Origin of the sequence: Pseudomonas mosselii (assembly GCF_005796105.1) — a bacterium.
GTDB classification, from domain to species: Bacteria; Pseudomonadota; Gammaproteobacteria; order Pseudomonadales; family Pseudomonadaceae; genus Aquipseudomonas; species Aquipseudomonas mosselii_C.
Genome location: NZ_VAUO01000011.1, coordinates 1 through 56,810 on the forward strand (window position 1 = coordinate 1; position 56,810 = coordinate 56,810).

The 56,810-nt window shown below is 62.8% G+C and carries 52 protein-coding genes (1 of these 52 running past the window's edge); 20 read left to right on the forward strand and 32 right to left on the reverse strand.

Translation table 11 applies throughout. The features are described 5' to 3' along the window. Positions 1–310 precede the first annotated feature (310 nt). From lepA to pdxJ, 6 genes are all read left to right on the forward strand, one after another. Positions 311–2,110, forward strand: a complete 1,800-nt coding sequence (gene lepA, locus FEM01_RS19365) for a translation elongation factor 4 (RefSeq protein WP_138221085.1) — start codon at positions 311–313, stop codon at positions 2,108–2,110. 5 nt (positions 2,111–2,115) lie between these two features. Next, a complete protein-coding gene (lepB, locus tag FEM01_RS19370; protein WP_138221086.1) occupies positions 2,116–2,970 on the forward strand; it encodes a signal peptidase I in 855 nt (284 codons plus the stop codon). 160 nt (positions 2,971–3,130) lie between these two features. Beyond that, positions 3,131–3,820: a ribonuclease III gene (rnc, locus tag FEM01_RS19375; protein ID WP_138221087.1), complete on the forward strand. Its 690-nt coding sequence runs from the start codon at positions 3,131–3,133 to the stop codon at positions 3,818–3,820. Further along, positions 3,813–4,715, forward strand: a complete 903-nt coding sequence (gene era, locus FEM01_RS19380; RefSeq protein WP_138221088.1) for a GTPase Era — start codon at positions 3,813–3,815, stop codon at positions 4,713–4,715. The genes rnc and era overlap by 8 nt, the downstream gene beginning before the upstream one ends. Before the next feature lie 177 nt (positions 4,716–4,892). Next, a complete protein-coding gene (gene recO, locus FEM01_RS19385; RefSeq protein ID WP_138221089.1) occupies positions 4,893–5,576 on the forward strand; it encodes a DNA repair protein RecO in 684 nt (227 codons plus the stop codon). 62 nt (positions 5,577–5,638) lie between these two features. Further along, positions 5,639–6,361 carry a pyridoxine 5'-phosphate synthase gene (gene pdxJ, locus FEM01_RS19390; RefSeq protein WP_416781540.1) on the forward strand — a complete coding sequence of 241 codons (723 nt, stop codon included), beginning with the start codon at positions 5,639–5,641 and terminating at the stop codon, positions 6,359–6,361. A 39-nt stretch (positions 6,362–6,400) separates the two neighbouring features. On the opposite strand, the gene FEM01_RS19395 is transcribed toward pdxJ, so the two are convergent. Further along, on the reverse strand, positions 6,401–7,786 hold the full coding sequence (locus FEM01_RS19395) for a heavy metal sensor histidine kinase (protein WP_138221091.1): 1,386 nt from the start codon (positions 7,784–7,786) through the stop codon (positions 6,401–6,403). Then, a complete protein-coding gene (locus FEM01_RS19400) occupies positions 7,783–8,457 on the reverse strand; it encodes a heavy metal response regulator transcription factor (protein ID WP_138221092.1) in 675 nt (224 codons plus the stop codon). The genes FEM01_RS19395 and FEM01_RS19400 overlap by 4 nt, the downstream gene beginning before the upstream one ends. A gap of 239 nt (positions 8,458–8,696) precedes the next feature. Here FEM01_RS19400 and FEM01_RS19405 point away from each other — a divergent pair, with 239 nt between their 5' ends. Next, positions 8,697–8,903, forward strand: coding sequence for a hypothetical protein (locus FEM01_RS19405; protein WP_138221177.1), 207 nt, complete (start codon positions 8,697–8,699; stop codon positions 8,901–8,903). 98 nt (positions 8,904–9,001) lie between these two features. Here FEM01_RS19405 and cmoB read toward each other — a convergent pair whose 3' ends face one another. The 4 genes from cmoB to lon all read right to left on the reverse strand — a co-directional run bounded on the left by cmoB (position 9,002) and on the right by lon (position 13,833). Next, complete coding sequence (cmoB, locus tag FEM01_RS19410; RefSeq protein ID WP_138221093.1) at positions 9,002–9,958, reverse strand: tRNA 5-methoxyuridine(34)/uridine 5-oxyacetic acid(34) synthase CmoB; 957 nt, start codon at positions 9,956–9,958, stop codon at positions 9,002–9,004. Further along, the gene (gene cmoA, locus FEM01_RS19415; RefSeq protein WP_138221094.1) at positions 9,955–10,698 is read right to left on the reverse strand and encodes a carboxy-S-adenosyl-L-methionine synthase CmoA; all 744 of its coding nucleotides are present in this window, start codon (positions 10,696–10,698) and stop codon (positions 9,955–9,957) included. Before cmoA ends, cmoB begins: the two co-directional genes overlap by 4 nt. An 89-nt stretch (positions 10,699–10,787) precedes the next feature. Further along, positions 10,788–11,180 carry a protease inhibitor I42 family protein gene (locus FEM01_RS19420; RefSeq protein ID WP_138221095.1) on the reverse strand — a complete coding sequence of 131 codons (393 nt, stop codon included), beginning with the start codon at positions 11,178–11,180 and terminating at the stop codon, positions 10,788–10,790. Between the two features lie 229 nt (positions 11,181–11,409). Beyond that, positions 11,410–13,833, reverse strand: coding sequence for an endopeptidase La (gene lon / locus FEM01_RS19425; RefSeq protein WP_138221096.1), 2,424 nt, complete (start codon positions 13,831–13,833; stop codon positions 11,410–11,412). A 134-nt stretch (positions 13,834–13,967) separates the two neighbouring features. Between lon and FEM01_RS19430 the strand changes: the two genes are divergently transcribed. Continuing rightward, complete coding sequence (locus FEM01_RS19430) at positions 13,968–14,417, forward strand: ubiquitin-conjugating enzyme E2 (protein WP_138221097.1); 450 nt, start codon at positions 13,968–13,970, stop codon at positions 14,415–14,417. A 42-nt stretch (positions 14,418–14,459) separates the two neighbouring features. On the opposite strand, the gene FEM01_RS19435 is transcribed toward FEM01_RS19430, so the two are convergent. The 3 genes from FEM01_RS19435 to FEM01_RS19445 all read right to left on the reverse strand — a co-directional run bounded on the left by FEM01_RS19435 (position 14,460) and on the right by FEM01_RS19445 (position 20,500). Next, positions 14,460–16,871 (reverse strand): glucose/quinate/shikimate family membrane-bound PQQ-dependent dehydrogenase, encoded by a 2,412-nt coding sequence (locus FEM01_RS19435; protein ID WP_138221098.1) that lies wholly within the window; start codon positions 16,869–16,871, stop codon positions 14,460–14,462. 31 nt (positions 16,872–16,902) lie between these two features. Beyond that, positions 16,903–18,249, reverse strand: coding sequence for a carbohydrate porin (locus FEM01_RS19440; protein ID WP_138221099.1), 1,347 nt, complete (start codon positions 18,247–18,249; stop codon positions 16,903–16,905). 244 nt (positions 18,250–18,493) lie between these two features. Continuing rightward, positions 18,494–20,500 carry a TonB-dependent receptor gene (locus tag FEM01_RS19445; RefSeq protein WP_138221100.1) on the reverse strand — a complete coding sequence of 669 codons (2,007 nt, stop codon included), beginning with the start codon at positions 20,498–20,500 and terminating at the stop codon, positions 18,494–18,496. Positions 20,501–20,799: 299 nt separating this feature from the next. Between FEM01_RS19445 and FEM01_RS19450 the strand changes: the two genes are divergently transcribed. Both FEM01_RS19450 and FEM01_RS19455 read left to right on the forward strand, forming a co-directional pair. Continuing rightward, a complete protein-coding gene (locus FEM01_RS19450) occupies positions 20,800–21,021 on the forward strand; it encodes a VF530 family DNA-binding protein (protein ID WP_138221101.1) in 222 nt (73 codons plus the stop codon). Continuing rightward, on the forward strand, positions 21,021–21,653 hold the full coding sequence (locus FEM01_RS19455; protein WP_138221102.1) for a Pr6Pr family membrane protein: 633 nt from the start codon (positions 21,021–21,023) through the stop codon (positions 21,651–21,653). The genes FEM01_RS19450 and FEM01_RS19455 overlap by 1 nt, the downstream gene beginning before the upstream one ends. Before the next feature lie 43 nt (positions 21,654–21,696). Here the strand turns inward: FEM01_RS19455 and FEM01_RS19460 are convergent, their stop codons facing one another. The 4 genes from FEM01_RS19460 to FEM01_RS19475 form a co-directional block, all read right to left on the reverse strand. Continuing rightward, on the reverse strand, positions 21,697–22,458 hold the full coding sequence (locus tag FEM01_RS19460) for a siderophore-interacting protein (RefSeq protein WP_138221103.1): 762 nt from the start codon (positions 22,456–22,458) through the stop codon (positions 21,697–21,699). Continuing rightward, on the reverse strand, positions 22,455–22,982 hold the full coding sequence (locus FEM01_RS19465) for a PadR family transcriptional regulator (RefSeq protein ID WP_138221104.1): 528 nt from the start codon (positions 22,980–22,982) through the stop codon (positions 22,455–22,457). The genes FEM01_RS19460 and FEM01_RS19465 overlap by 4 nt, the downstream gene beginning before the upstream one ends. Positions 22,983–23,069: 87 nt before the next feature. After that, a complete protein-coding gene (locus FEM01_RS19470) occupies positions 23,070–26,216 on the reverse strand; it encodes a transglycosylase domain-containing protein (RefSeq protein WP_138221105.1) in 3,147 nt (1,048 codons plus the stop codon). Positions 26,217–26,353: 137 nt separating this feature from the next. Beyond that, complete coding sequence (locus FEM01_RS19475; protein WP_138221106.1) at positions 26,354–27,973, reverse strand: FMN-binding glutamate synthase family protein; 1,620 nt, start codon at positions 27,971–27,973, stop codon at positions 26,354–26,356. A gap of 226 nt (positions 27,974–28,199) precedes the next feature. Between FEM01_RS19475 and FEM01_RS19480 the strand changes: the two genes are divergently transcribed. After that, positions 28,200–28,613: an NUDIX hydrolase gene (locus FEM01_RS19480; RefSeq protein WP_138221107.1), complete on the forward strand. Its 414-nt coding sequence runs from the start codon at positions 28,200–28,202 to the stop codon at positions 28,611–28,613. On the opposite strand, the gene metR is transcribed toward FEM01_RS19480, so the two are convergent. After that, complete coding sequence (gene metR / locus FEM01_RS19485) at positions 28,597–29,514, reverse strand: transcriptional regulator MetR (RefSeq protein ID WP_134693470.1); 918 nt, start codon at positions 29,512–29,514, stop codon at positions 28,597–28,599. The two genes, FEM01_RS19480 and metR, sit on opposite strands and share 17 nt — an antisense overlap. A gap of 228 nt (positions 29,515–29,742) precedes the next feature. Between metR and FEM01_RS19490 the strand changes: the two genes are divergently transcribed. Beyond that, positions 29,743–30,738, forward strand: a complete 996-nt coding sequence (locus FEM01_RS19490; RefSeq protein WP_138221108.1) for an alpha/beta fold hydrolase — start codon at positions 29,743–29,745, stop codon at positions 30,736–30,738. Between the two features lie 25 nt (positions 30,739–30,763). Here the strand turns inward: FEM01_RS19490 and FEM01_RS19495 are convergent, their stop codons facing one another. From FEM01_RS19495 to FEM01_RS19545, 11 genes are all read right to left on the reverse strand, one after another. Continuing rightward, positions 30,764–31,090: a GlpM family protein gene (locus FEM01_RS19495; RefSeq protein WP_138221178.1), complete on the reverse strand. Its 327-nt coding sequence runs from the start codon at positions 31,088–31,090 to the stop codon at positions 30,764–30,766. Between the two features lie 34 nt (positions 31,091–31,124). Further along, a complete protein-coding gene (locus FEM01_RS19500) occupies positions 31,125–32,453 on the reverse strand; it encodes a sigma-54-dependent transcriptional regulator (protein ID WP_138221109.1) in 1,329 nt (442 codons plus the stop codon). Continuing rightward, a complete protein-coding gene (locus FEM01_RS19505) occupies positions 32,450–34,348 on the reverse strand; it encodes a sensor histidine kinase (protein ID WP_138221110.1) in 1,899 nt (632 codons plus the stop codon). Before FEM01_RS19505 ends, FEM01_RS19500 begins: the two co-directional genes overlap by 4 nt. A gap of 61 nt (positions 34,349–34,409) precedes the next feature. After that, complete coding sequence (locus tag FEM01_RS19510) at positions 34,410–35,144, reverse strand: amino acid ABC transporter ATP-binding protein (protein ID WP_138221111.1); 735 nt, start codon at positions 35,142–35,144, stop codon at positions 34,410–34,412. Continuing rightward, positions 35,141–35,812, reverse strand: a complete 672-nt coding sequence (locus tag FEM01_RS19515; protein ID WP_138221112.1) for an amino acid ABC transporter permease — start codon at positions 35,810–35,812, stop codon at positions 35,141–35,143. The genes FEM01_RS19510 and FEM01_RS19515 overlap by 4 nt, the downstream gene beginning before the upstream one ends. Continuing rightward, entirely contained in the window at positions 35,813–36,559 is a 747-nt protein-coding gene (locus FEM01_RS19520; RefSeq protein ID WP_138221113.1) for an amino acid ABC transporter permease, read from the reverse strand. It lies immediately after the preceding gene. Between the two features lie 150 nt (positions 36,560–36,709). After that, complete coding sequence (locus FEM01_RS19525; RefSeq protein WP_138221114.1) at positions 36,710–37,627, reverse strand: glutamate/aspartate ABC transporter substrate-binding protein; 918 nt, start codon at positions 37,625–37,627, stop codon at positions 36,710–36,712. Positions 37,628–37,951: 324 nt separating this feature from the next. Then, positions 37,952–39,469, reverse strand: coding sequence for a glycerol-3-phosphate dehydrogenase (gene glpD / locus FEM01_RS19530; protein WP_138221115.1), 1,518 nt, complete (start codon positions 39,467–39,469; stop codon positions 37,952–37,954). 253 nt (positions 39,470–39,722) lie between these two features. Continuing rightward, the gene (glpR, locus tag FEM01_RS19535) at positions 39,723–40,478 is read right to left on the reverse strand and encodes a DNA-binding transcriptional repressor GlpR (protein WP_138221116.1); all 756 of its coding nucleotides are present in this window, start codon (positions 40,476–40,478) and stop codon (positions 39,723–39,725) included. A gap of 141 nt (positions 40,479–40,619) precedes the next feature. After that, complete coding sequence (glpK, locus tag FEM01_RS19540; protein WP_138221117.1) at positions 40,620–42,110, reverse strand: glycerol kinase GlpK; 1,491 nt, start codon at positions 42,108–42,110, stop codon at positions 40,620–40,622. Positions 42,111–42,177: 67 nt separating this feature from the next. Further along, complete coding sequence (locus tag FEM01_RS19545) at positions 42,178–43,029, reverse strand: MIP/aquaporin family protein (RefSeq protein ID WP_138221118.1); 852 nt, start codon at positions 43,027–43,029, stop codon at positions 42,178–42,180. 304 nt (positions 43,030–43,333) lie between these two features. Between FEM01_RS19545 and ybaK the strand changes: the two genes are divergently transcribed. Both ybaK and FEM01_RS19555 read left to right on the forward strand, forming a co-directional pair. Beyond that, on the forward strand, positions 43,334–43,804 hold the full coding sequence (ybaK, locus tag FEM01_RS19550) for a Cys-tRNA(Pro) deacylase (RefSeq protein WP_138221119.1): 471 nt from the start codon (positions 43,334–43,336) through the stop codon (positions 43,802–43,804). Positions 43,805–43,927: 123 nt separating this feature from the next. Continuing rightward, positions 43,928–44,707: a PhzF family phenazine biosynthesis protein gene (locus FEM01_RS19555; RefSeq protein WP_138221120.1), complete on the forward strand. Its 780-nt coding sequence runs from the start codon at positions 43,928–43,930 to the stop codon at positions 44,705–44,707. Positions 44,708–44,794: 87 nt separating this feature from the next. Here FEM01_RS19555 and FEM01_RS19560 read toward each other — a convergent pair whose 3' ends face one another. Together FEM01_RS19560 and argF are read right to left on the reverse strand one after the other, a co-directional pair. Further along, on the reverse strand, positions 44,795–45,904 hold the full coding sequence (locus FEM01_RS19560) for an ABC transporter ATP-binding protein (RefSeq protein ID WP_138221121.1): 1,110 nt from the start codon (positions 45,902–45,904) through the stop codon (positions 44,795–44,797). After that, positions 45,901–46,821 (reverse strand): ornithine carbamoyltransferase, encoded by a 921-nt coding sequence (gene argF, locus FEM01_RS19565; protein ID WP_138221122.1) that lies wholly within the window; start codon positions 46,819–46,821, stop codon positions 45,901–45,903. The genes FEM01_RS19560 and argF overlap by 4 nt, the downstream gene beginning before the upstream one ends. 362 nt (positions 46,822–47,183) lie before the next feature. On the opposite strand from argF, the gene FEM01_RS19570 reads away from it, so the two are divergent. Then, positions 47,184–49,292: a molybdopterin oxidoreductase family protein gene (locus FEM01_RS19570; protein ID WP_138221123.1), complete on the forward strand. Its 2,109-nt coding sequence runs from the start codon at positions 47,184–47,186 to the stop codon at positions 49,290–49,292. Between the two features lie 91 nt (positions 49,293–49,383). Continuing rightward, the gene (gene grxD, locus FEM01_RS19575; RefSeq protein WP_136913238.1) at positions 49,384–49,719 is read left to right on the forward strand and encodes a Grx4 family monothiol glutaredoxin; all 336 of its coding nucleotides are present in this window, start codon (positions 49,384–49,386) and stop codon (positions 49,717–49,719) included. 101 nt (positions 49,720–49,820) lie between these two features. Here the strand turns inward: grxD and bfr are convergent, their stop codons facing one another. Further along, positions 49,821–50,294, reverse strand: coding sequence for a bacterioferritin (bfr, locus tag FEM01_RS19580; RefSeq protein ID WP_138221124.1), 474 nt, complete (start codon positions 50,292–50,294; stop codon positions 49,821–49,823). Between the two features lie 200 nt (positions 50,295–50,494). Next, positions 50,495–50,716 (reverse strand): bacterioferritin-associated ferredoxin, encoded by a 222-nt coding sequence (locus FEM01_RS19585; protein WP_063543432.1) that lies wholly within the window; start codon positions 50,714–50,716, stop codon positions 50,495–50,497. Positions 50,717–50,929: 213 nt separating this feature from the next. Here FEM01_RS19585 and FEM01_RS19590 point away from each other — a divergent pair, with 213 nt between their 5' ends. Next, the gene (locus FEM01_RS19590; RefSeq protein ID WP_138221179.1) at positions 50,930–51,532 is read left to right on the forward strand and encodes a peroxiredoxin; all 603 of its coding nucleotides are present in this window, start codon (positions 50,930–50,932) and stop codon (positions 51,530–51,532) included. 120 nt (positions 51,533–51,652) lie between these two features. On the opposite strand, the gene rnt is transcribed toward FEM01_RS19590, so the two are convergent. Continuing rightward, positions 51,653–52,327, reverse strand: a complete 675-nt coding sequence (gene rnt, locus FEM01_RS19595; RefSeq protein ID WP_138221125.1) for a ribonuclease T — start codon at positions 52,325–52,327, stop codon at positions 51,653–51,655. After that, positions 52,324–53,370, reverse strand: coding sequence for a dihydroorotase (pyrC, locus tag FEM01_RS19600; RefSeq protein ID WP_138221126.1), 1,047 nt, complete (start codon positions 53,368–53,370; stop codon positions 52,324–52,326). Before pyrC ends, rnt begins: the two co-directional genes overlap by 4 nt. A 130-nt stretch (positions 53,371–53,500) precedes the next feature. Here pyrC and FEM01_RS19605 point away from each other — a divergent pair, with 130 nt between their 5' ends. Next, the gene (locus FEM01_RS19605; protein WP_138221127.1) at positions 53,501–54,436 is read left to right on the forward strand and encodes a flagellar protein MotY; all 936 of its coding nucleotides are present in this window, start codon (positions 53,501–53,503) and stop codon (positions 54,434–54,436) included. A 128-nt stretch (positions 54,437–54,564) separates the two neighbouring features. After that, positions 54,565–55,782, forward strand: a complete 1,218-nt coding sequence (locus tag FEM01_RS19610) for an argininosuccinate synthase (RefSeq protein WP_138221128.1) — start codon at positions 54,565–54,567, stop codon at positions 55,780–55,782. Between the two features lie 54 nt (positions 55,783–55,836). On the opposite strand, the gene FEM01_RS19615 is transcribed toward FEM01_RS19610, so the two are convergent. Then, complete coding sequence (locus FEM01_RS19615) at positions 55,837–56,319, reverse strand: hypothetical protein (protein WP_138221129.1); 483 nt, start codon at positions 56,317–56,319, stop codon at positions 55,837–55,839. 251 nt (positions 56,320–56,570) lie between these two features. On the opposite strand from FEM01_RS19615, the gene FEM01_RS19620 reads away from it, so the two are divergent. After that, positions 56,571–56,810, forward strand: the 5' end (the start) of a protein-coding gene (locus tag FEM01_RS19620) for a response regulator transcription factor (protein WP_138221130.1). The gene runs 387 nt beyond the window's last position; only the first 240 of its 627 coding nucleotides appear in the window; the start codon lies at positions 56,571–56,573; the stop codon falls past the right edge of the window.

A 56,810-nucleotide genomic window follows, 5' to 3' on the forward strand; every position in this document is an offset into this window, starting at 1 on the left:
CGCCCGATGAAGGTGTCCAAAATCATTAGGCCAGTTCACCTAGCCGGGGCGCCGGACCGGCCGGAAAGGGGCGCGCAGCGGCCCCATTGGCTGAACTCACTCGCATTACGCATTGGCTGCCCTTTTTCATGCGCGCAGGCCCGCTGGGCGCACGTTGCCGCCTTTTTGCCCCAGCATGGGGCACATGGGCTGGCCCAGGAGGGGGTGTACAGGCCGATAGAGGAATCTCCCATATCACTGCGGCTTGAGGTACAATTCCCGGCTATTTTTCGGCGGGCGTTCGGCTCGCAGCCTTTTCGAGTGTTGACCTGTGAGTGATTTGAGTCATATCCGCAATTTCTCCATCATCGCCCACATCGACCATGGCAAGTCGACGCTGGCCGACCGTTTCATCCAGATGTGCGGTGGCCTGTCGGCACGCGAAATGGAGGCCCAGGTCCTCGACTCCATGGACCTGGAGCGTGAGCGCGGGATCACCATCAAGGCCCACAGCGTCACGCTCAATTACAAGGCGCAGGACGGCAAGGTCTACCAGTTGAACTTCATCGACACTCCAGGCCACGTCGACTTCACCTATGAAGTCTCGCGTTCGCTGGCGGCCTGTGAAGGCGCGCTGTTGGTGGTCGACGCTGGCCAAGGTGTCGAGGCCCAGTCGGTCGCCAACTGCTACACCGCCATCGAGCAGGGCCTGGAAGTCATGCCCGTGCTGAACAAGATGGACCTGCCCCAGGCCGACCCGGACCGCGTCAAGGACGAGATCGAGAAGATCATCGGCATCGACGCCACCGACGCCGTGGCATGCAGTGCCAAGAGCGGCATGGGTGTGGACGAGGTGCTCGAGCGCCTGGTCCAGACCATCCCTGCACCGGAAGGCAACATCGACGCCCCCTTGCAGGCGCTGATCATCGACTCCTGGTTCGACAACTACCTGGGCGTTGTGTCCTTGGTACGCGTGCGCCACGGCCGCGTCAAGAAAGGCGACAAGATCCTGGTCAAGTCCACCGGCAAGGTGCACCTGGTCGACAGCGTCGGTGTGTTCACCCCGAAACACACCCAGACCGCCGACCTTAAAGCCGGTGAAGTTGGCTTCATCATCGCCAGCATCAAGGACATTCATGGCGCGCCGGTGGGTGATACCCTGACGCTGTCCAACACCCCTGAAGTCGAAGTGCTGCCGGGCTTCAAGAAGATCCAGCCGCAGGTCTACGCCGGCCTGTTCCCGGTCAGCTCCGACGACTTCGAGGACTTCCGCGACGCACTGCAAAAGCTGACGTTGAACGACTCGTCGCTGCAGTACATGCCGGAAAGCTCCGACGCACTGGGCTTCGGCTTCCGTTGCGGCTTCCTCGGCATGCTGCACATGGAGATCATCCAGGAGCGCCTGGAGCGCGAGTACGACCTGGACCTGATCACCACCGCCCCAAGCGTGATCTACGAGCTGGAACTCAAGACCGGCGAGACCATCGTCGTCGACAACCCGTCCAAGCTGCCGGACGTCTCGGCCGTGGCCGACTTCCGGGAGCCGATCGTCACTGCCACCATCCTGGTGCCTCAGGAGCACCTGGGCAACGTGATTACCCTGTGCATCGAGAAGCGTGGCGTGCAGCGCGACATGCAGTTCCTCGGCAGCCAGGTGCAGGTGCGCTATGACATGCCGATGAACGAGGTGGTGCTGGACTTCTTCGACCGCCTTAAGTCCACTAGCCGCGGCTACGCTTCGCTGGACTATCATTTCGACCGCTACCAGTCGGCCAACCTGGTCAAGCTGGACGTGCTGATCAACGGTGACAAGGTCGACGCCTTGGCACTGATCGTGCACCGTGACAACGCAGCCTACAAAGGCCGTGCATTGACCGAGAAGATGAAGGAACTGATCCCTCGCCAGATGTTCGACGTGGCGATCCAGGCAGCCATCGGCGGCCAGATCATCGCGCGGACAACTGTCAAGGCGCTCAGAAAGAACGTACTGGCCAAGTGCTACGGCGGTGACGTCAGCCGTAAGAAGAAACTGCTGGAGAAGCAGAAGGCCGGTAAGAAACGCATGAAACAGGTCGGTAACGTGGAAATTCCACAGGAAGCCTTCCTCGCCGTGCTCAGGTTGGATAGCTAGGTCCTATGTCGCTAAATTTCCCGCTGTTGCTCGTCATCGCCGTAGCCGTGTGTGGCCTGTTAGGCCTGATCGACCTGCTGTTCCTGGCCCCGCGCAGGCGGGCGGCGATCGCCACCTACCAGAACAGCGTCACCCAGCCCGAAGTGGCCGTGGTGGAGCGCCTGAACAAGGAGCCGTTGCTGGTCGAATACGGCAAGTCTTTCTTCCCGGTACTGTTCATCGTGCTGGTGCTGCGCTCGTTCCTGGTCGAACCGTTCCAGATCCCTTCGGGGTCGATGAAACCGACCCTGGAAGTGGGCGACTTCATCCTGGTGAACAAGTTCTCCTACGGTATCCGCCTGCCGGTGATCGACAAGAAGGTCATCGAGGTCGGTGATCCACAGCGCGGGGATGTGATGGTGTTCCGTTACCCGAGTGATCCGAACGTCAACTACATCAAGCGTGTAGTCGGCCTGCCGGGTGACGAGATCCGCTACACCAACGACAAGCGGCTGTATGTCAATGGCCAATTGGTCGCTGAACAGCTTGTCGGGACCGAGCCTGGCACCCTGGGCAGCGCTGAGCTTTACAAAGAAAAACTGGGTGAAGCCGAGCACCTGATCCGCAAGGAAATGGCGCGCTATCGTATGCCGCCGGACCAGCAATGGAGTGTACCGGCTGGCCACTACTTCATGATGGGTGACAACCGCGACAACTCCAACGACAGCCGCTACTGGGATGACCCGAACATACCCAAAGCGCTGCACGGCATGGTTCCAGACCGCAATATCGTCGGCAAGGCGTTCGCGGTATGGATGAGCTGGCCAGAACCGAAACTGAGCCATTTCCCGAACCTGTCGCGGGTCGGCCTGATCCACTGAGCATCGACGGCGCTGTCTGCGGACAGCGCCGATTGCATTTCTGACATAGGCTGTGTTCTCAGGGAGCGAGAGATTTCGCCGTTTCCGGCGAAGACCACAGCCAAACCGTCTTTCAGGATGTTGATTTGAACAACGCGTTTAACACCACAGGGGAGGTCCGATGAGCGCCTCTCTTGCCCGCCTGGAGCGCAAGCTCGGCTACACCTTCAAGAATCAGGACCTGATGTTGTTGGCCCTGACCCATCGCAGCTATGCCGGGCGCAATAACGAACGCCTGGAGTTCCTCGGCGATGCCATCCTCAACTTCGTTGCTGGCGAAGCGCTGTTCGAGCGTTTCCCGCAAGCTCGCGAAGGCCAGTTGTCGCGTCTGCGTGCGCGGTTGGTCAAGGGTGAGACACTGGCCCGGTTGGCCCGTGGCTTCGACCTGGGTGAGTACCTGCGCCTGGGCTCGGGCGAACTCAAGAGTGGCGGTTTTCGCCGCGAGTCGATCCTCGCCGACGCGCTTGAGGCACTGATCGGCGCGATCTACCAGGACGCCGACATGCAGACCGCCCGCGAGCGCATCCTCGCCTGGCTGACCGACGAGTTCGACGGCCTGACGCTGGTGGACACCAACAAGGACCCGAAGACCCGCTTGCAGGAGTTCCTGCAGTCGCGAGCCTGCGAACTACCGCGCTATGAGGTGGTGGATATCCAGGGTGAACCGCACTGCCGGACGTTCTTCGTCGAGTGCGAAGTGGTCCTGCTGAATAAAAAAAGCCGTGGCCAGGGCGTGAGCCGGCGTATCGCCGAACAGGTCGCTGCCGCCGCCGCATTGATCGCCCTGGGCGTGGAGAATGGCAATGACTGAGAACACTTCGACCCGCTGCGGCTATGTCGCCATCGTGGGTCGCCCTAACGTGGGCAAGTCCACGCTGCTCAACCACATCCTCGGGCAGAAGCTGGCGATCACCTCGCGCAAGCCGCAGACCACTCGCCACAACATGCTCGGCATCAAGACCGAGGGTGAGGTGCAGGCGATCTACGTCGACACCCCCGGCATGCACAAGGCCAACGACAAGGCCCTGAACCGCTACATGAACCGCAACGCCTCGGCGGCTTTGAAGGACGTGGATGTGGTGATCTTCGTGGTCGACCGCACGCGCTGGACCGATGAGGACCAACTGGTGCTCGAGCGCGTTCAGTACGTCACCGGCCCGTTGATCATCGCGGTCAACAAGACCGACCGCATGGAAGAAAAAGCCGAGTTGATCCCGCACCTTCAGTGGTTGCAGGAGCAACTGCCGAATGCCGAGGTGATGCCGATTTCCGCGCAGCAGGGGCACAACCTTGACGCGCTGGAAGCGCAGATTGCGAAGCACCTGCCGGAAAACGACCACTTCTTCCCGGAAGACCAGATCACCGACCGCAGCAGCCGCTTCCTCGCTGCCGAACTGGTGCGCGAAAAGATCATGCGCCAGCTGGGTGCGGAGCTGCCGTACCAGATCACCGTGGAAATCGAAGAGTTCAAGCAACAGGGCCATGTGCTGCACATCCATGCACTGATCCTCGTAGAGCGCGACGGCCAGAAGAAAATCATCATTGGTGACAAGGGCGAGCGCATCAAGCGCATTGGTTCCGAGGCGCGCAAGGACATGGAAGTGCTGTTCGACGCCAAGGTGATGCTTAACCTGTGGGTCAAGGTCAAAGGCGGCTGGTCCGACGACGAGCGCGCCCTGCGCTCGCTGGGTTACGGCGACCTGTAAGCTTCTGGCCGCAGCTGTCTGGCCTTTGTAGGAGCGGCCTTGTGTCGCGAAAGGGCCGCGTAGCGGCCCCAAAATTTCAGCGTCGCTGCGCAGATTGCTGGGGCTGCTTTGCAGCCCTTGCGCGACACAAGGCCGCTCCTACAGGGTCAGCGACGCTCTCGGTCTGAGTGACACCCCATGGACCAACCCACCCCCCAACCGGCCTACGTGCTGCATAGTCGCGCCTACAAGGAAACCAGTGCCCTGGTGGACTTTCTCACCCCTCAGGGCCGTGTGCGTGCAGTGCTGCGCCGGGCACGGGGCAAGGGGGGCAGCCTGGTGCGACCATTCGTGCCATTGGAGGTAGAGCTGCGTGGGCGCGGCGAATTGAAGAACGTCGGGCGCCTGGACACCAGCGGTATCGCCGCCTGGCTGCATGGCGATGCGCTGTTCAGTGGCTTGTACCTCAACGAACTGCTGATGCGCCTGCTGCCAGCCGAGGCGCCGCATCCGGCGCTGTTCGAGCATTACGCCCTGACCTTGCAGGCCCTGGCCGCAGGCCGTGCACTGGAGCCGCTGCTGCGCTCTTTCGAATGGCGCCTGCTTGATGAGCTGGGCTACGCCTTTGCCCTGAACCACGACGTCAACGCCGCACCGGTGGTTGCCGAGGGCCTTTATCGTCTACAGGTGGACGCCGGGCTCGAACGCGTCGAGCTGTTCCAGCCTGGGCTGTTCAGGGGCACCGAACTGCTGGCCCTGGCTGACGCGGACTGGGACGCTCCCGGCGCCCTGCTGGCAGCCAAACGCCTGATGCGCCAGGCCCTGGCGGTTCATCTGGGGCCAAAGCCGCTGGTCAGTCGGGAACTGTTTCGCAAGCGCTGAGCACGACGTATGCTGTGGGCCTCAATCTTCAGGAGAGCCCTTTCGTGACTCACAGCAACCGCATGCTTCTTGGCGTCAACATCGACCACGTGGCGACCCTGCGCCAGGCCCGGGGTACCCGTTACCCTGACCCGGTCAAGGCTGCGCTGGACGCCGAGGAAGCGGGTGCCGATGGCATCACCGTGCACCTGCGCGAAGACCGTCGGCATATCCAGGAGCGTGACGTCTTGCTGCTCAAGGACGTGTTGCAGACCCGCATGAACTTCGAGATGGGTGTCACCGAAGAGATGATGGTCTTTGCCGAGAAGATCCGCCCGGCGCACATCTGCCTGGTCCCGGAGACCCGCCAGGAGCTGACCACCGAAGGTGGCCTGGATGTGGCCGGCCAGCAAGCGCGTATCAAGGCCGCAGTGGAGCGCCTGTCGCGCACGGGCGCTGAAGTGTCGCTGTTCATCGATGCCGACGAGCGGCAAATCGAGGCTTCGCGGCTTGTCGGTGCGCCGGCCATCGAGCTGCACACCGGTCGTTACGCAGATGCCGAAACACCCAGCGAGGTGGCGCAAGAGTTACAGCGCATCAAGGATGGCGTGGCCTTTGGCGTCGGTCAGGGCCTGATCGTCAACGCCGGTCACGGCCTGCACTACCACAACGTCGAGGCGGTCGCGGCCATCAAGGGCATCAACGAGTTGAACATCGGCCATGCGCTGGTGGCTCACGCCCTGTTCGTTGGTTTCAAGGCGGCGGTGGCCGAGATGAAGGCACTGATCCTCGACGCTTCGCGCTGAACGGTCGATTTTGGGGCCCGTGAGGGCCCTGCCATCGCGTTACTGCGACTTGAACAGCAAGGTGAATCGGGTCGGGCCGCTGGGGCAACTGCTTACCTCGACCCTGCCGCCGTGCAACTGCATGATCGACTTGACGATCGCCAGCCCCAGCCCGGTTCCCCCCTCGAGCCGCGAGCGCCCGGAGCCCGCCCGGTAGAAACGCTCGAACAGGTGCGCTAGGTGTTCCTCGGCGATACCCGGCCCGGTGTTCTGCACCCATACGGCGATGTCGTTTTCTCTTCGCTCAATGCCCACGGTGATTGGCTGGTGTGCCTGGCCATGTCGAATGGCATTGCTCAACAGGTTCGACAGTGCCCGCTGGAACATCAATCGGTCGGCCAGCGCAGTACCCCAGCCTTGCAGGTGCAAGCTGATCCCCTTGAGTTCGGCGCTGAAGGCGAACAGTTCGCTCACCCGCGACACTTCATCGGCCAGTGCCAAGGGCGCCAGGGTCACCTGGGTCTGCGGCTGGCTGACCTGGGCGAGGAACAGCATGTCGTTGATCATGCGATTGAGCCGGGTCAGTTCCTCGACGCTATCTTCCAGCGCCTCACGGTAGCGTTCGCCATCGCGTTCGCGGGCGAGGGTGACCTGGGCCTTGCCCATCAGGTTGCCGATGGGGGTGCGCAGTTCGTGGGCCAGATCGTCGGAGAACTGCGAGAGCTGGCTGACGCCCTGGTCGAGTCGGTCGAGCATGATGTTGATGGCCCGGGCCAAATCCGCCAGCTCGCTGGGCAGCCCTGCGTCGGGTAGGCGGTGCTCCAGGTTCTGCGCCGACACCTGGCCTGCGATACGGCGAAAGTGGCGCAGCGGGCGCAAGCCTCGTTGTACCAGTTTCCAGGCCGCGATGCCGATCAGTAGCAACAGCAACGGCAGTGCCAGCAACGTCGAGTGCAAGTAGGCTTCGAGCAGATCGTTGTCGTCGCTGCGGTTGAGTGACATCAGCACCTTGACTGGGGTGTCGTCACGCAGGCGCATCAGGCGGCTGGCGCTGAGCATCTGGTTACCTGCAGCGTCCTGCCATTCATGGAAGCTCAGTTGGGCCTCGACGGGCAGCGTTTGCAGCGTTTGCGATTGCAATGGCGGGCCCAGGCTCAGTAGGGCGGGGTGGCGACCGTTGACTGCCAGCACGCTGAGGCTCAGGTTGTCATGGCCCATCACCAGATCGAGCAAGGGGTGGGCGCGGGTCGCGAGATCGGCACTGCGCAGGTCCACGCGCAGGTTGTGCTCCACCTGTAGCATCTTGCGCGTGAGGTCCTTGCGCGCCCGGCTGTCCAGTTCGTGGTCCAAGGCAAAAACCGCCAGGCATGCCAGCAGCAGCACCAGCGCTGCCCCCATCAGGGTCACGCTCAGGCCCAGGCGCAGCGAGAGGCTGGTGGCTTTCACTGGCGCGCCTCGAGCACGTAGCCGACGCCGCGCAAGGTATGGATCAGCTTGTCCTCGAACGGGTCGTCGATCTTCGCGCGCAGGCGGCGGATCGACACTTCCACCACGTTGGTGTCGCAGTCGAAGTTCATGTCCCAGACCAATGAAATGATCTGGGTACGCGACAGCACTTCGCCACTTTGGCGCATCAGCAGGTGCAGCAGGGCGAACTCCTTGGCCGTCAGGTCGATGCGCTGGCCGCCACGCCAGGCCCGATGGCGACCGGGGTCCAGCTCAAGGTCGGCGACTTTCAGCGTGCTTGGCTGCAAGCGTTGGTCGTTGCGCCGCAGCAGGCTGCGGATGCGCGCCAGCAGCTCGGGAAACTCGAAGGGCTTGAGCAGATAGTCGTCGGCGCCCAGGTCCAGGCCTTTGACCCGATCGGCCAGGCGGCCGTGGGCCGTGAGCATCATGATGCGAGTGGCGGACTCTGCGCGCAGGCGTTGTAGTACGCTCCAGCCGTCCAGTTCGGGCAGGTTCACGTCGAGGATCACCAGATCGTAAGGCTGCTGGCGGGCCAGGTGCAGGCCATCGGTGCCGGTATGTGCGCAATCGACCACGTAGCCGTTCTCGCGCAGGCCTTGTTGCAAGTAGTCGGCGGTACGGGGTTCGTCTTCGATGATCAACAGGCGCATGGTCAGGCTCGGCAGGAGAAAGGGGGGCGATTCTCGACCCTGTAGTGACATCAGGGTCAAGCCGTGAGGATGTTACGGGATGCGAGCGGCGTGGTGGCGGGGATAACCGATTTGTAATGCGCAGGTCATGTGGCCGATAGCTGCGGCCCCTTGCAAGACTGTAATCCCCGGATCACCTTGGTGTTAGCTGCGTGCTGTCAGGATGGCCCTGTCTAAACGGTTACCTTGAGGCAAGCATGATGAACCTGAGCAAATACCTGCTGCTGGCGACCCTCGCCCTGGGCAGCACCAGCGTTTTCGCCGAAGATGGAGCGCAAAGGTCGAAGCAGTTCTGGCAGGCATTCCGCGAGGATCAGGCCCGCCTGCATGGCGACGACAAGCAGCAAGCGCTGGCTGAGCGTGAACGCAAGGCCGAGCAAAGGGCCCGCGAGGTGGCCAAGGACTGAGGTGCAAGCGAGCGGGGCCGCTGTGCGGCCCTTCGCGGGTAAACCCGCCTTGCACAGCCTGGGTTCTGCGCAGAACCCACGAAGGGCTGTAGGTCGGGTTACTTGCGCGCCAGCAGCGTGGCGCGGCGTGGCGCCGGCAGGCCTTCGACGGTCTTGCTGTGGTCGTTCGGGTCGAGGAAATCACCCAGCGACTGGTAGCGCATCCATTCGGTGCTGCGCTGCTCCTCGACGCTGGTGACGCTGACGTCGACGCAGCGTACGTCGCTAAAGCCTGCGCGGCGCAGCCAGCGCTCCAGCGCCGGGACCGAGGGCAGGAACCAGACGTTGCGCATCTGCGCGTAGCGATCTTCCGGCACCAGTACCTGATTTTCGTCGCCTTCGATCACCAAGGTTTCGAGCACCAGCTCGCCGCCCTTGACCAGGCAGTCCTTCAGCGCCAGCAGGTGCTCGATGGGTGAACGACGGTGGTAGAACACCCCCATCGAGAACACCGTGTCGAAGCCTTCCAGGTTGGCCGGCAGTTCTTCGAGGGCGAACGGCAGGTGCCAGGCGGGGAGCTGTGGCAGGTACTGCTGCACCGCTTGGAACTGGCAGAAGAACAGCCAGTTGGGGTCGACGCCGATGACCATGTCGGCACCAGCGCCGAGCATGCGCCACTGGTAATAACCGTTGCCGCAGCCCACATCGAGCACGCGCTTGCCCTGGAGGTTCAGGTGCGGGCCTACGCGCGACCATTTCCAGTCCGAACGCCATTCGGTGTCCACGTGCACGCCGAACAGGTCGAATGGCCCTTTGCGCCAAGGCGACAGCCCCATCAACGCCTGGCGCATCTGCGCACGGGTGGCGTCGTCGCAGTCGCAGTCCAGGCGCAGGCCGTCGACCAGGTCGATCTGGCTTGGCACAAGGTTGGGCAACGCCGCCAGCGCGCCGCGCCAGCGCTCGAGGTCACCGTGGCCTTTCTCCAGCTTGCTTTCCAGTTGCGCTTGCAGGCCTTGGGACCAGGTGGCAAGGGGCGTGCCCGCCAGACGGCGAACGAGGGGGGACAGATCGATCATGGCAGGGCTATCAGCGAGGCAAAGTTGAGGCATTGGAACCACGGCACGACCTTGGAAAAACCGGCGGCCAGCAGGCGTGCTTCGTGGGTCTGCAAGGTGTCAGGCTTCATCACGTGCTCGATGGCGCTGCGCTTCTGGGCGATTTCCAGGTCGCTGTAGCCATTGGCACGCTTGAAATCCAGGTGCAGGTCGTTGAGTAGATCCTGCGTGGGGTCGTCTGCAAAGCGCAGTTTCTCCGACAGAATCAATGCACCGCCCGGCAGCAGGGCCTGGCGGATGCGGCCGAGCAGTTCCAGGCGTTGGTCGGGGGCGATGAACTGCAAGGTGAAGTTCATGGCCACCACCGAGGCTGGCTCGAAAGGCAGCGTGAGGATATCGGCTTCGAGCACCTGCACCGGCAGCAGCTCCTGGAACATCGAGTCCTGGGCGGTGAGGTATTGGCGGCAGCGCTCGACCATGGCGGCGGAATTGTCCACCGCGATCACCCGGCAGCCGTCGCTGCGCACGTGGCGGCGCAGGGCCTGGGTGACCGCGCCCAGCGAAGCGCCCAGGTCATACAGGGCAGTGTTCGGCTGGGCGAAGCGTGCCGCGAGCACGCCCAGGTTCTCGACGATGGTCGGATAACCGGGCACCGAGCGCTTGATCATGTCCGGGAACACGCGCACCACGTCCTCGTTGAAGACGAAGTCGGGCACCTGTTCCAGGGGCTGGGCGAATAGGCGGTCGGGTTCTTTGCTCACAGTGGGTCCAGGCGGCTTGCAATCCAGAGGGGCGGCATTCTAGCCAAACCACGCCAAGCTTGCATGGCCTGCTGACCGGCGCGGCACGCTCAGCGCACGCGAATGGCGCAGTCGAAGGTCTGCACCGGGCGAACTTCCGGTGCCCACGGCTGTTGATACACCAGCACGAGTTGGCCGTCACCGGCTGAACTCGCCTGGAAACGCCAGGTGGAGAGCCCCGCGCTACCGACGATGCCGGCCTCTTGCGGGTCGCTGTAGACCTCAGGGCCGAGGCTGCGCAGGATGCCTGAGGCGGGGTTTTGCAGCAGCCAGCGGTAGCCCGTCGTCGGATTGCTGGGCAGGGTCAGGGTCAGGCTCTGGCCCACGTGCAGACGCTGGGGGCATTCGCTTTCGGCGTCCAGTTCAACGCTGCGTGGCGGTTGTTGCGCGCAGGCGCCGAGCAGGGTGAGGCCTAGGAGAAACAGTACGCGTTGGTAGTGCATGGTGGCTCCGTGTCGGGGATCGAAGCGCCAACCGGACAGGCAGGGCTGGCCGATGCCGTCGGAGGCAGGCGATGCCTTCTTATTGCCACGCTCGCCCGAGCCTGGCGCAAACGACGTTGATTATGCTCAGCTGCAAGCGCAGGCCGCAATCGTCGCGCTCAAGCATGGCCGAGCGCGACGCACCGAGGCGCGCCTGTGGGGCAAGTCGACATGCCGCACCTCGGTCCTCTCAACTGAACAGTACCTTCGCCACGTCGGCGTAGCGTTTGGCGAAATGCACCTGTAGCCCTTCCTTGAGGTAGGCCGGCAGCTCTTCGAAATGCCCACGGTTGGCTTCGGGCAAGATCAGTTCGAAGATCTTCTGTCGGCGCGCCGCGATGACTTTTTCGCGCACCCCGCCGATCGGCAGCACCTGCCCGGTAAGGGTCAGCTCGCCGGTCATGGCCACGCCTTTCTTCGGCGCCTGGTCACGGGCCAGCGACAGCAGGGCGCTGGCCATGGTGATGCCGGCGCTGGGGCCGTCCTTGGGGGTGGCGCCTTCGGGGACGTGCAGGTGGATGAACGCTTCGTTGAAGAATGCTGGGTCGGCGCCGAACTGCTTGAGGTTCGAGCTGATGTAGCTGTAGGCGATTTCAGCCGATTCCTTCATCACCTCGCCCAGTTGGCCAGTCAGCTTGAAGCCGCGGTTCAGGGTATGGATGCGCGTGGCCTCGATGGGCAGGGTAGCGCCGCCCATGCTGGTCCAGGCAAGGCCGGTGATCACGCCTTTGCCAGCCAGCACCTGCTCGCTGCGGAATACCGGCATGCCGAGGGCGGCTTCCAGGTCTTTGTTGCCGATCTTGAGCTTGGCTTCGGGGTCGTCGAGCAGCTTTACCACGGCCTTGCGCACCAGTTTGCCTAGCTGTTTCTCCAGCTGGCGCACACCCGCCTCGCGGGCGTAACCCTCGATCACCGTGCGCAGGGCGCTGTCGCTGATGCTCAGGCTGGTCTTCGACACGCCGGCCTTTTCCAGTTGCTTGGGCCACAGGTGACGCTTGGCGATGGCGAGCTTTTCTTCGGTGATGTAGCCCGACAGGCGGATCACTTCCATGCGGTCGAGCAACGGCCCAGGGATCGAGTCCAGGGTGTTGGCGGTGCACACGAACAAGACCTTGGACAGGTCCAGGCGCAGGTCCAGGTAATGGTCGAGGAAGTCGACGTTCTGCTCGGGGTCGAGGGTTTCGAGCAAGGCCGAGGCCGGGTCGCCCTGATAGCTCTGGCCCATCTTGTCGATCTCGTCGAGCATGATCACAGGATTCATCACCTCGACCTCCTTGAGCGCCTGCACCAGCTTGCCCGGTTGCGCGCCGATGTAGGTACGCCGGTGGCCCTTGATTTCGGCCTCGTCGCGCATGCCGCCGACGCTGAAGCGATAGAACGGCCGGCCCAGCGACTCGGCGATGGACTTGCCGATGCTGGTCTTGCCGACCCCGGGCGGGCCGACCAGTAGTACGATCGAGCCGCTGATCTCGCCTTTCCAGGCGCCGACGGCGAGGAATTCGAGGATGCGCTCCTTGATGTCGTCGAGCCCGGCGTGATGGCGGTCGAGCACTTTGCGCGCGTGGGGCAGATCGAGTTTGTCCGCACCGTATTGGCCCCACGGCAGGGCCGTGGCCCACTCCAGGTAGTTGCGGGTGACGGCGTACTCGGGCGAGCCGGTTTCGAGGATGCCCAGCTTGGCCATTTCTTCGTCGATGCGTTTTTTCGCCTGCTCAGGCAAGGTCTTGCCTTCCAGGCGCTGCTGGAACTGTTCGAGGTCGGCGCTACGGTCGTCCTTGGTCAGGCCCAGCTCCTGCTGGATGACCTTGAGCTGCTCCTTGAGGAAGAACTCGCGTTGGTGCTCGCCGATCTGCCGGTTCACCTCGGCGGAGATCTCGTTCTGCAGGCGCGCGACTTCGACCTCCTTGCGCAGCATGGGCAGGACCTTTTCCATGCGCTTGAGCATGGGCACGCAATCGAGCACTTCCTGCAACTGGTTGCCGTTGGCCGAGGTGAGCGCGGCGGCGAAGTCTGTCAGCGGCGAAGGGTCGTTGGGGCTGAAGCGGTTGAGGTAGTTCTTCAGCTCCTCGCTGTACAGCGGGTTAAGTGGCAGCAGCTCCTTGATCGCGTTGATCAGGGCCATGCCGTAGGCCTTGACTTCGTCGGTCGGCTCGGCCGGCTGGCGCGGGTATTCAACTTCGACCAAATAGGGCGGGCGATGGTGTTTGAGCCAGGTACGGATACGCACCCGGGTCAGGCCCTGGGCGACGAATTGCAGCTTGCCGCCCTCGCGGCTGGCATGGTGCACCTTGACCAGGGTGCCGTACTCGGGCAAGGCCTTGGTATCGAAGTGGCGGTGGTCTTCTGGCGGGGTGTCCATGTAGAACAGCGCCAGGCTGTGGTGCTCGGATTTGGCCACCAGGTCGAGGGTTTCGGCCCAGGGTTCTTCATTGACGATCACCGGCAGCACTTGTGCGGGGAAGAACGGGCGGTTGTGAATCGGGATCACGTACACCTTGTCCGGCAGTTGCTGGCCAGGCAGGGCGAGGTGGTGGCCAGTGCCGGCCGAAGGGTCGAGGTGTTCGACTGCGCTGTGTTCGTCGGGATGTTCCGGGAAATCCTGCTGGTCGCTCATGGGGCACCTGCGTGAATGGCTATGGGTGCTTAGATGGGGAGGCGCGCTACAGGTTTCAATGGCCGGCGGATGAACGATCTGTCACTGTCGCGGTTGCGAAGTTGTGCTCCACTCAACCGGATATGAGGCTGCCGATGGCGACATTGCAAAGGATTCAGAAAGAGCTGGCGATGATGGTCAAGGATCCGCCGGCGGGTTGTTCGGCTGGGCCTTCCAGCGACAACGACCTGTTCGCGTGGAATGCATCGATCATGGGGCCTTCGGGCACGCCCTACGAGGGCGGGGTGTTCTTCCTGGCTTTGGCATTCCCGCAGGATTACCCGGTATCACCGTTGAAGGTGCGGTTCGTGACGCGGATCTATCACCCCAACGTTGGCAGCGAGGGTGAGGTGGGCCTGGATATCCTGGGCAGCAACTGGTCACCGGCGCTGACCGTGGAAAAGGTGCTGATGAGCATCCTGTCGCTGTTGTGCGAGCCGAACCCGGAGCAGCCGCTGCAGGCGGACATCGCCGAGCAGTGGTTGTGTACCCGCAAGGCGTTCGACGACACGGCCAGGCAGTGGACACGGCAGTACGCCCAGTGAGGGCGGTGTGTGCGGTGGTGTCGCCACCACCGCACGTACGGCTTATTCGCCGAGTTTGTAGGCGATGATGTAGTCGCCCATCTTGGTGCCCAGCGAGCCATGGCCACCGGCGACGATCAGCACGTACTGCTTGCCGTCCTTGCCGGTATAGGTCATTGGCGTCGCCTGGCCGCCAGCCGGTAGGCGGGCGCTCCACAGTTCCTTGCCATTGCTCACGTCATAGGCGCGCAGGTACTGGTCCAGGGTGCCGCTGAGGAAGCCCACGCCACCGGCGGTGACGATCGAGCCGCCCATGCTTGGCACGCCCACGGGCAGACCGAGCGGCACCGGAGTGCTGTCACGGGTGGTGCCATTCTTGTACTTCCACACCACCTTGTTGGTGAACAGGTCGATAGCCGCCACATAGCCCCAGGCCGGCGCCTGGCACGGGATGCCGAGCGGCGACATGAACGGGTGCATGGTCACGGCATAAGGCGCACCGGCGTTCGGTTGTACGCCGCTGGTCTCGCTTTCGCGCTTGCTGCCCTCGGCTACCTGTTCGCGCGGAATCATCTTCGACACGAAGGCCATGTAGTTGGGCGAGGTGAACAGCAGTTGGCGCACCGGGTCGACCGACACGCTACCCCAGTTGAATACGCCGACGTTGCCCGGATAGACCAGCGTGCCTTGCTCGGACGGTGGGGTGTACTGGCCCTCATAACGCAGGCTGCGGAACTGGATACGGCACAGCATCTGGTCGAACGGCGTGGCGCCCCACATGGCCTGTTCAGTCAGTTCTGGGCCGAGCAGATTCAGGTCGGAGCGTGCTTGGGTCGGGGCGGTATGGTCGCCCTTGACCGCGCCTTGCGGTACCGGGATCTCGCGGATCGGCACGATCGGGGTGCCGTCGCGGCGGTCGAGTACGTACAGGCTGCCTTGTTTGGTCGGTACGATCACCGCAGGCTTGACGCCATCATCGGTCTTGAGGTGAACCAGGGTCGGCTGGCTACCGACGTCCATGTCCCACAGGTCGTGGTGGGTGAACTGGTAGTTCCAGCGCGCCTTGCCGGTGGCCAAGTCCAGGGCGACGATGCCAGCGCTGTACTTCTCGGCACCCGGAGTGCGGTCGGCGCCCCACTGGTCGGGGGTCTGGTTGCCCAGCGGCAGGTAGACCATGCCGAGTTCTTCATCGACGCTGGCCAGCGACCACATGTTGGCCGAGTTGCGGCTGTAGAACTTGCCGTCCGCCAGTGGCTTGGTGTCGTCCGGGTTGTTGCTGTCCCAGTTCCACACCAGGCGGCCGTCATGCACGTCGTAGGCGCGGATCACCCCGGACGGCTCGTTGGTCGACTCGTTGTCGGTCACGTGGCCGCCGATGATCACCAACTCGCGAGTTATCGCAGCGGGCGAGGTGGAGTAGTAGCCACCTGCGGTGAACGGGCCGATGCCGCGGGTCAGGTCGATCTGGCCCTGGTTGGCGAAGCCTTCGCAGACCTTGCCGTTGTCGGCGTTGATGGCGATCAGGCGGGCGTCGGCGGTGGGCAGGTAGAGGCGGCGTGGGCAGGCTTGAGCCACGGCTTGGCCTGCGTCGCTGATCTTCGGTGCCGGGCTGCCGTCGCGGCTGACGTAGCTGTTCTCGTCGTAGTACGAGACGCCACGGCAGGTCATGTGGGCAAAGCCTTTGAAGGTCTTGGTTGGGCTGGTGATCTGCGGATCGAAGCGCCAGATCTCGGCCCCGGTGTCAGGGTCCAGGGCCAGTACTCGGCCGTGCGGCGTGCACGCATAGAGCATGCCGTTAGCCTTGAGTGGAGTGTTTTCGTTGGTCAGCTCAACCGGATCGTCGCCGGTGGGCAGGTCGCCGGTGCGAATGCGCCAGGCTTCGGTGAGCTGGTAGGCGTTTTGCGGGGTGATCTGGCGCAGTGGCGAATAGCGGTCGCCGTACTCGGTACGGCCATAGGCTTGCCAGTCGCCATCAGGCATGGCCGGCGCGGCGCTGGCCATTTCGCTACTGTCGCGGGTGAAGTGGCCGCGAATCTCGCCTGGGTGGGTGAACTGGCTGGCTACCGCAGTGGCGCCCGAGGCAACCACCGCGGCGCTCAGCAGCGCGGTGTTGAGCGTCGCAGCTGGGCCGTTCAGCGGGCGGCGTGCCCATGGCAGCAGCAGCACCACGCCGATGGCGAACCAGATGGCCAGGCGTGGCACCAGTTGCCACCAGTCCAGGCCGACTTCCAGCAGCGCCCAGACAGTGCTGCCCAGCAACACCAAGCCGTACAGGCCCAGGGCCATGCGCCGCATGGCCAGCAGCAGGACGCCCGATAGGGCGAAGCCCAGGCCTGCGATCAGGTAGTAGAACGAGCCGCCCAGCAGGCTCAGCTTGATGCCGCCGGCCAGCAGGGCCAGGCCCATCAGCACTAACAACACGCCCATCAGGCGGGTCAGCCAGCGGGTTCCAGTTTTGGCACCTTGAGTGCTCATCAAAGGTTCTCCGTCGTGTGAAAAGGTTGGGTTAGAAACTGCTCTGGATCTTCAAGCCGCCGACCAGCGCGTCATCGACCCGCGACACGCCGCCGGGATGGCGGATGTACTGCAGGTTCGGACGCACGGTGAGCCAGTCGGCCAGGTGAATGCCGTAGTAGAGTTCGGCGCTGTATTCGGTGTCCTGCACGGGCAGGAAGCCTGGATTGTCGTAGTCGTCCAGGCCGGCGGCCTGGTTGGCGAGGCGGGCGTTTTTGCGGTAGCCGGGATTGACGTGCACGCGGGCCAAGGCGAAACCGATGTCGTCCTTGGCGCGGGCATCGAACGGCCCCTTGTAAACCAAACCTGCCTGTACATAGTTGTCGATGGCATTGGTCTTCTTGTCGTGCACCGTTGCGTTGGCGAACAGGCTCAGGCCACGGGACTGGTCGGATGCCTGCGCGCTCACTTGCTGCTGCACGCCGAGCCACAGCCCATGCTTGCTCGAACGGCTGCGGTAGGCTGCGCCGCTGATGGCCGCCGGAGTACCGGTGCGGTCTTTGAGAACATCCTGAGCCTTGGCATTACTGTAGTAGTACCCGGCGCGATATTCCCCTTTCAGGCCCCCGATACGTGGCGTCCAGACCAATTCGAGCGGCATGATCGCACCCTGGGTGCCGCTGCCGCTGAGCTTGAAGCCATTGCCCGATTCGAGGTTGGAGGGGTTCTGCTCGAACACTCCGACCTGTGCATAGAGCTGTTCGTTCAGGTTGTACTTGACCCGAAGCGCCCACTGGCTGACCGGCCAGTTGTACCAGATGCCGCCGACCCAGTTGCCGACCTGGGAGCCGCAGAACGCCAGGTTCTGGAAGTCGCAGGGGAAGCTGTTGAAGTCCTCGCCCTCGCCGAAGCGACCGAATTTCACATCCAGTGCGCCGTCGAAGTACTTCTGCTTGATCCACATTTGCGTCAGGCGCCAGGTTTCTCCGCGTCCCCAGACTTCCTGGGCCGAGGTGAAGCCGCCGACGCGGGGGTCGTTGATGCGGTCGTTGCTGATGTTGTCGCCATGGCGCTCGGTGACGGTGAGCTGGAACTCGGTGGCTTGCCAGCCGAGCAGCTTCTCCAGGTCCATGTGCGCGCCCAGAGTGAACTGGTCACTGTAGCGCGCGGCGCGATCGTGGCTGTAGCCACCGCGCAGGTTGCTGCCCATCTCGCCGGTGTAGCCGAGGGTGAAGTCGTAGCCTTTTTCCCGCAATGCGGTGCGGGTGCCGTTCCAGTCGCCCAACATCCAGGGAGAGTCCTTGGCGAACATGTCGTGCGCTTGGGCGGCCGCTGAGAGGCTGGCGAGCAGGGTCGCCAGGGCGAGGCTGGGGTATCGAAAAACGGGCAGATGAAGCATGGGATAGCGCTGTCTTTTAATTATTGAAGAAACGGCAAACGCATCGAAGCGTGCAGTCTTCGAGGTAAATGGCAGTAAATTGTGCTGATGAAGCGTTTCAGCTTGCGGCGGGGAGGATATAGGGGAAAATGTAAGAAAAAAAGACAAAATGTCGCAGGGGATTGTTGCTGATCAGGTAACAGTACTCGTGCCTAACGGTAAGTGGCGTCGGTGCCCCGACGCCCCTTGCCTGAGGTGCTTGCGATCAGAACGTTGTGCGCAGCCCTACCTCGACACTACGCCCTGGCGCTGGCGCGATGTCGCGCAGGATCGAGCTGGCATAGCGCACGGTCTGGTCGGTCAGGTTCTCGCCACGGACAAATGCCAGCCACTGGCTCTGGCCGACGTCGAAGCGGTAACCGACGCTTGCGCCCAGGGTGGTGTACCCATCGGTGCTGGTCTCGTTGCTCGGCTTGCGGTGCTGCGAGGCGGCGTGTTGCACATCGATCCGTGCCTGCCAGCGGTCCAGCTCCCACACCAGGCCGCTGTTCAGGCGCAGTGGGGCGATGCGTGGCAGCGGCTCGCCGCTGTCGAGGTTGTTGGCGCGGGTGTAGTCGCCAGAGAGTTCAAGGGCGAAGCTGCCGTAGGGGTTTTTCAGCAACTGCCAGCGGTCCTGCGCCTCGATGCCGTAGAAGCGTGCGCGCACCCCTTGGTAGAGCAGTTCGGGGAATTCGTCACCTTCGTCGGTAAGACGCGTGTTGCCACTGTCGATCAGGCCGATGTAATTGCGAAAGTGGCTGTAGAACACCCCGATGCTGCCCTTGTGGATACCGTTATCGAAGCGCAGGGCCAGGTCGGCGGAGATGGCTTTCTCTTTGTTCAGGCTGGCATCGCCCACTTCATAGGCGCCGGTGGCGACGTGGGCGCCATTGGCATACAGCTCGTAGAAAGTCGGTGCGCGCTCGGTGTAGCCGAGGCTGGCGGCCAGGGCCCAGACTGGGTCGAGCTGATACACGGCGCCCGAGGAGAGGCTGAAGGCGTTGAACGTGCTGTCGCTGTCGGCCGTGGCGAAGGTCGCGTTGCCCTTGGCGTCCGGGTCGATACGGGTATGTTCCAGACGTGCGCCCAGGCTCAGGTTCAGGCGCTCGGTGGCCTGCCATTGTTCGAGTGCGAACAGTGCCAAGGTGTCGGTGTCGCTGTGTGGCACGAAGGCCTCTTCGCCCAGCGCGGAGAACTCGTTGCGGTTGAGCTGGACCCCAACGACCCCTTCGACGGGGCCCAGTGGCTGGTGGCGGGCCTCGATGCGGGCCTCGTAGCCCTTGTTCTTGAAGGTGGTGCCGACCTCGCCATCTTCGATCTCGCGGTGCACGTAGTCGGTGTAGCCGGCGTCGAGCTTGACCGAGCTGAACGGCCCATCGAGATCGCGTAGTTCGGAGGCAAAGGCGTAGTGGTCCTGCTGCATGTCCAGGCGCACACCGGACTCAGCCACCGAGCCGTAGTTGCTGTCGTAGCGGCTGTAGGACAGGCCGGCGTAGCCATGATCCCACTGGTAGGAGCCGCCGATGGCGCCGCCGTCCTGGCGACCGTCGCTGTTCTCCAGGCGGTGCTTGCTGCCCGGATCGTCGGGGTCGCGCACTTTGTCGCTGCGGGCGTAGCCGGGGATGCGCAGGTCGTTGAACGCGCGGCTGCTGGCGTCCAGGTGCAGGGCGAATTCACCATTGCCGGCTTCTAGCTTGCCGGCGCTGCTGCGGGTGGTGTCGGCGCCGCCGTAGCGCAGCTCGCCTGCACCGTGGATGCCGTCGATGGATGAGTCGGGGATGCGGTTGTCGAAGGTGTTGACCACCCCGCCGATGGCGTTGCCACCGTAGAGCAGGGCGGCGGGGCCACGGATGATCTCGATGCGCTCGACGTTGACCGGATCCAGGGGCACGGCATGGTCATACGACAGCGACGAGGCGTCCAGTGCACCTACACCGTTGCGCAGGATGCGGATCCGGTCGCCGTCCAGGCCACGGATCACCGGGCGACTGGCGCCGGGACCGAACCAGGTAGAGGCGACGCCGGGCTGCTTGTTCAGGGTTTCACCGAGGCTGCTGTGTTGCTGTTGCAGCAGGTCGTCGTCTTCGAGCACGGAGCTTGGCGCGGCCAACTGGGCATTGCCCAGCGGATTTGCAGTAATCACCTGGGGTTGCAGCTCCACGGCGTGGCTGGGGAACGATGCCAGCCACAAGGCGGCGGCGAGAGGTGTTAGGCGCAGTGGGATGTGACGCATGGGGGCGTGGCGTTCCTTGGCAGACATGAGTATAGTTACAATATAACATCTCAATGTCGGCCCACGCCATTGCCCTCTCGCGGCTGGTGCGGTCCAGTGTAGGAGCCGCCTCGTGCCGCGAGAGGGCTGCGTAAGCGGCCCCAGGATGTCAGCCTCATACAAGACTGTCGGGGGGCGCTGTGCGCCCCTTCGCGGCACGAGGCCGCTCCTACACGAGGCGTGCGATGCCGGCTCTTTGCGCTCCACTGGCCCACTACACTCGTGTAATGTGCGCACCTTCCCGAATCAGGAGCACTGGCATGAGCACGGCCCAACACAACGCGCTGCACGGCAAGACCCTCGAGCAGATCCTCACCGAGCTGGTGGCGCACTACCAATGGCAGGGCCTGGCCGAGCGCGTCGATATCCGCTGCTTCAAAAGCGACCCCAGCATCAAGTCGAGCCTGACGTTCCTGCGCAAGACGCCCTGGGCCCGGGAAAAGGTCGAGCAGTTGTACGTGAAGTTGCAGCGTACAGCCTGATGCCGTCTCGCCCCTGGCTGACTCTGGCGGCCGTGCTCGGATGGGCGGGGTTGGCGATCCAGCTCTACCTGGTGCTACTGGCGCGGTGGCAAGAGCAGGCCAGCCTAGTCGGTGGGCTGATCAACCTGTTTTGCTACTTCACCGTGCTGAGCAACACGCTGGCGGCCACGGTGCTCAGCCAGGCCGCGTTCGGGCACCCATCGGCCGCGCGGCGTTGGTGGCTTTCACCCGCAGTGACCGGCTGTGTTACAGCCAGCATCGTGTTGGTGGGCTCAGCTTATAGCCTGTTGCTGCGCCACCTGTGGCAGCCCGAAGGTTGGCAATGGGTGGCAGATGAACTGCTGCACGACGTCATGCCGGTGCTGTTCGTCTGCTATTGGTGGTGCACCGTGCCGAAAGGTCACTTGCGTCTCTGGCATCTGGCCGCCTGGGCGTTGTACCCGGCGCTTTACTTTGTCCTGGTACTGTTTCGCGGGCATCAGATTGGCGTTTATCCCTACCCGTTCATTGATGTGGCGCAGTTGGGGTATGGGCAAGCGATGATCAACGCGTCGGGCGTGCTGGCGGGATTCTGGGGGATTGGGCTGGTGTTGCTCGGCCTGGACCGGTGGCGTGGGCGCCGCTCGCGCTGATGCCGATGGGCTCATCGCGGCTCGCTCCCACGCCGGGTAAACCTTACGCGTCCTCGGCGGTGCCATCGGCCCGCCAGTAAGCTGCTGCTTTCAAGGCATCATCCGGCACGCCTTTGTCCAGCAGCAGTGCCTTGGCCTCGCGAGTCAACGCCTTCTCCAGCGCCACCCAGCCGTACAAACGACCTTGGGGCAGTGCCAGGTGCTGCAGCACGTCCAGCAGATCCTGCGCATGCCGATGCACCCAGATCACCTCGACGTGCGCCTGGCTCGCCAGTGCCTGGCGCTCGTGCTCGTCCTCGATCTGAATCACTGCCAGCACCTGGCGCCCGGCAGGCAGTGCTTCGAGGCGGCGGGCAATGGCCGGGATCGCGGTTTCATCACCGACCAGCAGGTAGCTGTCGAAGATATCGGGCACCACCATCGAGGCGCGGGGGCCGGCGATGTGCAAGGTTTGCCCCGGTGCTGCCTGGGCCGCCCAGGTAGATGCAGGACCGTCGCCATGCAGGACGAAATCTATGTCCAGCTCCAGGTTGACCAGGTCGATGCGCCGCGGCGTGTACTCGCGCATGGTCGGCTTGGCACCGCCGTCACGGCCCAGGTTGCGGGCGTCGAGGGCGTGTTGCTGTTCAGGCGTTTCGGCGAATAGCAGCTTGATGTGATCGTCTGTGCCCAGGCTGGTGAAACCGGCCAGCTCCGCGCCACCGAGGGTGATGCGGCGCATGCGCGGGGTCAGCTCGGTGACCCGCAGCACCACAAGACGGCGTTGACGGATCTCGTGATTGACGCGATGGATGGTGTCGCTCATGGGGTGTTCTCCGTAGTGGTGGGCCCTGCGGCAATGGCTTTGGCGGTGTCGTTGAGCAGGGTACGTACCCGCTCGATTTCGTCGGGTGTCCAATGGCCGCTGTGCATGTGCAAGGCATGGCGCAGGTTGCCGACGGCTTCGTGAATCTCGGGCGGGCGGTCGTGGCCGCGTAGGGCGCGCTTGCTCACTTCGATGCGCATGTGCACGCCATCCAAGGCCACAGCCTGCTCGGCGAGGGCGTGGCGGCCTACGTCGGTGATGGCATACAGGCGCTTGCTGCCTTGCACCTGGCCACTGATAAGTTCGGCTTCTTCGAGGTAGTTCAGGGTGGGATAGATCACGCCGGGGCTCGGGCTGTAGCTGGCGTCGAAGAGGTTTTCGATCTGGCGGATCAGGTCGTAGCCGTGGCCGGGCTGCTTGGCCAGCATCGACAGGATCAGCAGCTTCAGGTCACCCGGGGCGAATACTCGCGGGCCGCGTTCGCCGCGGCCGGGGCGGCGTTCGAAGGGATCATACTCACGCATCGCACAAGGCTCCGTCGTTTAGATATATCGAAAGATATTACTCAAGATATATCTAAAGACAAGCGTAAAAATGCGGATCATTCTCATCTAATTGATCGATAGGTCCGGCCTGCCCAGCGGAACCAGCGCCACTTGCGGTGCTTTACAGGCGTTCGGGTTACCCGGTTCGAGGTACGGCATGAGGATTGGCGCCATGCCCTTGAGCACCTGAACGGGCAGCGCCGAGGTGAAGGTGAAGGCCTCGGCCGAACGCCCCGAGACGAACGCGGTGAGTGTGCCGAAGTGGTTATCGCCCAGGTAGAACACGAAGGTTGCCGTACGGTTCAGCGAGCGCGAGCCGATCAACCGACCGCCAGCGCCGAAACTTTCGATACGGTTGTCGCCGGTACCGGTCTTGCCGCCCATCACCAGTGGGGTGCCGTCATGCAGCTTGAAGCTGCCAGAGATTCGCCGTGCGGTGCCGGCGTCGACCACCTGTGACATGGCGCCCTTGAGTGCTCGCGCCACCTCCACCGGGAGGATCCGTTGACCACGGTCCGGGTCGCTGATCAGTTGCGTTTCGTAAGGCGTGCCTTGGGCGAAGTGCAAGGTGTCGATGCGCAGGGTGGGCAGGCGCACGCCGTCGTTCTGGATGATCCCCACCAGCTCCGACAGCGCCGCCGGCCGGTCGCCGGAGCTGCCGATGGCGGTGGCCAGCGACGGGACCAGGTGATCGAACGGGTAGCCGACGCGCTTCCAGCGCTGATGGATGTCAGTGAAGGCCTCGATCTCGACCATGGTGCGGATGCGGCTGTCACGGGCGCCTTGGTAGCGGCTCTTGAACAGCCAGCCGTACACTTCCTGGCGCTCGAAACGGCTGGCGTTGAGGGTGTCCTTGAGCGAGGCGCCGGGGTTCTTCAGCAGGTAACCCAGCATCCACAGGTCCAGCGGGTGCACCTTGGCGATGAAGCCCTGGTCAGGCAGGTCGAACTTGCCGGGGCCGTAGGCTGCGTACATTTCCACCAGGCGGCTGTCGGTGAGCTTGGCCAAGTCCTGTTTGTCGCCCTTGCTGTGGGCGCGTACGAAACGGTTGAAGGTATCCTGGCCGGCTTCGGGGAACAGGTAGCGGTGCACGGCTGCCAGGCGTTGCGGGGTAACGCGCAGGCTGTCGAGGAAGGTGTCCAGGCGTTGCTGCGAGGTCTTGCGCTGGTATTTTTTCCAGAACCGCATCATGTAGTTGGTGCCTTCGCGGTCGGCGAAGCGCGCCAGGTATTCCTGGCGGCGCGGGTCGGCGTCGTCCTTGAGCAACGGTTCGCGGTTGAAAGGCTGCTGGTAGGTGACGTAGCGCACGATGTCGCGCATCAGGCGGATGAAGGGCAGGTTGATCGACTCGCGCAGTGCATCCTTGAGTGTCGGATTACGGTTGTTGTCTTCCTTGCGGAAGTTGTTGAACACGTGCATGCCGCCACCGGTAAAGAAGGCCTCGCCGGTGTTGGCCGAGTACTTGCGCTCCAGCGCCGCGTCGAGCATCGCGTCCAGGCTCTGGTTCTTGCTGTTCTGCATCAGCCACTCCAGCGACCACTGGCTGATGCGGTCGAGTTCGGCCACCGGCACCTGTTTGAGTTCGGCTGCCGGCTTGCCGGCGTACTTGTCGTGCAGTTCGGCGATGATCTCCAGGTAAGTGGTGAGTACCCGCAGCTTGGCGGTGGAGCCCAGCTCCAGCTTGCTGCCCTCGTTGATATCGAACGGCTGGTCGGTGCTGTCGGTTTGCACCCGCACCCGCGAGCCATCGGCGGTGCGCTCGAACAGGGTGAAGCTGTAGCTCACCTGGTCGGTGGTCTTGCTGGTCAGCAGGCGTTCGCCGATCAGCCCCAGCTGTGCGGCGAAGGCTGGATCGGCGAGGTTCTTCAGGTACTGGCTGACCTGCACCTGCAGGTCGGCCTGCAACGTGCTGGTCGCCGACAGGTCAAGGCGATCAAGGTCGTACAGCGGGCGGTTGAGCATCGCCGCCAGGCGGTTACGGGCCAGGCTGATGCCTTTGTTGGTGATGATCGGCACGATGGTCGGCTGGGCTACCCAATCGCGGTACACCGCCTTGCTGGCCAGTGCGGCGTCCGCCAGCGGGCGTTCGATGATGCCGTTGGCGGCCAGCACGCGGATGTGCGAATCGGTAAGCTCGGCCAGTTCCAGGCGGCCTTTAGACAGGTAATAAGAAGGCCGGCGCTGGGCGATCATCAGCGCCAGCACCTGGCGCAGGGCCAGGCCACGTTCGGCCAGACTCTTCTCGTCGCTGGCGGTCGACATCAGCGCCTGGTTGACCTGGTCGAAGTCCGCGCCGTACCACACCCGCAGGCCCTCGGCCATGCCATGCACCTCGCCATGCCCCGGCACCGCCGACAGCGGTACGCTGTTGAGGTAGTCGCGCACGATGCGCTCACGCGCCTCGGTGGTGTCCGGCCCGCCTTGGTAGGCGCGCACGCTGGCCGAGATCATCTGGCGGATCTTCTCGGCACCGGAGACGGTCAGCCCGTCGGGGGAGTGGCGGTATTTCTCCAACTGGGTGGCCAGGGTGCTGCCGCCGGCCGACTGGCCGGGCAACGCCAGGTATTTGGCCAACTGGCTGTACGCGGCCTTGGCGAAGCGCGGCCAGTCCACCGCGGGATTGTTCTGTGGATCTTTCGGGTCGAGCAACTCACGGTTCTCGATGAACAGCAGGCTGTTGACCATGACCGGGGGAATGGCCGCGAAGTTGGCGTACAGGTGTTGGGGGTAGTTGTACTGGTAGAGCATGTCGCCGCGGCAGTCGGTGATCGATAGACCAGCCTGGATCTTCTCGACGAAGGGCACGAACAGACCGTGTTCGACATAGCGCATCAGCGCCGGGGAGAAGCGCACCTGTTGGTTGATCAGGTAGTCGCGTTTGAGCAGCCGTGGCAGGAATTCGCCCAGGGCGCTGTAGCCCAGGCGCTTGTCGAATGGCCCGTCGCCGGGGTAGACGATGGCATCGCTCGGGCCCGGTTGCAGGCTGTAGGTGAGGGTGCTGGCCAGGCGGCTGAACTCGCGCGATTGCAGGCGTGAGGTCTGGATTTCCTGCCAGGCGGCGTAGCCCAAGGCGAGCAGCGCCAACACCAGCACGAGCAGGATCAAGCGCCACCACAGGCGGCGCTGGCGTGGTTTCAGGGGCGATGGGGCTTCAGCCTGGGGTGCTTTGGGTGCTTCCGTTCTGCTTGGTTCCGATTGCCACAGTGCGCCCATAGTCTTGAGTCCGGCCAGTATTTGCGTCTTGCTTGCCTGAAGCTTAGACGGTGGTCGGGTTCGGGGAAAAATTTGTAGGAAACGTCCGGGGCTCGCGGGGCATCAGCGGCATGCGCTGGCCCCGAGCGGATGGCCGGTCAGGCCGCCTCTTCACTGTGCGGTTCGAAACTGTCCGCCCGCGCCAGTTGCCACATGCGCGAATAGAACTGTCCGTTCACCTCGCCGGTCAGCAACTCGCCGGGCTTGAGGAACACGTGCATCTGCGAGAACAGCTTGATCTCGGTGGCCGATACACGCCGTACCAAATGCTTGGCTTGTAGTTGCGATGGATGTTCGAGCCCGGCGGCGGCCAGCATCTCGGCCAATGCGCGCAGGGTGTTGCGGTGGAAGTTGAACACCCGTTGGGCCTTGTCTGGCACCACCAGGGCGCGCTGGCGCAGCGTGTCCTGGGTGGCGACACCGGTAGGGCATTTGTTGGTATGGCAGCTTTGCGACTGGATGCAGCCAATGGCGAACATGAAACCGCGTGCCGAGTTGGCCCAGTCGGCGCCGATGGCTAGCACGCTGGCGATGTCGAAGGCGCTGACGATCTTGCCGCTGGCACCGAGCTTGATCTTGTCGCGCAGGTTCAGCCCCACCAAGGTGTTGTGCACGAACAGCAAGCCCTCGCGCAGCGGCACACCGATATGGTCGGTGAACTCCACCGGCGCTGCGCCAGTACCGCCTTCCTTGCCATCGACGACGATGAAATCGGGAAGGATGCCGGTTTCCAGCATGGCCTTGGCAATCCCCATGAACTCCCAGGGATGGCCCAGGCAGAATTTGAAACCCACCGGCTTGCCACCGGACAGCTCACGCAGTCGGGCGATGAAGTGCATCAGCTCGATGGGGGTGGAGAAGGCGCTGTGGCGTGACGGCGAGATGCAGTCTTCGCCCATCGGTACGCCACGGGTGTCGGCGATCTCCTGGGTGACCTTGTGCTTGGGCAGGATGCCACCGTGGCCGGGCTTGGCGCCTTGGCTCATCTTGATCTCGATCATCCGCACTTGCGGATTCTGTGCCTGGGCGGCGAAGCGCTCAGGGTCGAAACGCCCATCCGGCGTGCGGCAGCCAAAGTAGCCGCTGCCCAGCTCCCAGGTCAGGTCGCCGCCATGCTCGCGGTGATAAGGGCTGATGCTGCCTTCGCCGGTATCGTGGGCAAAGTTGCCGAGCTTGGCGCCTTGATTGAGGGCGCGGATGGCGTTGGCGCTAAGCGAGCCGAAGCTCATCGCCGAAATATTGAAGATCGACGCCGAATACGGCTGGGTACACTGTGGCCCGCCGACCGTCACCCGAAAGCTTGCTGGGTCTGCCAGCGGTGCCGGACGCATCGAGTGGCCGATGAACTCGAAGCCTGACTGATACACATCGATGAGCGTACCGAAGGGCTTGTCCGAGGCTTCGTTCTTGGCCCTGGCATACACCAGCGAGCGTTGTGCCCGGGAGAAGGGCAGGGCATCGCTGTCGGCTTCCAGCAGGTACTGGCGGATCTCCGGGCGAATGCCCTCGACCAGATAGCGGATGTTGCCCAGGATCGGATAATTGCGGCGTACCGCGTGACGCTGCTGCAACAGGTCGAATACCCCAATCAGGCTGAGCACGCCGGTGGCCAGGGTGAATGGCCACAACCATTCGTGGTGCACGAAGGGCAGGCTGGCCAGGGTGAACAGCACGCAGGCGGCGAAGCAGGCATAGCGACTGAGAAGTGACAGGCTCATACGGGGTCCTTGCGAATGGCTCGGTCAGGCTCAGGGCCTGGACAAACCCCGACCATAGCCCGGTTAACCCGCATTTCGCCAGCGCCGGACGGGCACGAGGAAATGAAAAATCGCCGGGCGGGTTGGGCGCCGTGCTGTCTTGAAGGGTTGCTTGGGCGCGAACATGCGCTTTCAGGCGGCTCGAATCCGGTATCCTGCTCACCCCGAAGAAAACCGCGAGTCCGCCATGCCCAAGACTATCCACATAGCCGCTGCCCTGCTGCTCGATCCGCAGGGCCGTACCCTGCTGGTGCGCAAGCGTGGCACCGTGGCCTTCATGCAGCCTGGCGGCAAGATCGATGCGGGTGAGTCGCCTGCCCAGGCGCTGGTGCGCGAGTTGCACGAGGAGTTGGGCTTACAGCTCGACCCCGCCCAGGTCGTTCACCTCGGGCGCTTCAGCGCGCCGGCAGCCAACGAGCCAGGCTTCCAGGTGCAAGCCGAGCTGTTTTGCGTCGATTGCGCCGAGGCGGTAGCCCCGGCGGCTGAAATCGAAGAGGTGGTGTGGCTGGCGGCGAGCGACACGCTGACGCTTGAGCTCGCGCCGCTGACCCGTGACCTGATCCTGCCGTTGTGGCGCGAGCGCCTCAACGCACCGCGCTGACGCCGTCGAGCGTGGCGAACGAGGTGTCCTTGGCGGTCAGCAGGAAATCGCGCATGTACGGTGCATCGAGCATGTCGGTGCGCACCGCCGCGTAGAGCGTGGCGAACAGCCCTTTTTCACCCAGACGCTTGCCTTTGACGTAGCCACGCGAACTGTACTCGTGCAGCGCCCAGTGCGGCATGCCGCACACGCCGCGCCCGCTGGCCACCAGCTGCATCATCATCACCGTCAGTTCAGAGGTGCGTACCGCTGCCGGCTCGATGTCGGCGGGCTCCAGGAAGCGGGTGAATATGTCCAGGCGGTCGCGTTCCACCGGATAGGTGATCAGGGTCTGGTCGAGCAAGTCCTGGGGCACGATGTACGGTTTGCTGGCCAGCGCATGCTGGTTGGCCACCGCGAGCATCGCTTCGTAGGTAAAAAGCGGCACGTAGGTGATGCCGGCCAAGTCCAGCGGATCGGAGGTCACCACCAGGTCGAGGTCGCCGCGGGCCAGTGCCGGCAACGGCGCGAAGGCGAAGCCCGAGGCCAGGTCCAGCTCGACCTCGGGCCAGGCGTCGCGGAACTGGTCGATGGTCGGCATCAGCCACTGGAAGCAGCTGTGGCATTCGATTGCCATGTGCAGGCGCCCGGCAGTACCGCCGGCCAGCCGCGCGATGTCGCGTTCGGCGCCGCGCAGCAGTGGCAGGGTGGCGTCGGCCAGTTGCAGCAGGCGCAGGCCGGCGCTGGTGAAGCGAATCGGCTTGGTCTTGCGTACGAACAGTGGCAGACCGAGGCGCTCCTCTAGCTCCTTGAACTGATGCGACAGCGCCGATTGGGTCAGGTGCAGGCGTTCGGCAGCCTCCACCAGGCTGTCGGCCTCGCGCAGGGCATGAAGGGTTTTCAGGTGGCGGATTTCCAGCACAAGGGCTCCGTGAGCAATATCGCGGGTAAACAGGGAATGACGTTGAGTTTCCCTCATGTTGAGTGTGCTGTCGATATCGTTGAACGCCGACGTGCAAGCCGCGCTGGTCCGCTCGCGCACGACCACTCGGCAAGGTTCACGAAATTGTCACGGTTTTGTGGCAGCGCGCCGGCATGAACTTCATCAGACTCGCGCTCTACTGGGGATCTGCATTCTGGTGTTTCTTTCATGCGGGCGTTTCTGTTCTTTGTTTTCTTGCAGGTCGTGGCGCAGGCGAGCTTCGCCGAAGGTCGCTGCGACCCTCACGTTCCGGTGCAACGCGCCGAGCTGGGTGAGCTGAGCCTGGTCTACCAGAGCGTCGGCGCGCCCCGTGATCCTGCGTTGCTGCTGGTGATGGGCCTTGGCGGGCAACTGATCCATTGGCCGGACGATGTGGTCGAGGCGCTTTGCCGCCAGGGCTTTCGGGTGATTCGCTATGACAACCGCGACGTGGGCCTGTCGCGCTGGAATCGTCTGCCTGACTCGGCCAATCTCACCGTCGAGCTGTTGCGCTACAAGCTCGGCCTGCCGGTGTCGGCGCCCTACAGCCTGACCGACATGGCCGGTGACGGCCTCGGCCTGATGGATGCGCTGCACGTTCGCCAGTTCCATGTGTTGGGGGTGAGCATGGGCGGGATGATCGCTCAACACATTGCAGCCATGGCACCGCAGCGGGTACGCAGCCTCACGCTGGTGATGTCCAGTTCGGGGGCCGCAGGCTTGCCTGCGCCCAATCCGGCGCTGGTGCAGTTGCTGGCCCGGCGCAGTGCGCCTAGCCGAGAAGTGGCCATTGAGCAGCAGGCCGACCTGTTGGCAGCGCTGGGCAGCCCTCAGGTCAAGGATGACCGCGCCGTGCTGCTGCAGCAGGCCGCGCAGGCTTATGACCGGGCGTTCAACCCGGAAGGTGTCAAACGCCAGATCATGGCGATTCTTGCCGAGCCGAGCCGGGTGGAACTGCTCAATCAGTTGCGGGTGCCGACCCTGGTGGTGCACGGCACAGCCGACCCACTGTTGCCGGTGATGCATGGCGTGCACCTGGCGGCGCATATCCAAGGTAGCCAACTGCGCCTGATTCCGGGCTTGGCGCACCGTTTCCAGGAGCCATTCAAGCAGCCTTTGCTAGGGGCCGTGCTGCCCTACTTGCAGGCCCACCGACAAGACGCGACCCATCTCGCCGGATTGTGAGTACCTCGGCGTATCCTGCAAACCTTCAGTGCATCCGCACCCACAGCGTCACCAGTACACTCGCTGCCATCAGCCAGGCTACGGTCGCCAGTGCCAGCGAGGTTTCCAGGCGCAGGCGCTCGACCAGCAGGTATAGGGTCGCCAAGTACACGAAGTACGGAATGATCGACCACATCCCGAACACGATGGTGGCCTTCAGGTCGGCCACCGAGCGGCCCTTGCCGACGATGTAGTGGGCGATCAGGGCGAAGGTGGGAAACAACGGCACCAGCCCGGCGATGTAGTAGTTGCGTGTTTTCGACAAGATCGCCAGCAGCACCACCACGCCAGCGCCCAAGGCGGCTTTGAATATCAGGTCCACGTTGCGGTTCCGAGTTGGGGGCAGGTCAGCCGAGGCCGTATTTTTTCACTTTGTCGAACAGCGTGGTCTTAGCCATCCCCAGTTCCTGGCTGGCTTGGCTGAGGTTGCCGCCGGTGCGGTGCAGCGCTTCGCTCAGTAGGTTGCGCTCGAACGCCTCCACCGCCTCGGCAAAACCCAGCCCTGCGCTGGCCGCGCCGCTCGCGCCTTTCTTGAACGCCGGCAGACCCAAGGCGTAGCGCTCGGCCACGTTGCGCAGTTCGCGCACGTTGCCCGGCCAGTCGTGGGCCATCAGCCGCGACAGCGTCTGGCTGTCGAGTTCAGGTGCCTGGCGATCGAAGCGCAGTGCCGATTGCTGCAGGAAGTGCTCGAACAGTTGCAGGATGTCCTCGCGCCGCTCGCGCAGCGGTGGCAGTTCCAGGGTTACCACGTTGAGCCGGTAGTACAGGTCGCTGCGAAACTGTCCGCTCTGGCCGAGGGCGTCGAGGTCGGACTTGGTGGCGGCGATCACCCGGCAGTCCACCGCAATGCTCTGGTTCGAGCCCAGGCGTTCCAGGGTCCGCTCTTGCAGCACCCGCAGCAGCTTGATCTGCAGGTTGATCGGCATGCTTTCCACTTCGTCGAGGAACAGCGTGCCACCATTGGCGTGCTCGATCTTGCCGATACGGCGCTTGCCGGCGCCGGTGAAGGCATTGGCCTCGTGGCCGAAGATCTCGCTTTCGAACAGGTTCTCGGGCAGGCCGCCGCAGTTCAGGGCTACGAACGGCTGGCCCTGGCGGCGGCTGAAGTCGTGCAGGCAGCGCGCGACCAACTCCTTGCCGGTACCGGTCTCGCCTTCGATCAGCACGTTGGCCGAGGTATCGGCGACATTGGCGATCAGTTCGCGCAGTTGCTGCATGGCCGGTGAACGGCCGATGATGCGGCCCTCCAGGCTGTTCTGCTCGGCCAGTTGGCGACGCAGGGCGACTACCTCGCGCGACAGGCCGCGCTGCTCCAGCGCGCGTCGTACCACATCGACCAGGCGCTCGGGCGAGAAGGGCTTTTCCATGAAGTCGTAGGCGCCGTTGCGCATGGCGCCGACCGCCATGTCGATGTCGCCGTGGCCGGTGATCAGCACCACCGGCAGGCTTCGGTCACGGGCCTTGAGGCGGTTGAGCAATTCCAGGCCATCGATGCCTGGCAGACGGATATCGCTGACCACGATGCCGGCAAAGTCATCGCCGATGCGTTCGAGGGCCTGTTCGGCGCTGCCGACACCCTCGCACGCGATGTCCTCCAGGGCCAGCGCCTGTTGGCAGCCGAGCAGCACATGCGGGTCGTCTTCGACAATCAGGACGGTAAGGGGGGCTTGGTTCATGGAAGGTCTGCCGATTCGCGGGGGGGAGAGGCCAGGGGCAGGGCGAGGACGAACGCGGTGCCGCCGGCAGCGGGGTGTTCGACGCTCAGGGTGCCCTTGGCTGCGGTGACCAGGCTGGCCGACAAGGTCAGGCCCAGGCCCAGGCCATGTTCGCCCGGTTTGGTGGTGAAGAACGGTTCGAACAAGTGCTTGCGCGCCTCCGGGTCGATGCCGTGACCGTTATCGCGCACTTGCAGGCGGTATTTGTCGCCCTGAATTTCGCCTTCCAGCCACAGTTGCGGCTGAGGCTGGCTAGCCATGGCGTCGAGGGCGTTGCCGATCAGGTTGACCAGGATCTGTTCCAGGCGTGTCTGGTCGATCGCCAGTTGCTGATCGTCGAACTGGCAATGCAGCGTGCACGTACCGGTGCGGTTGGCCAGCACTTGCAGGGTCGCGTCGACGGCCTTTTGCAGCGAGGCCTGTCCGCTGTCGTCGCCGCGCCGGGCGAACGAGCGCAGGCTGGCGGTGATGCGTCCCATGCGGTCGATCAGGTCGTTCATGGTGCGCAGATTGGTGCTGGCGGTTTCCAGCGCACCTCGCTCGAGGAAGCGCACAGTATTGCCCGACAGCGTGCGCAGCGCCGCTAGCGGTTGGTTGAGTTCGTGGGCGATGCTGGTGGACATTTGCCCGATTGCCGCCAGCTTGCCGGCCTGCACCAGTTCATCCTGGGCATGACGCAGGGTCTGTTCGGCGTGGCGGCGTTCGCGAATCTGCCCCTTGAGTCGTTCGTTACTGGCACGCAGGTCGGCGGTGCGCTCAGCGATGCGTCGCTCAAGCTGGCTGTTGGCCTCTTGCAGCGCCTCGCGTGCGGCCAGGCGTGTGGCGATCACCTTACGCCGCTCGTTCCAGGCGATGCCGAGGATCGCCAGCAAGGCGAACGCCACGCCCACCAGCACGCCCTGCACTATCGATTCGCGGCGCAGGTCCTGTAGCGGGGTGAGCAGGGTGAAGTGCCAGGGCGTGTCGGCCAGGCGTCGGGTCTGGGCCAGATAAGCGACCTCGCGCGAGCTGCCCTGGCTGGTTTCGCTGTTGGCCGGGAAGGTCAGTTTTTCGACGCCGTCGGCGAGGGTTTCGCGGGCCAGTGGCTGTAGCTCGTTGAGCGGCCACCAGTAATATTGCAGGCTGCGCGCCAGGCGTTCCTTGATCTGCGGTGTCAGCGGGCGCACCGATTTCAGGCGTCGGGCCGGGTCGCTGGAGAGGATGATGATACCGTTCTCGTCGCTGACGAAGGCTTCCAGGCGTGCGCGTTGCCAGCGTTCCTCGAGGGTGTCCAGGCGTACCTTGATCACTGCGACGCCTATGATCTTGCCGTGCTCCTCCAGGCCGTGTGCCAGGTAGTAGCCAGCTTCGCCGGTGGTCGTGCCGATCCCGTAGAAGCGCCCAGGCTCGCCGCGCACGGCGGCCTGGAAGTAGGCACGAAACGCTAGGTCTTCGCCGAGAAACGAGTCGGCGTCGCGCCAGTTGCTGGTGGCCTGTACCCGGCCGTTGGTGTCGAGCACGAAGATCGCCCGGCTGCGACTGCGCCGGTTGAGGCCTTCGAGGTATTCGTTGACTGCCTGGCGCTGGCTGCCGTCGGGGTCAGTGAGCAGTTGCGAGACGCTGTCTTCGAGTTCCAGCAGGCTCGGCAGGTAGGTGTATTTGCTGATTTCACTCTCGACCGTGCGCGCATGCAGTTCCAACGCGCGCTCGCCGCTGTCGCTGAGGGTGCGGATGCCGTTGTTCTCGCTGACGATGAAGCCGACGAAGCCCAGCCCGATCATCAGCAGGATGATCAGCGGTGGCAGCAGCAGTTGGCGTATCAGGCGGGATTTCACGGCGGGCTGGGCAGGGCGAAGGAGCGAAGGGTCGCATTTCATCACAGTGGCCTTGTCACGACCAGCATCCGCTGCCCGGTTGGGCAGCGGCGTTGGGGCCTGCTCAGTGCTGCAGGATCTTGCTGAGGAAGTGCTGGGTGCGTTCGTGGCGACCTTGCGGATCACCGAAAAAGGCTTCCTTCTGGCAGTCCTCGATGATGCTGCCCTTGTCCATGAAGATCACCCGGTTGGCCACCTTGCGGGCAAAGCCCATTTCGTGGGTCACGCACATCATGGTCATGCCTTCGTTGGCCAGCTCGACCATCACATCCAGCACTTCGTTGACCATCTCCGGGTCGAGCGCCGAAGTCGGTTCGTCGAACAGCATGACGATCGGGTCCATCGACAGCGCGCGGGCAATCGCCACGCGCTGCTGCTGGCCACCGGAGAGTTGGCCAGGGTGCTTCTTGGCATGAGCGCCGAGGCCGACGCGTTCGAGCAGGGCCAGGCCTTTCTTGGTGGCTTCGGCTTCGCTGCGTCCGAGTACCTTGCGCTGGGCAATGGTGAGGTTCTCGGTGATGGTCAGGTGCGGGAACAGCTCGAAGTGCTGGAACACCATGCCGACCCGCGAACGCAGTTTGGGCAGATTGGTCTTGGGGTCGGCGATCGAGGTGCCGTCAACCACGATGTCGCCTTTCTGGAACGGCTCCAGGGCGTTGACGCACTTGATCAGGGTGGACTTGCCCGAGCCGGACGGCCCGCATACCACCACCACTTCACCTTTCTTGACCTCGGTGCTGCAATCGGTCAGCACCTGGAAGTCGCCGTACCACTTGTTGACGTTCTTGATGGAAATCATACGGTGATCCTTTTTTGCAGGCGCTTGACCAGCCAGGAAGCGGAGAAGCTGATGATGAAGTAGACGACACCGGCGAAGATCAGGAACTCATGCGAGCGTCCGATGATGTCGCCGTTGGAGCGCGCCGAATTGAGGAAGTCGACCAGGCCCACGGTGTACACCAGCGAGGTGTCCTGGAACAGGATGATGCTCTGTTGCAACAGCAGCGGGGTCATCTTGCGAAACGCCTGGGGCAGGATGATCAGGCGCATGGTCTGGCCGTACGTCATGCCCAGGGCCTGCGCTGCACCCATCTGGCCCTTGGAGATCGACTGCACGCCGGCGCGGACGATTTCACAGAAATACGCGGCCTCGAACATCATGAAGGCCACCACGCAGGAGGTGAAGGCCCCTACCGGAGTGTCTTCGCCCGTGATCCAGCGCAGCACGAACGGCACCGCCAGGTAGAACCAGGTGATCACCAGCAGCAGCGGGATGGAGCGGAAGTAGTTGACGTAGGCACCGGCGAGGTTCGACAGCAGCTTGTTCGAGGACAGGCGCATCAAGGCCAGAACCGTGCCCAGCGCGATGCCGCCGACTACACCCATGACCATCAGTTGCAGGGTCATGAGCATGCCGTCCCACAGGGCTGGCAGGGCGGGGATGATTTCGCTGAAATCCATGTCCATTTACTTGCCTCCCACGGAAATCAAGCCAGGCACGGCGACTTTCTTCTCGACCAGGCGCATGAGCAGCATCAGGCCCATGTTCAGGGTGAAGTAGATCAGCGTGGCAAGGGTGAACGCTTCGAACAGGTTGGCGGAGAACTCAGCGGTCTGCTTGGTCTGTGCCAGCAACTCCATCAGGCCGATGAGCGAGGCCACCGAGGAGTTCTTGAACACGTTCAGGAACTCGGAAGTGAGGGGCGGAATAATGATCCGGTAGGCCTGTGGCAGGAGCACGTTGGTATAGATCTGCGACAGGCTGAAACCCATCGCGCGGGCGGCGGACTCCTGGCCACGCGGCAGTGCCTGGATACCAGTACGCACCTGTTCGCAAACCCGTGCGGCGGTGAACAGGCCCAGGCACACGACCACGCTGATCAGCGCCGAGGTGGTCGGATTGAGGTCCTGCTTGAACCACTCCTGCAAGCCTTCTGGCAGCAGGTCCGGCACCAGGAAGTACCAGATGAACAGCTGCACCAGCAGCGGCACGTTGCGGAACAGCTCGACGTAGAGCGTGGCAATCCCTGACACCAGACGGTTGGGCACGGTGCGCATGACGCCAAGGATCGACCCCAGCAGCAGCGCGATGATCCAGGCGGAAATGGCGATGGCGATGGTCCATCCGAGACCTGTGATGTACCAGTCCAGATAGGTTTCGCTGCCCACGCCGGTGGACTTGAAGAACACGCTCCAGTCCCAGTTGTAATTCATCGGGATTTCCCCTCAGACGGTTGTTTCACGGGCACCTTCTAGCATCCGGGGGCGCGGGGCGCCCTCGGATGAAAGGGTAGACACATAACCAGTGGCCTGTCGGAATCGATTCGCGCGGTTGAGCGCCAGGCCACTATTGACCGCTGAGGATCAGGACTTCTTCTCGTCCGCAGCCTTGTCGGTCGGCTCGGCGATCAGTTTCTTCAGCTCGTCGCTCATCGGGAACTGAAGGTTCAGGCCCTTAGGTGGGATTGGCTGTTGGAACCACTTGTCGTAGCTCTTGTTGACCTCGCCCGACTTGAAGTAGGCCACGATGGCCTCGTCCACGGCTTTCTTGAAGGCCGAGTCGTCCTTACGCACCATGCAGCCATAGATTTCATACGACTGTGGGGTGCCGGTGATGACCCAGTCGGACGGTTTGCGTGCCTTGGCCATTTCGCCGGCCAGCAGTGCGTCGTCCATCATGAAGGCCACGGCGCGGCCGCTTTCGAGCATGTTGAAGGCTTCGCCGTGGTCTTTTGCCGAGATCACGTTCATCTTCATCTGCTTATCGGCGTTCATCGCTTTGAGGATGCGCTCGGAGGTGGTGCCGGCGGTGGTTACCACGTTCTTGCCGGCCAGGTCAGCGAAGTCTTTGTAGGCTGGCTGGCCATCCTTGACCTTGGTCAGCAGGCGGGTGCCGACTTCGAAGATGCCCACCGAGAAACCGACTTGCTGCTGGCGCTCGACGTTGTTGGTGGTGGAGCCGCATTCCAGGTCGACAGTACCGTTTTGTACCAGCGGAATACGGGTTTGCGAGGTCACCAGGTTGTAGCGGACTTTGATGTCCGTGCCCAGTTGCTTCTTGAGTGCTTCGACGACTGCAAGTTGGATGTCGTGGGAGTAGCCTACCGGCTCTGGCTTGCCGGCCAGGTAGGAGAACGGAATGGAAGAGTCGCGGTGGCCCAGTGTGATGGTGCCCGAATCCTTGATCTTCTTCAGGGTACCGGTCAGCTCTTCAGCCATGACGGGCGACGAAATGACCGCGGCCGCGATGGCGGCGCCCAGCAATTGACGAACGATGCGCATCAAAATTTCCTCGACATGTTTGTTTTTTTTATGGAGCCGTTGGCGGACTCTTTCGTTCAACGAATACAACATCATGCGTTGTGCATTCGGCTTCCAAGTGTAGAGCATGACTCGTGCCAAGCTCCGCTTCCGATCATAACGGCGCGAAAACACTGGGGTTTAATGTTTTCTCACGGTTTTTTGAGGGAATGTTTCGTACGGATTGCCGAACGGATTAAACGAAGTTATTCGAAAATCCGAATGAGTGAGGGGCAGCGGGTAGGGGCGCATTGCGCCCCTTTGCGGGCCTGTACCGCTAAGGCAGCCCTGTAGTGCCCGGCGCAATCAGGCGGCTTTGGCCTGGGTCTGTTGCAGGTAGTCGGCCAGGGCCTGCCGCTCGTTGGCGCTGAGGAACAGGCCGAGCTTGGTACGGCGCCAGAGAATGTCTTCGACGTCGGCCGCCCACTCCTGGCTGCACAGGTAATCCACTTCGCGGCTGAACAGACCGCCGCCGATGGCCAGGCCCAAGTCTTGCGGGCCCTTGACGCCTTCCAGCAGGCGCCACGCGCGGCTGCCATAGGTCACCGCCCAGCGCTTGGCGATGTCCACCGGCAGCCAGCCATGACTGGCCAGCAGGGCGTCGATCAGGACTGGTACGCTGGTCATGGATTCCCCGCCCGGCAGCGCTGCGCTGGCTGTCCAGCTACCGCGCATCTGGGTGAAGAACGGCTTGAGTTCGGCCATGGCCGATTCGGCCAGCTTGCGGTAGGTGGTGAGCTTGCCGCCGAACACCGACAGCAGCGGGGCCTGGCCTGCGCTGGCCGACAGTGCCAGGGTGTAGTCGCGGGTCACCGCCGAAGGGTTGTCCGACTCATCGTTGCACAGCGGACGGACACCGGAGTAGGCGTGCAGGATGTCGGCGCGGCTCAGTTGGTGATTGAAGTGCGTGTTGACCACCTTGAGCAGATAGTCGGTCTCTTGCTCGGTGATCGCGACTTGCGCGGGGTCGCCGCTGTATTCGCGATCCGTGGTGCCGATCAAGGTGAAACGGTCCAGGTAGGGAATGCAGAACACGATGCGCTGATCTTCGTTCTGCAGAATGTAGGCATGTTCGCCTTCGTACAGGCGCGGCACGATCAGGTGGCTGCCTTGGATCAGGCGGATGCCGTAGGGCGCGCTCAGGCCCAGGTCATCTTTGATGAAGCTGGCCACCCATGGGCCAGCCGCGTTGACCAGCGCGCGGGCACGGATGATCTGGCGAGTGCCGTCGGCGTGTTGCAGGGTCACTTCCCAGATATCCGCTACGCGCTCGGCACCCAGGCAGCGGGTACGGGTATGGATATGTGCGCCTTTTTCGCGCGCGGCCATGGCGTTGACTACTACCAGGCGGGCGTCGTCCACGGCGCAATCGGCATATTCGAAACCGCGGGTGATGGCCGGCTTGAGCGGGTAGCCCGGGCCGAAGCGCAGGCTGCGCGAGGCGCCCAGGCGCTTGCGCTTGCCCAGGTGGTCGTACAGGAACAGGCCGGCGCGGATCATCCAGGCGGGGCGCAGGTGCGGGCGATGCGGCAGCACAAAGCGCATGGGTTTGACGATATGCGGCGCCTTGGCAAGCAGTACCTCGCGCTCGGCCAGGGCTTCACGGACCAGCCTGAACTCGTAGTGTTCGAGGTAGCGCAGGCCGCCGTGGATCAGCTTGCTGCTGGCCGAGGAGGTGTGTTGGGCCAGGTCGTCTTTTTCGCAGAGCAAGACGCTCAGGCCGCGCCCTGCCGCATCGGCTGCGATGCCGACGCCATTGATGCCGCCGCCGATCACGGCGACGTCGTAGCAGTCGAGTGGTTGTGGCGAAAGGGACTGGGACACGGCAAGGCCTCCTGAGGTTGCTCACATCGAATGTGAACATTAATGTTCGAATTCGAAAATACTAGCGCAATGAACAGGCGGTCGCCAGTCAGTCTTTATAGAAAATACTGATCGGATGACAAGCAAGTGAACAAAAACGAAAGTCAGAGGTAAGCGGCAAGCGGCAAGCGGTAAGCTTCAAGCCGCAAGAAAAAGCCGAACTCCGATTGACAGGATGTCTCGGTCCGGCTTTTTCTTGCAGCTTGCAGGTCGCTCAGACCACTTCGAGGCGGATCTTGTGTTGGTTGAGCTGCTGGGTGAGCGAGGGGGAGGGGGGCTGGTCGGTCACCAGGCAGTCGATCAGGCTGATCGGACCCAGGCGCACCATGGCATTGCGCCCGAATTTGCTGGAGTCCGCGGCCAAGATCACCTGCCGAGCATTGGCGATGATCGCCTGGGATACACGCACTTCCTGATAGTCGAAGTCCAGCAGGCTGCCGTCCTCATCGATGCCGCTGATGCCCACCACGGCGAAATCCACCTTGAACTGGCTGATGAAATCGACGCTGGCCTGGCCCACCACACCGCCGTCGCGACGAACCGTACCGCCCGCTACCAGCACCTCGAAGTCGTCCTTGGCGCCGAGGATTGCCGCCACGTGGAGGTTGTTGGTGATGACCTTGAGGTGGTTATGGTTGAGCAGGGCGCGCGCGATGGATTCGGTCGTGGTGCCGATGTTGATGAACAGCGAGGCATGGTCGGGAATCTGTCGGGCCACCGCTTCAGCGATACGCTGCTTCTCGTCGCGCATCTGGTCGGCGCGCATCGCGTAGGCCGTATTTTCGATACTCGAATCGTAGGCCGCGCCGCCGTGGTAACGCCGTAGCAGGTTCACTTCGGCAAGCTGGTTGATATCGCGGCGAATGGTCTGCGGCGTGACGACGAACAGCTGCGCCATTTCCTCGATGCTGACGTAACCGCGCTCGCGGACCAGCTCAAGGATTTGTTGTTGGCGTGGAGGCAGATTCATGGGGCGGTCCTTAGGGGCTGCCGGACAAATGCTGCATGAAACCAAAAGGCAGCCTTGAGCTTCAAGCTGTAAGCGACAAGAAAAAGCCTGAACGCGTATTCATCAGCTGTTTCTTGTCGCTTGAGGCTTATCGCTTGAGGCTTATTCTTCCCAGTCGCGGGTGCGCTCCACCGCTTTGCGCCAGCCCTTGTACAGCTTCTCCTTGGTCGCCTCATCCAGCTGCGGGCTGAACTCGCGCTCGATGACCGCCTTGTCGCGCAGCTCGTCCAGTCCGCTCCAGAAACCGCAGGCCAGGCCTGCCAGGTAGGCTGCACCCAATGCCGTGGTTTCGCGCATCTGCGGGCGCTCGACACAGGTGCCCAGGATGTCGGCCTGGAACTGCATCAAGAAATTGTTGGCGACTGCGCCGCCATCGACCCGCAGTTCGCTCAGGCGTTGGCCGCAGTCTTGCTGCATGGCGTCGAGTACGTCGCGGGTCTGGTAGGCGATCGACTCCAGTGCCGCGCGGATGATGTGATCGACCTTGACCCCACGTGTCAGCCCGAACAATGCACCCCGGGCATACGGATCCCAGTAGGGAGCGCCCAGGCCGGTGAAGGCCGGCACCAGGTAAACGCCGTTGCTGTCCTTGACCTTACTGGCGAAATACTCGGTGTCGTAGGCGTCGTTGACGATTTTCAGCTCGTCGCGCAGCCACTGCACGGTAGAGCCACCATTGAACACGGCGCCTTCCAGGGCGTAGGCCACTTCACCGCGCGGGCCACAGGCAATCGTGGTGAGCAGGCCATGCGACGACTTGACTGCCTGCTTGCCGGTGTTCATAAGCAGGAAGCAGCCTGTGCCGTAGGTGTTCTTGGCCTGACCGGCCTCGACGCACATCTGCCCGAACAGCGCCGATTGTTGGTCACCGGCGATACCCGCAATGGCGATACCGCTCTTGGTATGGCCGTAGACCTCGGACGAGGGGCGTACCTCGGGCAGCATCTGGCGTGGGATGCCGAGGATCTCGAGGAGTTTTTCATCCCATTGCAGGGTATGGATGTTGAACATCAGGGTGCGCGAGGCGTTGGTGTAGTCGGTGACGTGCACCTTGGCGCCGGAGAATTTCCAGATCAGCCAGCTGTCCACGGTGCCGAACAGCAGTTCACCGCGTTCGGCGCGCTCGCGCACGCCTTCGACGTTATCGAGGATCCACTTGAGCTTGGTGCCCGAGAAGTACGGGTCGGTGACCAGGCCCGTGGCCTCGCGGATGTAGTCTTCATGGCCGTCGCGTTTGAGCTGGGCACAGATCTCGGTGCTGCGGCGGCACTGCCAGACGATGGCGTTGTACACCGGGCGTCCGGTTTGCTTGTCCCACACCACGGTGGTTTCACGCTGGTTGGTGATGCCGATGGCGGCGACCTGCGCATGGCTCAGGCCAGCCTGGGCCAAGGCCTCGACCATGGTTGCGCTCTGCGTGGCGAAGATTTCCATCGGGTCGTGCTCGACCCAGCCGGCTTGCGGATAGTGCTGGGCGAATTCGCGTTGCGAGGTGCCGACCACATTGGCGTCGCGGTCGAAGATGATGGCCCGCGAACTGGTGGTGCCCTGGTCCAGGGCGATGATGTAGTTCTTGTCCAGGTTGTCTGTCATGGCGATGACCTTGCACGAAAATGGGGGGAGTTCAGGGCGTGGCGGGCCCTCGGGCCCGGCGCTGGCCTCAGGAGGTCTGGGTATCGCCCTGAGAATTATCGTCTGTCTGTGGCGCGACGGCCTCTGTGCTGGGCAGGTGGCGGGCGATCAGGCCGCGGTACAGGGCGGCGCCCAGGCTCGCGCCAAGAATCGGTGCGAACACGGGCACCAGGAAATACGGGAGATCACGGCCTCCGGTAAAGGCGATCTCGCCCCAGCCGGCCAGGAATGTCATCAGCTTTGGCCCGAAATCGCGGGCCGGGTTCATCGCGAAGCCGGTCAAAGGGCCCATGGCGCTGCCGATCACGGCGATCAGCAGGCCGATCAGCAGCGGGGCGGTGGCGCCGCGTGGCAGCCCGTTGTTGTCGTCGGTCAGGGCCATGATGACGGCCATCAGGATCGCGGTAATGATCACTTCCACCAGGAAGGCCTGGCCAGTGGACAGCGCCGGGTGCGGATAGGTGGAGAACACCGAGGCCAGTTCCAGACTGGCCTGGCTGCCGCGCAGCATGCCGTGGGATTGTTCGAAATCGAAGAACAAGCTGCTGTACAGCGTGTAAACGAGCGCCGCGCCGCAAAAGGCACCGCACACTTGGGCAAGGATGTAGAACGGCAGTTTGCGCCGCTCGAAACCGGCGAATACGCAGAGCGCGATGCTCACGGCCGGGTTCAGGTGCGCGCCTGAAACACCGGCGGTGAGGTAGATCGCCATGCTAACGCCGACCCCCCAGATGATGCTGATTTCCCACAAGCCAAAGCTGGCACCGGCGACTTTGAGCGCGGCGACGCAGCCAGTTCCGAAGAAGATGAGCAATGCAGTGCCGATGAATTCGGCCAGGCATTGGGCGCTGAGCGCAGGTTGTCGTAGAGCAGTGGTCATGTAGGTCCTCGCTTTCTTGTTGTTGTGAGTCGCTAGGCGCTCGACAGCAAAAAGCCCGGGGTCGATCCCCATTGACGCCGGGCAGGTACGATGTGCGCACTCTATAGGTGCAACGATCATTCGCAAACGAAAAAATATAGACAAGAAACGCTGATGTCAAAGGTCGAAAATGAACGTTCAGCCACTTTCTGACCGCTTTGGCTTCTCGTGATCTGCAACCACTGCTCTAACGTGGGGCATTCGCTGGAGGGGGCGGGGAATTTCCCTTAAAGTAGCGGCGATCTGTGATCGATTGGAGCTGTCGATGACCCCCGCTCTGGACCTGTTGAAGAAGGTGCGCGCCGAACACCGCGTGCATAGCTACGAGCATGACCCGAAAACCGCCTCCTACGGCCTGGAGGCGGCGGAAAAGCTTGGCCTCGATCCGCAGCGGGTGTTCAAGACGCTGCTGGCCAGCAGCGAGAAAGGCGAGTTGCTGGTGGCGGTGGTGCCAGTGGTGGGCAGCCTGGATCTGAAGGCCCTGGCCCACGCAGCCGGGGTGAAAAAGTGCGAAATGGCTGACCCGCAGGCCGCCCAGCGTGCCACGGGCTATCTGGTGGGCGGCATCAGCCCGCTAGGCCAAAAGAAGCGCTTGCGCACCTTCATCGACCAATCCGCCCAGGCGCACGACAGTATCCATGTCAGCGCCGGCCGTCGTGGGCTGGAGGTCGAACTGTCGGCTGCGGTGCTGGCCGAGCATACCCAGGGCCGTTTCGCCGAGATCGGTCGCGTGTGAGCAGGCCTCGCGCTTGGCTGCGCATGATCTGTATGGTCGCAAAAAACCGCACTCTGTCACTGTTCGCTCTGCGCGCGTTGCCCCATGCTCGGCCTTCTACATCAAGGACAGAAGGACCGTGTCATGCAGTTGCACTTTCATCAGGTCGATGCGTTCAGTGATCGCCCATTCGCCGGCAACCCCGCCATGGTCTATTTGCTGGAGCAATGGCTAGAGCCGTCGTTGATGCAGCGTATTGCTGCCGAGCACAACCTCGCCGAGACCGCCTTCGTCGTGCCCAAGGGCGAGGCCTATGAAATCCGCTGGTTCACCCCGACGACCGAAGTGCCGTTGTGCGGTCACGCCACCCTGGCCAGCGCCCATGTGCTGTTCGAGGTGTATGGCGAGCAGAAGCCGCGCCTGGACTTTCACAGTCAGTCCGGTCCGTTGAGTGTGAGCCGTGAGGGCGATCGCCTGCTGCTGGACTTCCCGCGCATCGATCCGCAACCGGTCGAGCAGCCGTTGCCGGTGGCCGAGGCGCTGGGCTGTGAAGTGCTCGAGGTATGGCAGAGCAAGGAGTTGTTCGTGGTCTTGTCGTCGGAGCAGGCGGTGCGCGATTGCGTGCCTGACATGGCGGCGTTGGCGAGCTTGCCAGGGCTTGGGGTAATCGTCACCGCACGCGGCGACCAGCATGATTTTGTTTCTCGCTATTTTGCCCCGGCCATCGGCATTCCAGAGGACCCGGTGACCGGCTCCACCCATTGCCTGCTCATTCCCTACTGGGCCGAGCGTCTGGGCAAGACAGAGCTGAGCGCCGCCCAACGTTCGGCGCGTGGCGGGGAGTTGTTCTGTAGGCTGGAGGGGCAGCGGGTGAAGATCGGCGGTCATGCCACGCGCGTGGCCAGCGGCACCCTGACACTCTGATACGCCGCCCTGTCTGGGAGAAGGGCCCTGCGAGCGCGGGGCCCGAGCTAATCCGGGGGTAGGTGGTGGGCTGCTGCGCAGCAGCCCTCAGTGCGCCGAGCTGTAGCGGCGAACGCCACTTTCCTGGAGCTGCAATTGGGCGGCCACGCTGCCCGGCACCGGGAACAGCACCAGATGGTCGGCGGCCACGGCGATGCCAACGTCCTGGCCGACCTGATGGTCGATGTGGCTTGGGAAGATGGCTTCCAGCTCGCTGCCGGTGGGCAGTTGCAAGCGGTACAGGGTCGATGCGCCGAGGAAACTCTTGCCCACGACCTGTGCGCGCAGCGTGCTGTCCGGGGCGTGGACGATGTCGTCCGGTCGCAGCAGCACGTCGACCGAACTGCCAGCCGCCAGGGTGTAGGCGCGGTTGCCGCGCAACTCGCCCAGTTCGGTCGTCACTGCTTCATGGCTGCTCATCTGGCCGCGAATGAAGTAACCCTGGCCAATGAAGCTGGCGACGAATGGCGTTTGCGGTTCGTGGTAGAGGTTGTAGGGCGTGTCCCACTGCTCCAGCCGGCCTTCCTTGAAGACACCGACCTGATCGCTGACCGCGAAGGCCTCTTCCTGATCATGGGTGACCAGGATGGCGCTGGTGCCCCGGCTTTTGAGGATCGCGCGAACTTCGTGGCTCAGGCGTCGGCGCAATTCGACGTCGAGGTTGGAGAACGGCTCGTCGAGCAGCAGCAGTTGCGGCTCTGGCGCCAGGGCGCGGGCCAGGGCGACGCGTTGTTGCTGGCCGCCGGACAGCTCGTGGGGATAACGCCCGCCGAGGCCACTGAGCTTGACCAGTTCGAGCATCTCTTCGACGACCGCCGCCTGGTTGGGCTGCTTGGCGATACCGAAGGCGATGTTCTGCGCCACCGTAAGGTGCGGGAACAGCGCATAGTCCTGGAACACCATGCCGATGCGACGCTTCTCCGGCGACAGGGTGAACCCTGCGCGGGAGATCACCTCGCCGGCCAGCTGGATCTCGCCCTCATGCACCGGCTCGAACCCGGCGATGGCGCGCAGCGTGGTGGTCTTGCCGCAACCGGAGGAGCCCAGCAGGCAACCGATGTCGCCTGCGTTGAGGTGCAAGTTGAGGTTCTGGACGATGCGCTGGTCGCCATAGCCGCAGGCGAGGTTGCGCAGGTTGAGCAGTAGGGGTTGACTCATGCGTGGTGGTAAGCCGGTTCTACAAGGAATTCCAGAAGGGCCTTCTGTGCATGCAGGCGGTTTTCAGCTTCGTCCCAGGCGACCGAGCGAGGGTCGTCGAGCAGGTCCTGGCTGATTTCCTCGCCGCGATGGGCGGGCAGGCAGTGCATGAACAGGGCATCGGGTGCCGCCAGGTCGAGCAGTTCGCGGGTGACCTGGTAAGGCGCGAAGTGCGCCAGGCGCCGTGCAGTTTCCTCTTCCTGGCCCATGGAAGTCCAGACATCCGTGGTCACCAGATGAGCGCCATGCACGGCTTGCTTGGGATCGCGGATGATCTGTACGCGGTCGCCACCCAGCGCGAGGAAGCGTGCGGCCGGCTCGTAGCCTTCAGGGCAGGCGATGCGCAGTTGGAAGTCGAATTTAACCGCCGCCTCGATGTACGAGTTGCACATGTTGAAGCCGTCGCCGATCCAGGTCACGGTCTTGCCCTGGATCGAGCCACGGTGTTCGAAGAACGTCTGCATGTCCGCCAGCAGCTGGCACGGGTGCGATTCGTCGGACAGGCCGTTGATCACCGGCACCTTGGAATTGGCGGCGAATTCGGTGAGGGTGCTGTGCGCGTGGGTACGGATCATCACCGCATCGACCATGCTCGACAGGACGATGGCGCTGTCGGCGATCGGCTCGCCACGGCCCAGTTGCGTGTCGCGTGGCGACAGGAAGATGGCCTGGCCGCCGAGCTGGATCATGCCGGCTTCGAACGACACGCGAGTACGGGTGGAGGACTTTTCGAAGATCATCCCCAGCACGCGGTTCTTCAGCGGCTCGAACAGCACGCCGCGCTTGCGCAGGGCCTTCAGCTCGATGCCTCGGCGGATCACACCGAGCAATTCGTCGGTGGTGAAATCCAGCAGGGAGAGAAAGTGCCTAGCGCTCATATTGACTACCTTATCTGCAACGGTGTGCAGGTCGACCGTATGGTTTTGTTGACAACGGGAGTGACCTGCGGCGTAAGCCGCACGGGGCGGACGGAATAGGGAAAGGCGCAATACTATAATTAAATGTCGCCTCAAACCAAGGGGAGAAACAGCCTCTATGTATCAGCGGGTGACGTAAACCCTTGCGGCGAGGCTGTTTTTTATTTGCTACAGCGGTTGTACACGGCCCCGCGCGTATTTTGCAAATCTCCTGTCGTGAATCGTGGGCCTGATGTCGCCCGATTCACGCCGCGAAGCGCGCTGGCAGCGCCGTCGGTGCCGGCGCATAGTCGGGCATTCTGAACACTACGGCAGAGACGGCCATGACCAAGACCCTGCATCACCGAGCCTGTCACCTGTGCGAGGCCATCTGCGGCCTGAATATCGAAGTCAGCCATGCCGACGACGGTCGTGCCAGCATCAGCTCGATCAAGGGCGATGCCCTGGACCCGTTCAGCCGTGGTCACATTTGCCCCAAGGCCGTCGCGCTGCAGGATATCCAGGAAGACCCCGACCGCCTGCGCCAGCCCCATCGGCGTATCGGCGAGCGCTGGCAGGCGATTGGCTGGGACGAGGCCTTCGCCCTGGCCGCCGAGCGGCTGTGGGCGGTACAGCAGGCCTACGGGCGCAATGCCGTGGCGGTGTACCAAGGCAACCCCAGTGTGCACAACTATGGGTTGATGACCCACAGCAACTATTTCCTCGGGTTGCTTAAGACGCGTAACCGCTTTTCAGCGACCTCGGTCGACCAGTTGCCCCAGCACCTGACCAGCCACTTGATGTACGGTCACGGCCTGTTGCTGCCGATCCCGGATATCGATCACACCGACTTCATGTTGATTCTGGGCGGCAATCCGCTGGCTTCCAATGGCAGCATCATGACCGTGCCGGACGTCGAAAAGCGGCTCAAGGCGCTCAAGGCCAGGGGCGGACGACTGGTGGTGGTCGATCCGCGGCGCAGCGAAACGGCGGCGATGGCCGATCAGCATCTGTTCATTCGTCCCGGTGCCGACGCGGCATTGCTGGCGGCGATGCTGCACACCCTGTTCGCCGAAGACCTGGCGAGGGGCTCGCACCTGCCGGTCAACGGCCTTGAGCAGGTGCGCCAGGCCATTGCGCCGTTCAGCGCCGAGGCCATGAGCGTGCACTGCGGCATTGCCGCCGAGGCCATTCGTCAGTTGGCTCGCGCGTTCGCCGCTGCCGACAAGGCCGTGTGCTATGGCCGCATGGGGGTGTCGACCCAGGCCTTCGGTTCGCTGTGCCATTGGCTTGTGCAATTGATCAACCTGGTCACCGGCAACCTTGATCGTGAAGGCGGGTCGCTGTGCACCGAACCTGCCGTGGACCTGGTAGCGACCACCTCCGGTGGCCATTTCAACCAGTGGCAGAGCCGGGTCTCGGGACTGCCTGAGTACGGGGGCGAGCTTCCCGTCTCGGCCCTGGCGGAAGAAATCCTCGAACCTGGCGAAGGTCAGGTGCGGGCGCTGGTGACGGTGGCTGGCAACCCCGTGCTGTCGACCCCCAACGGTCGCCGCCTGGACCAGGCGCTGGAAGGCCTGGATTTCATGCTCAGCATCGATCTCTACATCAACGAGACGACGCGCCATGCCGACCTGATCCTGCCGTCTACCTCGGCACTGGAGAACGATCACTACGATTCCACCTTCAACGTGTTGGCGGTGCGCAATGTGACCCGGTTCAACCGGGCGATCCTGGCCAAGCCCGAAGGCGCGCTGCACGACTGGGAAATCTTCGTCGGCCTGGCCAAGGCCTTCGCTGCCCGTGCCCAGTTGCCACTCAAGCCAACCGTGGCGCCGGCCGAGATGATCGAACATGCCTTGCGCACAGGCCGCTACGGTGACCAGACTGCGCATCGGCTGTCGTTGCAGACCCTCGACCAGCACCCTCACGGCCTGGACCTTGGGCCCCTGCGTCCGAACCTAGCGGCCCGTCTGCGCACCCCCTCCCAGGTCGTGGAAGCGGCGCCCGCTGCCTTGCTTGGCGATCTACAGCGTCTGGCCTGCCAGGCACCGCCGATGCCCGGCGAGTTGCTGCTGATCGGTCGGCGTCATGTACGCAGTAACAACTCCTGGATGCACAACTACCATCGGCTGGTCAAAGGCAAGCCACGGCATCAGTTGCTGATGCACCCTGACGATCTGCACCAGCGTCATCTGCAGGATGGCCAGACCGTGCGCATCCGCTCGCGCACCGGCGTGCTCGAGGTACAGGTACAGGCCTGCGACGACATGATGCCCGGCGTGGTCAGCTTGCCCCATGGTTATGGGCACAACCGTCGAGGGGCGCAATTGCAGGTGGCCGCTGCGCAGCCTGGGGTGAGCGCCAACGATCTGACCGACGAGCACCTGCGCGATGGTGTATCGGGGAATGCCGCGCTCAATGGCGTGCCTGTGGAGGTGGAGGCGGCATGAACCTGGGCAAGGCCGAGCACGCCGCTCGGGTTTCCGATACAATGCGTCACCGTGTCGACGATCACGTCGTAAAGTTCAGCCGAGGTGCTTCATGGATATCATCGAAACAATCAAAGAGCAGATCGCCAACAACACCATTCTGCTTTACATGAAAGGCTCGCCGAATGCCCCGCAGTGCGGCTTCTCGGCCCGTGCTTCGCAGGCCGTGATGGGTTGCGGCGAGAAGTTCGCCTACGTCGACATCCTGCAGAACCCGGAAATCCGTGCCAACCTGCCCAAGTACGCCAATTGGCCGACCTTCCCGCAACTGTGGGTGGGTGGTGAGTTGGTCGGCGGCAGCGACATCATGCTGGAGATGTTCGAAAAGGGTGAGTTGCAAACCCTGATCAAGGAAGCCGCCGCCAAGGCCAAAGCTTCCGAAGCCTGATTCAGGTTACCGACACGAAGAACCCCGCCAGGTGCGGGGTTTTTTGTGCCGGTAAAGAAAAGCCCCGCGCATGGCGGGGCTACTGATCGTAGAGACTGAAGTTACTCTTCGCCCATCTGCGATTGCAGGTAGTTCTCCAGGGTGACCTTGTCGATCAGGCCCAGCTGGGTTTCCAGCCAGTCGATGTGCTCTTCCTGAGATTCGAGAATGTCTTCGAGTACGTCGCGCGAGCCGAAATCGCCAGCGGTTTCGCAGTGGGCGATGGCCGCTTTCAGGTCGGTGTGGGCTTTTTTCTCAAGCTTCAGGTCGCACTCGAGCATCTCTTTGGTGTGCTCGCCGATCATCAGCTTGCCCAAGTCTTGGACGTTGGGGATACCTTCGAGGAAGAGAATCCGCTTGATCAGCTTATCGGCGTCCTTCATCGCGGTGATGGACTCTTTGTACTCAAGCTTACCGATCTTGTTCAGGCCCCAATCTTCGTACATGCGCGCGTGCAGGAAGTACTGGTTGATTGCGACCAGCTCGTTTCCGAGGATCTTGTTGAGATGCTGGATGACGCTTACGTCGCCTTTCATGTTGGGGTCCTGCCCTATAAAAGTTGAGCCAATGCCGACGAGTTTGAGCCTCACCTTTATCTATGTCAAACCTAAGTTATTGAATAATAAATGAAATTTAATAGGAATAAGAATGTTTGTGAACCGCGTTAATGGCGTAACTTATTGAATTTCAGGCATAAAAAACCGGGCACTGGGCCCGGTTCTTTGAAATATGCTGTCTACGCCGCGTTGAATTCAACGGGGTAGGGGAGTGCGGCCTGCTGGCTGAGTTGCAAGTCGGTCAGGGTTTCGCGGACCACTTGCTTGGCGAGGCAGGCACATTTGCCGCACTGGCTGGCGACGTTGGTGGCGGCTCGAACTTCCTTGTAGCTGCAGCATCCTTCGTAGATCGCATCGCGGATCTGTCCGTCGGTGACGCCGACACAAAGACACACATACATAAAGGCTGACCATCGCAGGTTGAGTCGATGCGATGGAGAGTAATGGTAATGAGAATGCTTGTCAAAGCACTTTCTGTAAGTGCCGTGCTTGAGCGACCGATGGCAGAGATTCGGCCTGTCACCTTAAGCCGTGTATGATGGTCCGTCTTTGCAGGTTCCGGGGGCAGCGCTGCCCCGGGCAAGCTTTTCCACCCCCTCATCAGGAGAAATCGAATGAGCGTACTCGTTGGCAAAAAAGCCCCAGACTTCACCGTTCCGGCTGTTCTGGGCAATGGCGAGATCGTTGACAGCTTCACCCTGTCCTCGGCCATCCAGGGCAAGTACGGCCTGGTGTTCTTCTACCCACTGGACTTCACCTTCGTCTGCCCGTCGGAGCTGATCGCTCTGGATCACCGCATCCCTGACTTCCAGGCGCGCAACGTGGAAGTGATCGGCGTGTCGATCGACTCGCACTTCACCCACAACGCCTGGCGTAATACCCCGGTCAACAATGGCGGTATCGGTCAGGTCAAGTACACCCTGGCAGCCGACATGACCCACGAAATCTGCAAGGCCTACGACGTTGAGTCCGAAGGTGGCGTGGCTTTCCGTGGCGCTTTCCTGATCGACACCAATGGCGTCGTGCGTTCTCAGATCGTCAACGACCTGCCACTGGGTCGTAACATGGACGAGCTGCTGCGTCTGGTCGATGCCCTGCAATTCCACGAAGAGCACGGCGAAGTCTGCCCTGCCAACTGGAAAAAAGGCGACAAGGGCATGAACGCTTCGCCGGAAGGTGTAGCTGCCTACCTGAGCGAGAACGCTGGCAAGCTGTAAGGCGCCAGCCATAAAAAAACCGGCCTTTATGGCCGGTTTTTTTATGGCTTTAAGCTTGAAGCTTCAAGCGGCAAGTAAGAGCAGTGCACGTATGCCATGCTTTTTCTTGCAGCTTGCAGCTCAGTCGTTGAAGTCGCGCCAGCCGCCCATTTCTTTCCAGCGATTGACGATGCCGCAGAACAGCTCGGCGGTCTTCTCGGTGTCGTAGCGCGCTGAATGCGCCTCACGGCCGTCGAAGTCGATATCGGCGCTTTGGCAGGCCCGTGCCAGCACGGTCTGACCATAGGCCAGGCCGGCAAGGGTGGCGGTGTCGAAGCTGGAGAATGGGTGGAACGGGTTACGCTTGATGTCGTTGCGCGCCACCGCTGCGTTGAGGAAGCCCAGGTCGAAGCTACTGTTGTGCCCGACCAGGATTGCCCGTTTGCAGCCATTGGCCTTCAGCGCTTTGCGCACACCACGGAAGATGTCGGTAAGCGCCGACTCTTCACTCACCGCCATACGCAACGGGTGGTCCAGCTTGATGCCGGTGAACTCCAATGCCGCTGCCTCGATGTTCGCGCCTTCGAAGGGCTCGACACGGAAGAAATAGGTGTGCTCCGGGAACAGGAAGCCCTTTTCGTCCATGCCGATGGTCACCGCGGCGATCTCCAGCAGCGCGTCGGTGGCGCTGTTGAAACCACCGGTCTCGACATCCACCACTACCGGCAGATAACCACGGAAACGCTCGGCCATGGGGTGACGCGAGCCGCCACCGGATGGCACGTCCTGTTCGTCGTCGTAGAGGTCTTCGCTCACGCGTTGTCCTCCAGCAGGCGCCAGCGCAGTTTTTCACCCGCGCGCAGCGGGATCACGTTGGTGTCGCCGAACGGCAGGCTGGCCGGAGCGGTCCACTCCTCGCGCACCAGGGTGATGGTGTCGGTGTTGCGCGCCAGGCCGTAGAAGTCCGGGCCGTGCTTGCTGGCGAAGCCTTCGAGCTTGTCCAGCGCGTTGCGCTGCTCGAACGCCTCGGCGTACATCTCGATGGCGGCGTAGGCGGTGTAGCAGCCCGCGCAGCCACAGGCGTTCTCTTTGGCGTGCTGGGCGTGGGGGGCCGAATCGGTGCCCAGGAAGAACTTCGGATTGCCGCTGGTAGCCGCATCCAGCAACGCAACCTGGTGGGTGTTGCGCTTGAGGATCGGCAGGCAATAGAAGTGCGGACGGATACCGCCAACCAGCATGTGGTTGCGGTTGTACAGCAGGTGCTGAGCAGTGATGGTGGCGCCGACGTTGGCCGGGGCCTCTGTGACGAATTGCGCGGCATCGCTGGTGGTGATGTGCTCGAACACCACCTTTAGGGTCGGGAAACGTTCGACCAGACGGCGCATGTGTTCGTCGATAAAGCGCTTCTCGCGGTCGAACACGTCGATCTCGCTGCGCGTCACTTCACCGTGCACCAGCAGCGGCAGGCCGGTCTCGGCCAGGGCCTCGATCGCCGGGAAAATGTTGTCGATGCTGGTCACGCCCGAGTCGGAATTGGTGGTGGCTCCGGCCGGGTACAGCTTGGCGGCGTACACGATGCCACTGGCCTTGGCTGCGCGAATATCCTCGGGGCTGGTGCGGTCGGTGAGGTACAGCACCATCAGCGGTTCAAAGCGGCTGCCGGCCGGGCGAGCGGCGAGAATACGCTCGCGGTAGGCGCCTGCCTCGACGGCATTGCGCACCGGCGGGACCAGATTGGGCATGATGATGGCGCGGGCGAAAGTACGCGCCACGTCACCGACGGTATGTTGCAAGACGGCACCATCGCGCAGATGGATGTGCCAGTCGTCGGGACGCAGGAGGGTCAGGCGATCGGACATTGGGGTTTCCAGGCGGGTCGAACTCGACTGCCAATCCTACCGGAAAACCCTGGCGCGAGCACGGCTATCAAGTTTTGCCCGAGGCGTCCGATAGCCTTGGGGTAAGTCGTCAGAATTTGTGGAGCCTCCCGTGCGCCAGCGTTATCTAGCCCTGTTCACCCTCGTTGCCAGCCTGCCGGCTGCGGCCATGACCTTCCAGACCCGCATGGAGAGCGTTGCCTGGCAAGTCGAGGGCGATCAGTTCGAATGCCGCCTGGTCCAGCCGATCGAAGGCTTCGGCAGTGGCGAGTTCGTGCGCCGCGCCGGCGAGCAGCCAATCTTCCGCCTGCGTTCGGACAGCAACGTGCTGGGTGCCGGCTCCGCGACTCTGCTGGCGGCTGCCGCACCTTGGCAGCCGGGGCGCGGCGATATCAATCTGGGCGCGGTGCGCATGGCCCGCACGGGCGTGCTGTTTACCTCCAGCCAAGGCCAGGCCAGCCGTTTGATCAACGGCTTGCTCGATGGGCGCAGCACGGTGATACGCAATTACGCAGGCGAAGGTGGCCGTGCCATGGAGGTGCGAGTGTTGCCGGTCAGCTTTGCCAAGGCCTATGCGGACTACCAGACGTGCGCCGGCAAGATGCTGCCGGTGAACTTTGATCAGATCCGCCAGACCCAGATCGGCTTCCCGGGCACCGGCCTTGAATTGGATAGCTCGGCAAGGGCCCGCCTGGATATCATCCTCGATTACCTCAAGGCCGATCCGTCGGTCAATCACATCGAGCTTGACGGGCACTCCGATAACAGCGGCAACCGCCTGAGCAACCGTGACAACTCACGCCGGCGCGCGCTGGCAGTCGCCGACTATCTCAAAGCCCATGGCGTCCCGGAGGAGCACATCACCGTGCGTTTCCACGGCGAGCGCTATCCGCTGGTCAAGAACAACAGTGCTGCCAACCGTGCGCAGAACCGTCGCGTGAACATCACACTCGACCGCGTCACGCCTGTGGAGAAACCGCTTGAGCCAGCGCCTGCACCGGCTGCAACGCCTGCGCCACCTGCACAATCGGCGGCTAAAAAGGCCTGAATGCAGGCGTTGGTCGCGTGCACGACAGTTCCTGTCGCTTTGGCATCACAAGCTGTCGCCCCACTGTAAATTTTGCGGCAAGGCCGTTAGACTTGAAGGCTTTCCGTACAACCCCGTGGAGTGATGGCATGGCGGACGTAAAAAAGGTCGTACTGGCGTATTCCGGCGGCCTTGATACTTCGGTGATTCTCAAGTGGCTGCAGGACACCTACAACTGCGAAGTGGTGACCTTCACCGCTGATCTGGGTCAGGGCGAAGAGGTCGAGCCGGCCCGCGCCAAGGCCCAGGCGATGGGCGTTAAAGAAATCTACATCGACGATCTGCGCGAAGAGTTCGTGCGTGATTTCGTGTTCCCGATGTTCCGCGCCAACACCGTCTACGAAGGCGAGTACCTGCTGGGTACCTCCATCGCCCGTCCGCTGATCGCCAAGCGCCTGATCGAGATCGCCAACGAAACCGGCGCTGACGCCATTTCCCACGGCGCAACCGGCAAAGGCAACGATCAAGTGCGCTTCGAGTTGGGTGCCTACGCGCTCAAGCCGGGTGTCAAGGTCATTGCACCATGGCGCGAGTGGGACCTGCTGTCGCGCGAGAAGCTGATGGACTACGCCGAGAAGCATGGCATCCCGATCGAGCGCCACGGCAAGAAAAAGTCGCCGTACTCGATGGACGCCAACCTGCTGCACATCTCCTACGAAGGCGGTGTCCTGGAAGATACCTGGACCGAGCACGAAGAAGACATGTGGCGCTGGAGCGTCTCGCCTGAGAACGCCCCGGACACCGCTACCTACATCGAGCTGACCTACCGCAACGGTGACATCGTCGCCATCGACGGCGTCGAGAAGAGTCCAGCCACCGTGCTGGCCGATCTGAACCGCATCGGTGGTGCCAACGGTATCGGTCGCCTGGACATCGTCGAGAACCGCTACGTAGGCATGAAGTCCCGTGGCTGCTACGAGACCCCAGGCGGCACCATCATGCTGAAGGCTCACCGTGCCATTGAGTCGATCACCCTGGATCGCGAAGTCGCTCACCTCAAAGACGAGCTGATGCCCAAGTATGCCAGCCTGATCTACACCGGCTATTGGTGGAGCCCGGAGCGTCTGATGCTGCAGCAGATGATCGATGCTTCGCAGGTCAACGTGAACGGCGTCGTACGCCTGAAGCTGTACAAGGGCAACGTCGTCGTGGTCGGCCGCAAGTCGGACGATTCGCTGTTCGATGCCAATATCGCGACCTTCGAAGAGGACGGCGGCGCCTACAACCAGGCGGATGCTGCTGGCTTCATCAAGCTCAATGCACTGCGTATGCGCATCGCCGCCAACAAAGGCCGTTCGATGCTCTGATTCGCCCGCGTGTGCTGAAGAACCCGGCCTCGGCCGGGTTTTTTTACGCCTGTTTCAAGCCTCAGGAGCGCTGGGCGGCCTGGGCGCATCGTCCTCCAGAGGTGTTCTGCAAATTTCTAGGCAGCGCTGACCCTCCAGGTCGTAGAAGACCCAGCGTTGCGCCTGGTTTTGCGGTTGGCGGACGATGCGCAGGATGTGCTGCTCTAGGGCCACGCCGCTTTGTGGGCCGGACAGAGCGATCAAACTGGCGTTCGGCTCGCGCGTGGTGGCCCGCGCCAGCGCAGGGCTAAGGGGGTCAGCTTGGCCGCTGGGGGCTGGCGCGACGCTGGACGATTGCGGACTGAACAGGGCTTTTGCATTGAAGTTCAGTGTCAGAAAGAACAGTACCGTCAGGAAGAACGGAAAGCCGACCAGAAACCAGGTGTAGATGCCCTGGCTGGCTTCGCTGAGAAATGGCAGTGACGCCAGCGCTGAGGCCTCGACGATGCCAGCGAAGATCGCGATAAGGCTCAAAGGGCTGAAGTTTTCCTGTTTCATATAAATGCCCCCGACATGCTTTGCCTTATCTGTAAGTCTTTTATCGAGCACGCGTAAGAGCGGCGGTCTTCCCCGGGAAGCGTCCGAGGCACCATCCAGGCGCTGCGGGAGCGTCATGCCTGTAGGAAGTTTCTTTAAATGAAGTAGTACAGCTCTTTTGATGAGGGTTCGCGGACAATTACGGATTATCGGATCACGATGCTCGGTTATGGTGGCTGGCCAAAACTAAATACGGATCTAATGGGTAACGCATGAACAAAGTGCTGATCGTTGATGATCACCCGGTCATTCGCCTGGCGGTGCGCATGCTGATGGAGCGGCATGGCTACGAGGTGGTGGCGGAAACCGACAACGGCGTCGACGCTTTGCAGTTGACGCGGGAGCACCTGCCGGACATCGTCATTCTGGATATCGGGATTCCCAAGCTCGATGGCCTTGAAGTGGTCGCCCGCATCGCGATGGCGAGCCCGGGCAGCAAGGTTCTGGTGCTC

Bases quoted from the DNA above. Each gene is read 5' to 3' on its own strand.
- lepB (WP_138221086.1), top strand. From the start codon at position 2,116: ATGTCGCTAAATTTCCCGCTGTTGCTCGTCATCGCCGTAGCCGTGTGT.
- rnc (WP_138221087.1), top strand. From the start codon at position 3,131: ATGAGCGCCTCTCTTGCCCGCCTGGAGCGCAAGCTCGGCTACACCTTC.
- era (WP_138221088.1), top strand. From the start codon at position 3,813: ATGACTGAGAACACTTCGACCCGCTGCGGCTATGTCGCCATCGTGGGT.
- recO (WP_138221089.1), top strand. From the start codon at position 4,893: ATGGACCAACCCACCCCCCAACCGGCCTACGTGCTGCATAGTCGCGCC.
- pdxJ (WP_416781540.1), top strand. From the start codon at position 5,639: ATGCTTCTTGGCGTCAACATCGACCACGTGGCGACCCTGCGCCAGGCC.
- FEM01_RS19400 (WP_138221092.1), bottom strand. From the start codon at position 8,457: ATGCGCCTGTTGATCATCGAAGACGAACCCCGTACCGCCGACTACTTG.
- FEM01_RS19405 (WP_138221177.1), top strand. From the start codon at position 8,697: ATGAACCTGAGCAAATACCTGCTGCTGGCGACCCTCGCCCTGGGCAGC.
- cmoB (WP_138221093.1), bottom strand. From the start codon at position 9,958: ATGATCGATCTGTCCCCCCTCGTTCGCCGTCTGGCGGGCACGCCCCTT.
- FEM01_RS19420 (WP_138221095.1), bottom strand. From the start codon at position 11,180: ATGCACTACCAACGCGTACTGTTTCTCCTAGGCCTCACCCTGCTCGGC.
- lon (WP_138221096.1), bottom strand. From the start codon at position 13,833: ATGAGCGACCAGCAGGATTTCCCGGAACATCCCGACGAACACAGCGCA.
- FEM01_RS19430 (WP_138221097.1), top strand. From the start codon at position 13,968: ATGGCGACATTGCAAAGGATTCAGAAAGAGCTGGCGATGATGGTCAAG.
- FEM01_RS19435 (WP_138221098.1), bottom strand. From the start codon at position 16,871: ATGAGCACTCAAGGTGCCAAAACTGGAACCCGCTGGCTGACCCGCCTG.
- FEM01_RS19440 (WP_138221099.1), bottom strand. From the start codon at position 18,249: ATGCTTCATCTGCCCGTTTTTCGATACCCCAGCCTCGCCCTGGCGACC.
- FEM01_RS19445 (WP_138221100.1), bottom strand. From the start codon at position 20,500: ATGCGTCACATCCCACTGCGCCTAACACCTCTCGCCGCCGCCTTGTGG.
- FEM01_RS19450 (WP_138221101.1), top strand. From the start codon at position 20,800: ATGAGCACGGCCCAACACAACGCGCTGCACGGCAAGACCCTCGAGCAG.
- FEM01_RS19455 (WP_138221102.1), top strand. From the start codon at position 21,021: ATGCCGTCTCGCCCCTGGCTGACTCTGGCGGCCGTGCTCGGATGGGCG.
- FEM01_RS19460 (WP_138221103.1), bottom strand. From the start codon at position 22,458: ATGAGCGACACCATCCATCGCGTCAATCACGAGATCCGTCAACGCCGT.
- FEM01_RS19465 (WP_138221104.1), bottom strand. From the start codon at position 22,982: ATGCGTGAGTATGATCCCTTCGAACGCCGCCCCGGCCGCGGCGAACGC.
- FEM01_RS19470 (WP_138221105.1), bottom strand. From the start codon at position 26,216: ATGGGCGCACTGTGGCAATCGGAACCAAGCAGAACGGAAGCACCCAAA.
- FEM01_RS19475 (WP_138221106.1), bottom strand. From the start codon at position 27,973: ATGAGCCTGTCACTTCTCAGTCGCTATGCCTGCTTCGCCGCCTGCGTG.
- FEM01_RS19480 (WP_138221107.1), top strand. From the start codon at position 28,200: ATGCCCAAGACTATCCACATAGCCGCTGCCCTGCTGCTCGATCCGCAG.
- FEM01_RS19490 (WP_138221108.1), top strand. From the start codon at position 29,743: ATGCGGGCGTTTCTGTTCTTTGTTTTCTTGCAGGTCGTGGCGCAGGCG.
- FEM01_RS19500 (WP_138221109.1), bottom strand. From the start codon at position 32,453: ATGAACCAAGCCCCCCTTACCGTCCTGATTGTCGAAGACGACCCGCAT.
- FEM01_RS19505 (WP_138221110.1), bottom strand. From the start codon at position 34,348: ATGAAATGCGACCCTTCGCTCCTTCGCCCTGCCCAGCCCGCCGTGAAA.
- FEM01_RS19510 (WP_138221111.1), bottom strand. From the start codon at position 35,144: ATGATTTCCATCAAGAACGTCAACAAGTGGTACGGCGACTTCCAGGTG.
- FEM01_RS19515 (WP_138221112.1), bottom strand. From the start codon at position 35,812: ATGGACATGGATTTCAGCGAAATCATCCCCGCCCTGCCAGCCCTGTGG.
- FEM01_RS19520 (WP_138221113.1), bottom strand. From the start codon at position 36,559: ATGAATTACAACTGGGACTGGAGCGTGTTCTTCAAGTCCACCGGCGTG.
- FEM01_RS19525 (WP_138221114.1), bottom strand. From the start codon at position 37,627: ATGCGCATCGTTCGTCAATTGCTGGGCGCCGCCATCGCGGCCGCGGTC.
- glpR (WP_138221116.1), bottom strand. From the start codon at position 40,478: ATGAATCTGCCTCCACGCCAACAACAAATCCTTGAGCTGGTCCGCGAG.
- glpK (WP_138221117.1), bottom strand. From the start codon at position 42,110: ATGACAGACAACCTGGACAAGAACTACATCATCGCCCTGGACCAGGGC.
- FEM01_RS19545 (WP_138221118.1), bottom strand. From the start codon at position 43,029: ATGACCACTGCTCTACGACAACCTGCGCTCAGCGCCCAATGCCTGGCC.
- ybaK (WP_138221119.1), top strand. From the start codon at position 43,334: ATGACCCCCGCTCTGGACCTGTTGAAGAAGGTGCGCGCCGAACACCGC.
- FEM01_RS19555 (WP_138221120.1), top strand. From the start codon at position 43,928: ATGCAGTTGCACTTTCATCAGGTCGATGCGTTCAGTGATCGCCCATTC.
- FEM01_RS19560 (WP_138221121.1), bottom strand. From the start codon at position 45,904: ATGAGTCAACCCCTACTGCTCAACCTGCGCAACCTCGCCTGCGGCTAT.
- argF (WP_138221122.1), bottom strand. From the start codon at position 46,821: ATGAGCGCTAGGCACTTTCTCTCCCTGCTGGATTTCACCACCGACGAA.
- FEM01_RS19570 (WP_138221123.1), top strand. From the start codon at position 47,184: ATGACCAAGACCCTGCATCACCGAGCCTGTCACCTGTGCGAGGCCATC.
- grxD (WP_136913238.1), top strand. From the start codon at position 49,384: ATGGATATCATCGAAACAATCAAAGAGCAGATCGCCAACAACACCATT.
- bfr (WP_138221124.1), bottom strand. From the start codon at position 50,294: ATGAAAGGCGACGTAAGCGTCATCCAGCATCTCAACAAGATCCTCGGA.
- FEM01_RS19585 (WP_063543432.1), bottom strand. From the start codon at position 50,716: ATGTATGTGTGTCTTTGTGTCGGCGTCACCGACGGACAGATCCGCGAT.
- FEM01_RS19590 (WP_138221179.1), top strand. From the start codon at position 50,930: ATGAGCGTACTCGTTGGCAAAAAAGCCCCAGACTTCACCGTTCCGGCT.
- pyrC (WP_138221126.1), bottom strand. From the start codon at position 53,370: ATGTCCGATCGCCTGACCCTCCTGCGTCCCGACGACTGGCACATCCAT.
- FEM01_RS19610 (WP_138221128.1), top strand. From the start codon at position 54,565: ATGGCGGACGTAAAAAAGGTCGTACTGGCGTATTCCGGCGGCCTTGAT.
- FEM01_RS19615 (WP_138221129.1), bottom strand. From the start codon at position 56,319: ATGAAACAGGAAAACTTCAGCCCTTTGAGCCTTATCGCGATCTTCGCT.